The organism is Microcoleus sp. K5-D4, from assembly GCF_036704575.1.
Lineage (GTDB): Bacteria > Cyanobacteriota > Cyanobacteriia > Cyanobacteriales > Microcoleaceae > Microcoleus.
This window is the reverse complement of the sequence record NZ_JAUBSD010000059.1, coordinates 1-43,741: the sequence shown is the minus strand read 5'-3', so window position 1 is coordinate 43,741 and position 43,741 is coordinate 1. Positions and strand designations below refer to the sequence as shown.

Genomic DNA, 43,741 nt, shown 5'->3' with positions numbered 1-43,741 from the left:
ATTGTTCGTAATTCATATTATTCAGCTAATTTTTTCTTTTATTTTACTAGAGCGCTCGCACTTTCGCAAGAGGTCTAATATGCCGCAGAAACCAGAGTTCACCATATAATCCTTGCTGTTCCGCTTGGCTAAGTCCTTCGGGGTTATGTTTTTCTAAGAATGCTTGCCATCGCTGCAGACGGGTAAAGAAAGCCCCTACAGCGTTTTGCTCATCCGCAATCGGGGCAATTGCATCAACAATGTCCTGTACTAATGTTGTAAAGATATCGCTGTAATGCGAGTTAATAAGTACCAGTTGCAGGGTGACATGGGAATCCTCATCACCTTGCAGGGCTACACGCCTAACCTCAAAGCAGGTAGAATTAGGAAAAACAGCGACTTTTCCGATTGATTTGTAATCCACTCGCATCATCAGCAAACGTGCATTAGAAGGTCTTTCAATAGCGATATAAACATCGTATTTAACCTCTGGTAACAGGCGGCGGATGATATAGCCAGAAGGTACACTTGCAGTATCCTCTTCCAGCATTTTCCAGGTTTTTTGTACTGTCATGGCTGACCAAATTCCTCTTTCCAGTATACATTGTTAACCTTATATTCGACCATCTGGGCTGTCTTGCTATCGGGGAAACTCATCACAAAACCGATCACAGGAATTTCCGAATCGATTACTTCGGGTTCTAGTGGATAGAGCAACAGTAAGCCGTTCTTTGGTGAACGCTTGGAACGCAAAATTTTTCCGTTAGGTGTATTGCCAGCCCCCGGTGGTTTACCAGCCTCTTCTCGCTGAATCCTAGTGAGATCGAGAATCTCTTGACGAGTTACCTCTGATAGATCGAGCCATTCATCCGTTGGACTCAGGAGTCGAGACTTGCTCAGGCGATATTCTTGAGAAGATTCAGGGGAGGCATCCTTACGCAGAGTTGTACCCACTTCATGTCCCGCAATACACCTTTTTTTGCCTCGATTATTTGATATAAGAATAACAGTCCATAACACGAGTTCTTTTTGAGGAAGTTGAGCGTTAATGTAATCTACAAGGTGTGTGGTGTTCGCAGTTTTAACTTTAGGATGTGATTGATAGCCTGAAATAAAATTGGTAATTTTTTTAGCCGGGACATCTTGCCAGATATAGTTGTTTTCTTTCCTAGAGTATTCACCAAGTGTTCTCAGCATTTCTTCAGTAACTTCAAGGTTTTGTTGGTTTTTATTTTCATCCTTATAGAAGATCGTGGTTTCACTAAGGCTTCTGGTGTATGACAGTTGCATGACGGTGCCTGTCTTCATCTTATTAGCCCCGGTGATGACCAGCCCTTGTGGGTGCGTGCGAACTTTTAGACCAAATTCATCAGGTGTCGCTCCGGCATCAGCCATATAGTCAAACTCTTGCCGGAGTTCCTCACTGGCAACAGTGATGTGTTCGTACCATTCAACCAAGTCATTAGTTGTGTACAATCGGCAAAGGTCGAGATATCCTGGTCTGTATCCAAACCATCGACCCATTTGCATCAGCGTGTCGTACATCTTTGATGCTCGGAGATAATAGCTGACGCTCAGACCTTCCAAGGTCAAACCACGAGACAATTTATCGCCGCCGATCGCAATAACACTCAGCCCATTCTTGTGTTCCCAGTAGTCTAGTACATCCTTTGCTGTGCCGTTGATTTTCTTGACCTGAATCTTAGAGGAAGCATGATGCAGTAAAGGTTTAACTTCTTCCCAAGAAAGTGATTTTAGTTCTGGATCAATGGATGAGAGTATGGATGAAGTAGTTGGCACAAAATCATCTTTCCATAGCTGCTCAAATTCTTCCTCTAGCTTACCTGTTACTTTGCCATCGCAGTGCCGCAGTCGTTGTTTTAGAGAAGTCAATTCGTCTTTTACTTGCTTTGCTACCTCGGATTGGACAGCCGTAAAACGGGCGACATGAACTAGCATTGAGTTGTGTTGGTTCTCCTGTCCTCGCACAATTCTTGCAGCACAACAAAGAATAAACGCCCTAATTGCCTCCTTGAGAGAACCTGGAAGTTCACCCGGAACATGATCTTTTTTGTGTTTGTCCGGCATCCATTCTCTTTGGTCTTCTACTGGTCGGATGATAGGCAACGCTTCTGATACTTCAAGACCAATAGCCGGATCGGTGTCCAGTCCAAATACCTCTACTGGGCCGATGTAGTTTGATGGTGCAGGTAGGTTGATAATGAAACTACGTGGAAAGAGATCGTCTCCAAATTCTTGATTTTTTTGATCCGGATCTGGGTAGATGAAGATGTTAGCAAATGGTGTAGCTGTGTAACCCACATAAGCACTCCTTTCAAAACTGTGAAGCAGCTTCCTGATTAATCCATTAATTGCTGAAACATCATACTCTTCTTGAACTTTGCCATTTTCATCGAATAGTGGGGGATTTGTGTTGATTGAGGCATTGTCTGCCTCGTCATCAATGACGAGTAAGGGAACTCCTCTGACGATGCGTTTTCCTGATTTTTCATCTTTATCCCCATGACGTAAAGCCCACTGTAGGAGATTTTTGAGTACAGTTGTATTCTTTTTGACAACAAACAATAGTGGATTCCCACCCCCTGCTGATACCCCAAACTGACCTGCTACTTTTTTATTAAAATCACCATTATTGGCACTGTTTGTAGCTGAATCAGCAATCAGCCTCTTTCCAACAGGAATTAGCCCTACTCCAATGGCGGAACTCTCTTGAGTCGAAGCTCTGTGTAGTTGTGAGTCATATCCCAGAAAACCTTCGTCTAAACGGATCTGTGTCTGGCTCCGCAAGCTGTTCTGGATACCAGCAAGCACAATAATCAGTTTATATCCTGCATCAACCGCCTTGCAGATCAGACCAGTATAGTTTGCTGTTTTTCCCGACTGAACCTGTCCAACAACCATCCCCCTCCGATCCCACCTTCCTGAGCGTAAAGGGTTCTCTAGGCGTTGAAGAATAGAGTCGGTCAACTGGTCTAAACCTTTGGTAGTCGCTGGTGCCCAGCCCTTTTCTTCCTCTAAATAACGTATATAACGGTTCCAGAAATCCCAATTGATTTCACTGTTGCGATCAGCCAACCAAGGGATATGACCCTGTTTATTTTCTAGTACAGTACCTAAACCCATCCAAATATTGAAAAGACTTTCAAGTTCCCGGACGAGTTTTTCCTCATCTACCTCAACGGTATGGCCCTGTTCGCTAGTTCTAGTAGAATCAACGGCGATTTTGACTTTTTCTTGAATGATTTGCCGAGTGGGTGTCTGTTCACCCTTCAACAGAGCTTGAGCCACCAGACGAGCTCTATCGTAGTCGTTCATTTTAGGTCTTCTCCATTTGTCTGCTTTTAGTTGTGAAATGCACTTGAGGTATAGCTGAAGCTAGGTTAACCCCTTTCAGCCTGAGCTTCGTAGTAGGCTTGTACTTGTTTTACAATTGGTCTGGCGATCGCTTCAGCTAAAAGAGGTGGTACAGAATTCCCAACTAGCTCAAACATTTTCGTCATAGGTGCATCAAATACAAAATGATCGGGGAAACTTTGCAGTCTAGCAGCTTCTCTTACAGAGATACTTCTGGTTTGTGTTGGATGGATATAGGCCAAACAATCTTTCTGCATATGTGCCGTTAGTGTCCATGAGGGTTTATCCCAGTGTAAGCGTTTATACTTATCCTCAAAACTCCGCTCGCTGTAGCGTTTTAACTCATCAGGGATATTTTTATATATACCTCCTTGAGGCATGATGCTAAAGATATGCAAATCTTTATCATTATGCGATCGACACATATGATTCATTACCGTATCAGAAGATTGAGTTCTCATTAGCTTTTGATACTCCGATTTAGGCGAAAAATGGTAAGCTTTAGGAACGTCTATTTGCTTGGGTGCAGTGCTTTTCCTCTTCAAAGGTAGACTTATAGGCTTTAATTCTGGTAAATCTCCAATTGCGTCCCCGACAGAGACAGGAGAACTTGTATTCACATCGGGAAACTCGAAAGTTAGATTCGTATCTTTACGCCTACCCACAATAAATAAGCGTTTGCGGATTTGAGGGACACCGTAATCAGAAGCAGTGAGAATTTGATGGCTAAGATTATAGCCTGGATAATCCTTTCTTTTTCTATTTAATCCCTTTTGTAAATCTTTTGTAAAAGTAGGAAATATCCAGTGATTGAGAAGATAATTGACGTTTTCAATTACAAAAAAGAGAGGCTTATAATATTCAACTACTCTAATAAATTCTTTATATAAAAAGTTTCTAGTGTCAGTTTCGATATGTTTTCCTAAAGACTTCATTTTACCTTTGCCTACTACTGAAAATACTTGGCAGGGTGGGCCCCCAATTAAAATATCAATCTCTCCAGGCTTCAACCCCAGCTTACTCAAATCAGTAATAGATTCGATAGACTGAGCATCACGCATCAGTGTACAGTTAGGAAAGTTTCTATGATGCGTTCTTATAGCATGAGGATTTTTATCAATTCCCCCTAAAATTTCACACCCAGCATTCTGAAAGCCTAAGCTCATCCCACCTGCACCGCAAAAAATATCGAGTACAGTTGGTGATTTTATATTTGGTGTTTTTTGTCTTAATTCTAGCATTTTCGATAACAAACTACGCGATTTTTTATAATTTTACATTGATTTGTAGCTGTTATATCATAAATATTAAAATATGTATTTCCTCTTGAATATTGATATCATAGAACAATCTCTCAAGAGATCAAGATATTTAGAAAACAGTGATAGCAACTATACAATTATTTTCTGCCAATTCGCCCTCTCTCCAAAACCCATCAAACACCGCTGACATCGGCTATCAACCGACAAAGCCGGAACCTTAAACCTCGCCCCACAGTTGGGACATTCCAACAGCAAGCATAAATGATGCCGAGCCTGCTTCGCAGGGACTGCGCTAACACACCCGTCACCGTCTTAAATAAACTGCCACTCCATCTTATGACAAGGTGACTCAGCATAACAAGCCCCACACAACCGAATCGGTTCCTGTTTCATCCCAGCAGGCGCTAACATCTGCACTAACAGAATAATTAGGATTTTCTAACCATTCTAATTCATGTTTGATATCTTCCCAATCCCGTAATTGACTTTTTTTTAGAGTTTCCATGCTCTGCCTAGGAATGCAGATGCTTTGGGTCTGCCTCGCCTTACTTCCCGGTCAATTTTACAATACAAGACGCATCCAAAACCACTAGAATTTCATTTTGAAAAACAGCACAACTTGTCATTGCTGAAGCTAATGCGGGAATTTTCCCTTGTTCTAGAGAAAGGCTCGCCTCTGGTGTAGAATCAAATTGATTTAGCCAGCCATCATCCTTTATATACTGAAGAGTCAAAGCATTGCGATCGAGCATCCAAAAATTCACTCCATATTGATTAATAAAATTTTGCAATACAGCTCGATCGGGAGTGTATTGAGCGCGAATTAAATCGTTTACTCGCTGTTGATATTTGCTGTAGTAGCCTTTCTGATAAGGCACTGCATATTCCTTTGCCACCAGAACCGAACGCTGACTAAATGTTGGCAGATGGTCAGTCTCTGCCCCGATCGAAGCAATCAGGATATCTTTAGGCTGTTGCTCAAAAAATTTGTACAAAGCTGGCATTTGACCTTCTATATACCCGACTGTGGGAAATTTTTTGACAAAGCAGGGATAAAGGACAACGGCGATAGCGATTGTCGCGGTAGTAATTAGTGCCACTAGATTTTTTACATTAAATGTTGTTGCGCTTTTTGATGCCAAATGACCCACTATATCGATAATTAAAGTTAGGGAAATCGCAGTTATGAAAACTACAATAAATCGCAAGCTGTAGGCTGTATAGCGACCTGGTTGATACAGCTTAAAAATGGTAGCGTGAGCAGCTAAAAACATCGCCGAGGATGCTAAAAATAGCTGAAGTAAAAGCCAGATTTGGCGTTGAATTTGATTTGCTAAGGGAAAAGCCGATCGCAAAAATAGCAGCAGCGGAAATAACAGCCCTACACAGTGAGTTACAGGCGTAAACAGCGACTTGGGAAACATTCCGCTGCCCCGCCCTGTCAACCAATAATCTTTGGGATTTGGACGAAAAAAAGCATTTCTGCCGTCTGGTGCAAATTCGGCCATTTGCTTCGCTTCTGCGGCGGTATAAGTTGGGCCAAATTCAGAGTTATCTAAGGCATAGGGCAGCATTACTAAAAATATTAATCCCAAACCTGTAGTGCAAAATAGGTAATTTGTTCGATCGCCAGACAAGCGCAAACCGCCTTTTTTCCAGCATAGCAGGCGCAAAACTAAAATTCCGGCAGCAACCAAGGCGTAAGGAGGATAGAATAGTCCGATAAGTGCGATCGCTCCCAAACAAGGCAGCAACGAACTGCGCGACAAATAATATAAAAAAGCCAGAAATATCGGATATATAAAAGCTCTTGGCGTTGTGGAAGCCAAATCATCAGTCATCCACATATGCTGATTTAACAGCAAAGATGCAATAAATCCAGTCATCGGCACTGGCAGAATTTCTAGGCAAAAGCCAAAACAGTAATAAGTGGAAATTAAGCAGAGAAATAGCGGCAATATTTTGTGAAATAATAGCGGGTGAATGCCAATTGTTGTTGCTAATTTGTAGAGCGTGCTGTATCCTGCGGGAGCGACTGATTGAAAGTAATTAGCAATGAAATCGTTGGGGAATAATTCAGGATCGACAAACCGCATCATCCAGAAAACGTGCTGCCTCGCATCGTCTTGCACCATATACTCGGCGCTCAAGACTTGCTTGAGTCCTAAAATAGCATAAATTGCGGCAAAAGTCAAGCTGAGAGTCAACCAAAATATTGTGTGCGAGCGGGATTTTTCATCAACAGTCGCAGTCAGAAATTTATGCAAGCGGGCTATGAACATCGCAGTCAAAAAATGTCTTAAATAAAAGTTCGCAGCAGCGCTGAAGAACTACTACAAACAAATACTTTATATGAGATTCGCCTGCAAATGTCACTTTACTTTCAACTTCGCCCGATTTTAGATCATTTTCCAGCCCGCACGCCCGGAATTTTAAGCCGAATTCGATAAAGACTTTTACTTGCAGTAATGTAAAGCGTTTTGCGATCGCTTTCTCCCCAAGCCAAATTAGTCGCCGTCTCAGGAACAGAAATCTTCCCCAAAAGCTTACCAGCCGGCGAGAAAATCCACACTCCCCCCGGCCCGGTGCTGTAAACATTCCCCTCTACATCAACTTTTAAACCGTCGGGAACTCCGCCTTGACTGGCATCTTTTAAATCCGCAAAAAGCTGCTGGTTGGTAACAGTTCCGTCCGGTTTTACATCAAAAACAGCAATGTATCCCGCTTCCGAATTATTAACATAAAGCTTTTGCTCGTCTGGTGAAAAGGCAATGCCATTCGGCAGCACCAAATCCTTAACCAGCAGAGTTAATTTTCCGTCTGGTGCCAGCCTGTAAACCCCGTAAAAACCCAATTCTTCCTGGTCTTTACTAACACCGTAGGACGGATCGGTAAAATAAATGCTGCCGTCGGATTTAACGACCACATCGTTCGGGCTGTTGAGCCGCTTGCCCTCGTATTTATCCGCCAATGTGATAACTTTGCCGTCTTTTTCTGTGCGCGATACGCGGCGATTTTCGTGTTCGGCAGTAAGCAAGCGGTTTTCTTTGTCTAAAGTATTCCCGTTGGCTTTTCCCGAAGGTCTGCGAAATACCTCAACTTGCTGATTAGAGGCGAATTTATAGATAATATTGGCGGGAATATCGCTGAACAGCAAAAAGCCGTCTGGATGCCAAATCGGGCCTTCTATAAATTGGAAATCCCCAGCTAGTTTTTCTAATTTCGCGCTGTCATCGAGAATACGTTGCATGGTGTTTTTTTTGTCCTGGCTTTCCGTTTGGGCGGTCAAGTTGGTCAAATCAGATGTTAACTTGTTGGACAAATTGCTGTCCTTGAAAGGTTTTAACAGATGATTTTTGAAAAGCGTGTTGCTGAATGCTAGAGTCAAAACTATAAACAAGAGGCTGAAGGTAGCAATTTTGGCGCTCATGTTTGCCTTGTTAATTGCATTGAGTGAGAGTCGTAGTAAAAGCGATCATACCGTACCTCAATACTCCGGACAGTTTTTAAGCAGCGAGAGTACCATAGGATAGGACTGACGGAAGGTTAGGGTGATTTAAAATTAAATTCGGGTCTAAATCTAACTTATCAATAAAGGTGTAAAGTATATGCCTATTGAATTCAAGGCGTTTATAAGAAGCCATCGAAAACACGAATGTATCGGGAGATGAATGACGATTATAAGCTTCATATTTGGCTAAATTTAAAGCAATCAAACTGGCATTAAAATGAAAATCCAGGCGTTGACCACTACAAGATTGGCAATCGGATAAACCTGTAAATTGTTTGGCATCACGAAAAATAAATTCAATTTGAAAACGAGCCCGATAATACTCAAGTATTTGCTCACCTGTCAGATCGAGATCAGTGCTGAACAATAAAATATTTTTAATTTTACCGTTAGGTTGAACTTCTTGAAGACAAGCTAAACGTATTTGACATTTTAAACAAACACTCCATACTACTAATGAATAAAGCTTAACCCCCGGCTTAATTTCTTTGATAAAAGTTAAGTTTTTTAATTTGTTACAATCTACTTTTCCATCATATTTGCGAGGTGCACCTATTTTGTTTTTTTCACCTGTATAGATGTAATTCAAGTTGGCATCAGACCGTAATTTACTAATCAAATGTAAATTTAAATCCCCTACAGCATCCCAGAACTTGGCGCGACAATAATAACCGTCAGCTACCAAATAACGTACAGATTCTGGCAATATAAAACGAGTTTCTTTTAAATGTTTGGCATAGTCGTCAACTCTTGTTAATTCAGGCGTTGAGCTTTTAACTGCCTCTTTTTTTGTCTGTTTTTTTGACGTTTTTTTCCCTTTAGGAGTTAGGGGAGTTTTGGGTAGTTCTGTAGGAGGACGCCAGGGCGTTTGTTGTACGCTCACACTATAAGATAAATGAGTTTCAACTTCGACAAGAGAAATGACAGAAATTTCTAATCCCTCTTCAGGTCTGCCAGCTACACCATTATAAAATGTAGCTTTACCTTCAGTCTTTTTGCCACTTTTATTAATAAATGAACAATCGATTGCAGCAATAATTGTTCGCTGAGAATTCAAGGCTTTCTTGATAAAACATTGATGGAATTCACTAAAACTAAATTTTTTCAAAAAATGACGACGATAAGTTTTTTCACTCAATGAACTATAACGGCTCAGATTGGTAAAATTAACTTTGCCATAAACAAGTAATATGGTGGAAAATAAAATTACCATAAACTTTTTTTGTGATTGACTAATCCCTGACATTTGTTGTAAGATAGATTCTAGAATATTCATCGGGCATTTTTTTAAGTTCGTGTGTTTTTTGAGCTTAACGTAAAAAGTGCCTTTTTTTTGATTATCGGTTAAAATCTCAGGGAGTTTTTGGCTCTGCTCGCGGAGCGCCACTGTTCCAAAACTGTCCGAAGTATTGGTACCTATATTACATTTATATTAAGAATACAAAATTGTGGCTTCCAACAGACCGCCGCGCGGATAACATAGTATAGCAATGTCATTTAAATTTGCGATCGCCACCTGCTGACATTCCTGAAGTTAACACGCCGGAGCATGGATTAAAATCACAAATAATATCTAGCTATATGCTTTCTACCTTAGATATCAAACTACTAGGCGGATTCTGCCTTTCCTGTGCAGACAAGCCCGTTGTCGGTGTCACCGCAGAGCGCCCGCAAGCTTTGTTGGCTTACCTGGTACTGCACCGCGATATCCCGCAAACCCGTCAGCGGCTTGCCTTTCAATTCTGGGCCGATTCAACGGAGGCCCAAGCTCGCACCAACTTGCGCCGGGAATTGCATCACCTGCGTCACGGACTCCCCGATGCCGATCGCTACCTGCTGGCGGATGCCAAAACCCTGCAATGGAATCCCCATGCGCCTTTCGTGCTGGATGTGGCTGAGTTTGAACGGGCATTCGCCGCAGCAGAAGCAGCGGAACGAGCCGCAGATGTTAACGGTGCCAGAACAGCCTGGGAGCAAGCGATCGCACTTTACGGCGGTGATTTGCTGCCGAGTTGTGAGGATGAGTGGATTTTTTCAGAGCGCGAACACCTGCGACAGAAATTGCTCCATGCACTCGAATCTCTGACTCGCCTGTCGGAAGCTCAGGGTGATTATCGGGCTGCAATCCGCTCTGCACAGCGCTTACTGGAGATCGATCCGTTGCACGAAACCAGCTACGCAGCTTTGATGCGATCGCACCATTTGAACGGCGATCGCGCCAATGCACTGCAAGTCTACCACCGCTGCATGACTTTGCTGCGCGAGGAACTAGGAGTAGATCCCAGTGCGATCACTCGCAAGCTCTACGAGCAACTGTTGCTGGAAGACGCAGCGCCCGACATTCAACCATCCTCTCAGTCCGCCGGGCCGCCCCAAACGACTTTGTTTCCCTCGCCTTTGGCTTTGTCGCCTCTAGTGGGACGCGATCGCGAATGGGCATCGATTCAGCAGTGGGCAAAGCCGATACTGCTTGCGAACTGCGGCGCGATCGCCAGCGCTGAGGCATCGCCAGTGCTCTTGCTCGCGGGCGAACCCGGAATCGGCAAAACTCGCTTGCTGGAGGAGTTGCGATCGACGGCACAGGCGGTACAAGTGCTGTGGGGACGCGGATTTGCGGCCGAGATGGTGCGACCCTACGGCATCTGGATCGATGCGCTGCGATCGATCGTTATTCCCCCCGCCCTCAACATTCCGCCGGAGCTAGGTTTCTTGCTCCCAGAGCTCGCTGAACCTGGGAAAGCTCCGCCCGATCGCAGTCATCTGTTTGATGCGGTGGTACAATTGCTGGCTCAATCTGCCAGTGAGACTGCGTTAATCGTGATTCTGGATGACATTCAGTGGATCGATGAAGCCTCATCGGCATTGCTGCACTACGCCATCCGCTTGTTGAGTCACAAGCGGATTTTATTCGCCTGCACCGCGCGTTCCAGGGAACTAGAGGAGAATGCGGGCATGGAGCGGGTGGTGCAGGCTCTCAGACGAGAACGACGGCTGCTAACGCTGGAATTGCATCCTTTCGATCGACAACAAACGGCTGAATTGATTCGCAGACAGCAAGCGGTTAATCCGTTAGAGCTATCTCCAGAAGCGGTCGAGCGCGTATTTATCGATAGTGGGGGGAATCCCCTGTTTGCGCTGGAAGTTGCCCGGGCATTGTCCCAGGATCGGTCTACTCATGCTGATAATTTAGAGGCTTTGATCCGCGATCGCCTCCACCAATTAGATGACATGGCTCGCGAATTTTTGCCTTGGGCCGCTGCATTGGGGCGGAGCTTCAAACCGACAGCGGTGGCTCATGTGGCAGACTATCCGCTGCCGAAATTGCTGATGGCGATCGAACAGCTCGAACAACAAACCATTATCCGTCCCAGCGCCTCTGTCGGTGACGAAATCGGCTATGACTTTGCTCACGATATTGTGCGTCAGGCTGTCTACCGGCAGTTGTCACAACCGCGCCGCCATTTGATACATTTGCAAATTGCCCATAAATTGAATCAACTCTCCACACCAGACGGTGCCTGGGCTGGCGATATTGCGCGTCACGCGGCCATCGGGGGCGATCGAGAATTAGCAGCGTCTAGCGCCTTCTGTGCCGCCGAACGCTGCCTGAAATTGTTTGCCTACACCGAGGCGTCCGACCTAGCTCAGCTTGGGATCGAGCAATGTCAAGGACTTGACGATCGCACTCGCATTCAATTGCATTTAAAATTGCTGCGGGTTAGCGCGATCGCAGGCGTTACAGGCGATCGAGTCTCTCAACTCGACAGCGAGGTGCACCGCTTAATCGATGAAGCAAATGCTCTCGGTTTAGAAGAAGCAGAAGCCACGGGACTTGAGGCATTGGTGATCCTGCATTTCGATCGCAGCAACTTCGCTAACGTTCATCAACACTCGCTGCGCGCAGCAGAGGTAAGTCGGGCATCCAGTCCAGCTACTGCCGTGCGATTGCTGGCCTATGGCGGGTCTTGCTTGGCGGAAATTGGACGGGAAATGGCGCGGGCAGAAGCATTGTTGCTAGAAGCGCAGTCCCTGGCTGAGAGAGTTGGTTTGAAGAACATCGGAATTGACCAAGGGTTCGGTGCCGTACAGCGCCATCACGGGAACTATGCCCAAGCGCGAGTTTTGTGGCAACAGGCGTGGCGATCGGCGGCGGCCCAGCAGGATCGCTGGTGCGAGTGTTATAACCTCAGCTATTTGGCGATGACGGAACTGGAAGCGGGCGATCCGGCGGCGGCATTGCCTTATTGTCAGGAAATGGCGATCGTCGGAGCCAAAATCAAAGGCGAAGGCAGTGAAGGTGCGATCGCCAATGCACTTTTAGCTTTAGCAAACTATCAGCTTCAGCAAACTGGAGCCGATGCTGCTTTGGAGCGGGCGATCGCGACTTTGCAACAGGTGGATGCGAAACGGATGCTGTCTTATGTGCTGATTGGGGCGGCTCAAGTCGATTTAGAGTGCGATCGACTCCTTTTGGCAACAGCCCGCGCTGAAGCTGCTTTAGAAGCTGCTCAGACCGTCGATCATCCCAGCGAGATTGCTCTGGCTTGGGCGATTTTGATTGAGGGTGCTTTAGGTTTGGGCGATCGAGAAGGGGCGATCGCGCGGTTTGAATCGCTGCGCGATCGCATCGATCGCCCTGCGCTGAGTTTCCGCGCCCGCACTGCTGTCGATCGGGCGATCGAACAGATTTAGTCATTAGTTATTAGTTGTAGCGAACTGCTATTAGGGATGGTGTTCATCACAGGGAACTTTACTTTACTTCATATCGCCGATCTAATTTTTTAAACTCTTCAGCTTGTTTGATAATTGCTTCATATTCTCCTTTTTTGCTAAATTATGCAAAACCTTTAGTATTACTGTAATTATTGGCTAGAACGCTATGTTTAAAATGAATCGCCGTCAATTTCTATTAAGTAGCGCTGTAACGTTTGGTGCGGTAATAGCCCATGCTCAAGTTAAAGCCCAAAACTCCCGAACTCCAGGAGCATTAGAGAAAGGACTATCCTCTCAGAAAGTGATCGTCGTCGGAGCCGGGTTGTCTGGTTTGGTTGCCGCTTACGAGTTAGCAGGAGTAGGACATACAGTAACGGTTTTAGAAGCCCGTGAGCGAGTAGGAGGGAGAGTTTTGACCTTGCGAGGCAATTTTAGTGATAATCATTTTGTAGAAGCAGGAGCAGCAAGAATTCCATCCGATCACAATTTAACACTTGGCTATGCTCAACATTTTGGTTTGACTCTCAAGCGTTTTTTACCACCAGATGGGCTTTACATTGCTGTGAAGAATGGGCAACGTCTTCTGATTTCTGCTGCTGATTTAGCTAAAGTTATACCAGGCGGAGACATATCAAAAGTTGTTAAAATTGCTCAAGGTTCAGATCGATTACCACAAGCATTTGCTACCGCTCTAGTTGATAAAATTCATCTAGGATCTGCGGTTACTCGCATTGAACAAACTTCTTCAGGGGTTCAAGTCTTGTGCCAATCAGGACAGCAATACACAGGAGACTGCGTAGTGTGTACTGTTCCCTTGCCAGTCTTGGGACAGATCAATTTTCAGCCTCCACTATCACCTCAAAAACAGCTTGCTATCGCTGGGGGTTATAACTATCGCGCAGCGACACGAATGTTTGTTGAATTCTCCGAAAAATTCTGGGAAAAAGAAGGATTGAATGGTTGGGGTTTGTTTGACGATCGTCCTGAAGAACTGTGGCAACCAAGTTGGGATTTTCCTGGAAAAACAGGTATTTTGGAAGCTTATCTGAAAGGGGAAAATGCCCTTGCTATGGATGCCCTCGCCCCAGAACAACAATTGCCTCAATTACTACAGCGATGGGAAAAGATTCTCCCTGGTGTCAGTGCTTATCAGGGCAAGATGACCAGTTATTCTTGGGCTAAAGATCCTTGGTCGAGGTCTGGTTGGGCATACCCGACTGAAGAGCAAGAAAAAAGGTTTTTTGATGAACTTGGAAAGTCGGAAGGTAAAGTCTATTTTGCTGGAGAACACACTTCTACTACGAGGGGATGGATGCAGGGGGCATTAGCATCTGGATTGAGGACTGCTAAAGAAATTCATCAGGCAAGAACTTAATTTTCTGATACTTTTGTACGATCACACTATCATTTACAGATTGGCTGAGAATGCGAGCGTAGAGCAGACTGTACCTACGTTTATGTTGGGGGTGACAACTCGCTCACTTTGTCCACTGCGAGGCGCTGAAAAAATTCGGGTGAGAGTGAGGAAAATCATCAATCGCTACAATTAGTCATGAGTCATTAGTTAACAGTCAACAGTGACCAATCAACAGTAATTACTAATTAAGAGGAAGTAATTATGTCTCTTATCAAAGTTGAAACCGTTGCCGATCAACCCATCACCGCAGAAATGTTAGCTGATACGCGAGTTTTGGATTGTCTTGGGGCAAGAAATGGCACGTGGCGCTACTCTTTACTATCAGCCGATCGCGATCGCATGATTTGCACCTTTGAGGCACCAGATGCAGAGTCTGTGCGACAAGCTTATCGCCAAGCCGATGTTGGGTTTACCAAGGTTTGGACAGCCCAAGTTATTGAACCTGAAGGTGTGCCACCTGTATGGAACGAACCAATCCTCAAGCTGTTGGAGGGAAGCTATCCGAATGGCTTTACCGATGAAGAGTTGAACGAAGCCCAGCGATTAATTTTAGCCTGCTATCAGGAACTGGGTATTGAATGGGTGCGTTCCTATGCGTCGCTGGATAAAACTCGTGTCCTGTGGGAACTGAACGCGCCCGATGCCGAAGTGATTCGAGAAGCCCACGGTAAAGCTGGAATTCCCTTCGATCGCGTTTGGTGTGCGGAAGTTCTCAAGCCTTGAATTCGCGCGGACGATCGCGCTTGGATGCTTTGGGAACGCTTCGAGAACGCTTTCGGAACGGTTTCGGAACGATCGCCTCGTTAGATTGATATCAAGTTAAGCAAACAACCAGCAAATTAACAAATCCCTTTACACTTTAAGGAGAAATAAAATGGCTGAATTTGACCTTGGTACCTTGCCATCTAATAGTGCCGTAGTAGTTCCGCGCCGCACTATCAGTAATCTCAACAGCAAAGACACCTACAGTTTCCGTCTGGATAGCGATAAAAATATCAACCTTGGGCTGGTTGGTATGACCGACGATCTGAATGTTCAACTATTTCGGGATTTCAATGGCAATGGCTTAGTTGATGGTAACGATAAGCAAATTGCTATTTCCGATCGATTGCGTTTGGATGAAGTAATCAACTTGTCCTCAGTAGTTGCTGACGTTGATGCAGGCAATTACGTGGTGCAAGTCAATCGGAACCGTGCGTTCAACGATACTCCCTACAATTTGAGAGTATCGGCTGACGCGCTCGGAACACCCAGCAAAGTCCTCGCCGTAGAAGATGATTTCGGTGCCGTCTTTTCCAACGACAAACCAAGAACTCATCAAGGTTCTGTGGGTAACACCGACACCACCGATACTATCCATTTCGCTGTCAATACCCAGGGATTTTATCACTTTGGTCTCAATAATCTCAGCGCTGATGCCGATCTCCGATTGATTCAAGACAAAAACAACAATCGCGCCGTCGATGCAGGTGAGGTAATTGGAAGTGTGGTTAAGCGAGGCACTATTTCCGAAGGATTTGTCCAAAACTTGGCTCCTGCAACTAACTACTATCTTCAAGCCTCTCAATTCACAGGTAACACTAATTATTCTGTTACCTTGACTCCGATTCCCAACTAGAAAGTCCTGGATGTAAAAACTTTATCTGTAGGGTGCACACTGTGCACCTTACCCTATCAATTGTTCGTTCAAATGGCTTTAATTGAAGCCAGACAGCTATGACCGCAGTTTTATTACAAATCCGCAATCGCACCCTCTCTGGAGAGGAGATAGTTCCTCGACTTGCCAGCTACCAAATGCTGCCCCAATTATACCGCGAGAGCATCATTGATGAAGCGATCGCCCCCATCGATTGCACCGCTGAAGAAATCGTGAATGCCAGCCAGCAGTTCTACGAACAAAATCAACTGATCGACGAAACCACAAAGCAGCTTTGGCTAAAACAGTACGGAATGAGTCGGGAATTTTTAGAGACTGTTTTTATTCCGCGACTGCTCAAAATTGAGAAATTCAAACACCAAAATTGGCATCACAAACTAGAGTCATATTTTCTGCAACGCAAGCGATCGCTAGATCGAGTCATCTATTCTTTGATTCGGGTTAAAGACGCAGAAATTGCCCGCGAACTGTATTTTCGGATTCAAGAAAAAGAGCAATCATTTGCCGAACTGGCGCGCGAGTATTCCCAAGGTCCAGAAGCTCAAGTCAATGGAATCGTTGGCCCGGCCGAACTCGGCACAATCCACCCGAATTTGGCGCATCTGTTGGCGATAAGCCGGCCCGGTCAGCTTTGGCATCCTATCCCTGTAGAAGGATGGCTGGCGATCGTCAGATTAGAAACATTGATTCCGGCTCAGTTCGATTTAGCGATGCGTCAACGTTTGCTGCGCGAATTGTTTGAAACTTGGGTGCAAGAACAGATAGGTGAAATGTTGAATTGACGGGCAGGAATCTGACGCTCGTACCCCTGGCAACATCCAATCTTCCAAATAGAAACTTTTGAATACCATCACGCTTAAATTATGATGACACAAACATTCGATCAAACCAAAGCAGAAGCATTCGCCGGACGGATGCTGGACATTCTCAACAGTGGCGCACTCTCCGTCATGATTTCGATCGGGCATCGCACCGAACTGTTTGACACAATGGCAGAATTGCCGCCCTCTACCAGTCAACAAATTGCCGATGCTGCCGGATTGAACGAACGCTACGTGAGGGAATGGCTCGGTGCAATGGTAACGGGTCGCTTAGTGGATTATAATTCGATCGACAAAACCTACACTTTGCCGACAGAATATGCAGCATTCCTGACACGGGCTGCGGCTTCTGACAACATTGCCCCCTTTGCTCAATTCATTCCGGTGTTGGCATCGGTGGAAGACCGGATTATCGATTGTTTCTACAAAGGCGGCGGTGTACCCTACTCAGAGTTCAAACGTTTTCATGCCGTGATGGCAGAAGATAGCGTACAAACCGTGGTATCTGCTCTATTTGACCATATTCTGCCACTGATTCCCGGACTTACCGAAGCGTTGCAGCGGGGTATTGAGGTGCTAGATGTCGGCTGTGGCAGCGGGCGAGCACTCAATAAGCTGGCTGAAGCCTTTCCGAATAGCCGATTCACAGGCTACGATTTTTCGGGAGAAGCCATCGCCAATGCCAACACGGAAGCGCAATTGCGGAAGTTGAATAATATCCAGTTTGAGGTGAAGGATGCCGCGACATTGGATGAATGCGATCGCTACCATTTCATAACCACATTTGATGCAATTCACGATCAAGCCAGACCCGATATTGTCCTGCAAAACATCTACAAAGCGTTGCGTCCCGATGGTGTTTACTTGATGCAAGATATCCGCGCCACCACGGATGTCGGCGGTAATCTAGACCATCCCATTGCCCCCTTCCTCTACACCATTTCTTGTATGCACTGTATGACAGTTTCTTTAGCCTATGGCGGCATGGGATTGGGCACGATGTGGGGTCAAGAAAAAGCGCTGCAAATGTTGAGTGAAGCTGGGTTTAGTAGCGTTGAAATCAAGCAACTAGCCCATGATTTCCAGAACGACTATTATATCATCAAAAAGAGCTAAAATCATGTGCAAACTTTGTGCGCTCGGTCAACAATTGCAGAAGAAAAAACAACTTAAATCCGGGTTGTTGGATACCAGCCAATTTTCGGTCTTCATCGATTTGAAACAATTGTCCTCCACACCGGAATTCAAATCAGCTAAACCACCTAACAATCCTCAGTCATCAGTTAAGCCCTTGGTTTAACACTCAGGGATTCTAATTAGGAAGATGTTAATCTCTCAATTGCTTAAGTTGACACGAATGCTTTCCTCCTTAACCCTGACTTAAGGCGAATAAAGTCTTTACTATGAACCTGTTGGTAGTAAGGACTTTATTCGTTTCAACTTTTAAGCGGGAAATGAAACAAATAGCACCGCAATACCAAGAACGATCGCCGCTATACCCATCACAACAGACCAGAAGCGGTGATAACTCTTAACCGTAGTACCGCTATCGCTTTCAAGCTGAATCAAATCCATCCAAGGTGCAACACCCCGGCGGAACCAACCCAAAGCGCTAACATCCATTCCAATCAAACTTTCAACCCGTTTCATGCCAAACAGAAAATTACCAATTGGCCCAAAACGAGAAGCATAGCGCAGATAAATCATTCCCGTTCTGTCTTGCAGTTTCAAATCAGAACCGAAGGTATAACCCGCATCGCCGCGACCAATTAATTCGCCTTGCAGTTGCGTCGGTTGACCCCGCAAGGGACTTGCATAAGGGTCAGACATTAAGGTTAAAACATCCAAGTGTTCTGCTTCTTCGTAATTGGGGAACATCACCAAAGTCTTGAGCAAAATTCCCGCACCCAAACCGATTAAAGGACAAGCAACCATCATCATCGGGTTTACAGCATACAGGGAAATGCCGATCGCAAAACCCACAGCTAAGCCCAGAGTTTCTGCACTGTACAGCAGTAAATCGAACACAAAATTGCCGTACAATCTCCGCTTGCTCAAATCGTTGCCTTCGCCGACAATACGGCCCATGTCAAACTCAATATCCAAGCCTAATTGTTCGGCATAAGTGCTCAAAGCGCGAACTCGTTTACCAGTCAGCGGGTGAGTAGAGTTCAACTCCATCCACCAACCCCAGGGATTAAACATATCCCACAGAAACACTCGCCCAATTTTTTCCGGTTCCGAAGTAATTCTGTAAGCAGTGCCGGTAGATGTGGCAGCTTTGGCATCGTAAATGCCTAAAGCGCGAGTTCCTTCTAATAAGCGGCTGGGTTCGGTTGCTCTTTGTCCTTCTTCCAGAATACCGTAAGCAATTTTTACCAAAGCGCGAGACAAAGCATTGGGATTTCCGGTTGTTTCGGCTGCAAAATGGTCGGCAAAATATTCTCGCGTCCGCGACAAATACAGCAATAAATAAGTGCCTGCGATGTAAAACAAATAAGCAACAGCAGCTACAGTACCGGCAGCATCTTTAGCTTTGTCGCCACCACTTCGCCCCATCCTTTGAGCTGTAGTGTAAATTAAATAAGTAATCTGCACCAAAGTCGAAGCTAAAGTCATTACTGCAAAGTCCCAGTGGACGATGTGACCGAGTTCGTGGGCATAAACAGTGGCAATTTCCTCGTCGTCTAAATAGGTAAAAAGACCTTGACTGACGACTAAGCGAGCGCTGTTGGGAAATGAACCGTAAGTAAAAGCAGTAGGGTTTTGGTCGTCGATAATTCCTAAACGTGGCTGCTGGAGTTTTTTCTGCTTGCAAACCTTCTTAATAACTTTTGCTGTTTCGGGACTTAGGCTTTCAATTTCTGCTAGGGAAACCCAGCGAGTATGGTAGAGCCAATTTTGGGTTAAGTCCATCAAGTAAGGCGATAGGAAAAAAGTAGCAAGGTTAAAAATTAGAGTTATCGGAAGTGCGATCGCCAATCCGGCGACTGGATCGGGACTGTTGAGAATTAAAACTGATGCTAAGGATAGCGCTAACACCATACCAAACAGCAGGCTGATGGTGACGCCGGAAGCTAAAACGAGATTTCCGCCAGTTTTCTGTATCAGTTTAACGCCGGCTTTGGCGGCTCGCCCTGCCTTGCGTAAAGGGGCGTGAGATGACATAATACTCTCCAAAGGTTATTGACAAAAGGAAATGATCGTGGGATTTTATCTATACTTCACTGTTTTAACCTGTTAATGCGGATTGCTGTAAGGGGTCTCAACAAAAATATAGAATTTCCTCTAGAATTGTTAAGACTGAAAACCGCCCCGAAATTTATTTGTGCGGATTCAATTCAAAACTCAAAATTCAAAACTCAACAATCAAAACTATTTAAAAGTTACTGCCATGTCTATTATTGAAATTGCCCAAAAAACGCGCGTATCTGCTAGAAAATTGGCAGTTTTGTCCGCTGATGCCAAAAATCACGCTATTGAGGCTATAGCTAAAGCTTTAGAAGCTGCTGCGCCGGATATTGTGGCGGCGAATGCTGCTGACTGCAAGGCGGCTGAGGTGGATGGAATTGCGAAACCGCTGTACGATCGCCTAAAGTTGGATGAGAGCAAGTTGAAAAGTGCGATCGCGGGCGTGCGCGACGTTGCGAAACTCCCTGAGCCGATCGGTGTCGTGCAAATCCACCGTGAATTGGATACAGGATTAATTCTGAAGCGCATCACCTGTCCTTTGGGCGTTTTAGGCATTATTTTTGAAGCGCGCCCAGAAGCTTTAATTCAGATAGTATCCTTGGCAATTAAATCGGGAAACGGCGTCATTCTCAAAGGCGGCAAAGAAGCAGTCCGTTCCTGCGAAATCTTGACAAAAGTGATACATCAAGCATTAGCAGAAACTCCTGTTAATCCCGAAGTCGTGCAGTTGCTCACCACGCGGGAAGAAACAATCGAACTGCTGAAAATGGATGAATATGTAGATTTGATTATTCCCAGAGGTTCTAATTCCTTCGTGCGGTTTGTGCAAGAAAATACCCGGATTCCCGTGTTGGGACACGCCGACGGCATTTGTCATTTGTACGCAGACAAAGCAGCGGATATTCAGAAAGCCGTAGAGATTTCTGTAGACGCAAAAACCCAGTATCCAGCCGCCTGCAATGCCATTGAAACCTTGTTAGTCCATAGTGCGATCGCCCCCAAATTCCTGCCCGCAGTTGCCACAGCTTTGCAGCAGAAAAAAGTTGAATTGCGGGGAGACGAAAAAACTCGCGCCATCCTAGAAAATATTGCCGAAGCTACAGAAACCGATTGGTCTACAGAATACAGCGATTTGATTTTGTCAATCAAAATAGTAGATTCTGTGGAAGAGGCAATTAACCATATCAATACTTACGGTTCGAGACATACAGATGTCATTGTTACCGAAGACAGCGAAGCCGCCGAAACTTTTTTAAATGGAGTCGATGCAGCCGGAGTTTATCACAATTGTTCGACTAGATTTGCCGACGGTTTCCGCTACGGCTTCGGTGCAGAAGTGGGGATTAGCACGCAGCAAATGCCGCCTCGCGGGCCTGTTGGTTTAGAGGGGTTGATTACCTATAAGTATCGAGTTGTTGGAGATGGCCATATTGCTGCTAGTTATGTAGGGAAAGATGCTAAGGGGTTTACTCATCGGGATTTGTAAATCCTCGATAGCCGATCAAACCCGACAATAAAAAAGCCTGTAAATACTGAATCTTAACCAAAGTGTCTCTTCTCCTTCATCCATCCCAAAAAAAAGCGATCGCCCTGAGCTTCAAACAAACTTAGCTACAATGAGCTATACTGTGCTCGGCGACTCCCCAAATCGAACAATTTGCCGTGGTTTATGTCTAACTCCTCCCTCCTCATCCCTGGTTCGACTCTCGAAAAACGCTACCGCATCCTCCGCGAATTAGGCCGCGGTGGCTTCGGCCGCACTTACCTCGCCGAAGACATCAACCGCTACAACGAACATTGCGTGCTCAAAGAGTTTTCTCCGGTGGTTCACAGCCCCAAAGCGGCCGAATTGTTCGATCGCGAAGCGAGTATGCTTTACCACCTCCAACACCCGCAAATTCCAAGGTTTCGAGAACTCCTGCGAACGGATTTTGGCGGGAATCCATCTTTATTTTTAGTGCAAGATTATATCAAGGGTCAAACCTACGAAGAAATATTGATATCGCGGCAGCAGCAAGGTAAAAATTTTACCGAAGCCGAAGTTACTCAACTGCTATTTCAGCTTTTACCAGTTTTAGAATACATCCACTCAAAAAATTTAATTCACCGCGATATTTCCCCGGATAATATTATTCAGCATGACGCTGACAAACTACCATTTTTAATTGATTTCGGTTCCGTTAAGCAAATCGCAGCCAATGCCGTAGTTCAGTTTAACGGACAATCGGATACGGCGATCGGCAAACAGGGCTATTCGCCGGCCGAACAAATGCGACTGGGGAAAGTTTCTGCTGCTAGCGATTTGTATGCTTTAGCCGTCACGGCTTTGGTACTGCTAAGCGGCAAAAAGCCTCAAAAATTGTACGATATCAATAATAAAACTTGGGATTGGCGATCGCACGTCACCGTCAGTCAAAATCTCGGTACTGTGTTGGATAAGATGCTAGCAGAACAACCGGGCGATCGCTACCAATCCGCAAAAGAAGTCCGCGAAGCACTCAAAGATCCAAAACTATCTCACATTGGCAGTATAATTTCCCAAATGGTGACAATGAACTTTGTCGGCCGCCCTTTCAAAAACGCCACTCAAACTGCTACCAGCAATCATACTCCTGTTAACCCAAACCCTCAAATTGTTAAAAACAACAACATTTTCCAGTTAATACCTTGGAAAACCCTAGGGAGTTTAAGCGTGGTTTTATTGCCGGGAATGTTAGCTTTTAGTGTAGTCAAATCTGGTTTCACTTTGCCCAAGTTGCCGGAGTTACCTAAATTTTCTTCCCCCCAGCAACCTCCCGATACATCCTTAGAGGAAGCAGAAATAATTCGTCAAGAAAAGATTGGTAAACGACGCAAAAATCTCAACATTGATCAAGATATATTCTATCAAAAAGTGGATGAATTATATTACAATAAATATCCAGAATTACAAGGGCGCAGCTTGACAGAAAAGCCAGAAGATGCTGAAATTAGGCGGAAATGGTATGAAGTTGCTGAGGATTTACTCGACAAGTTGGAGAAAGGAGGAGAGTTATAAAATCTAAGATAGAATAAGAGTGATTGAACCGCAGAGGGCGCAAAGAGCGCAGAGGCAGAAGGAAAAGGGCAAGAAAAGAGAGGTAAGAGAAAGAGAACTTTATCTGGTTTAATACAAATTGGTATAGACAACGCACTTTTAGTTTATTGCAAAATGGATTCTATTCAACTTACAGGAATTCGCTGTTACGGATATACAGGCTATCTGCCGGAAGAGCAAGTTTTGGGGCAGTGGTTTGAAGTGGATGTTACTCTATGGCTGGATTTATCGCAAGCTGGAAAAAGTGATGATATTCAACATACTCTTGATTACCGCAGCGCAATTACTCTGATTCAAAAGCTAGTCAAAGACTCGAAATTTTTATTAATCGAACGCCTAGCAGATACTATTGTTCAAGCGCTTTTAGAACTACCGTTAGTCGAAAAAGTTAAACTACAACTCTCGAAACCTGCTGCCCCCATCCCTGATTTCGGGGGTAGAATTACTCTAGAAATTACTAGAAGTCATTAGTCATTAGTTCTTAGTCATTAGTCATTAGTCATCAGTCGTTAATCTGCGTTAGTTTGTCGCTAATGACTGATGACTAATGACTGATGACTATTGATGAATTACCACTTCAGCAAGTTAAATTCTTCCATGTCTACGGTATTGCGGTTGCGATAAATGGCCAAAACAATTGCCAAACCCACCGCAGCTTCAGCCGCCGCTACCGTAACTACAAACACGGTAAATACTTGCCCCTTAATTTGTACAGGGTCGAGATAATTGGAGAAACCCATCAAATTGAGATTGACAGCATTCAGCATCAACTCGATCGACATCAACACGCGCACTGCATTTCTGCTGGTAATCAAACCGTAAATACCAATACAGAAAAGAGCGGCGGCTAATAACAGGAAATACTGGAGTTGCAGTTGCATAAATTTTGCGATTTTGTCTCAATCTAAAGTTACTACAAAACTAACACTATGGTGCGCTTAGCGCACCATAATATTACTTAGATTCTGGCGAAGACACATCTCCGGCAGAAACTAATTCGCGAGGTCTTTCCGGCAAACTCAAAGCAGGTGTTTCGGATAGCTTTTTTGACAGTTCATCCGGGAAGAAATCGCGGCGCGCCAACACAATTGCTCCCACCATTGCCATCAACAAAAACACTGATGCTAACTCGAAAGGCAGCAAAAAGTCGGTGAAGAAATGTTTGGCGATAGTGACGATCGAACTTTCGGCAGGTGCTCCCGTCGTCGCGACAATAGCCCAAGGAGTAGACACCACCATCGTACCCAAAAGCGCAAACAAGCCTACGCAAACTACTGCTGTTGCTATTTGACGCACCCAAGCGTTGGGAATTGTGCGGAAATCTTCGCGCTTGTTTACCAACATAATCGCAAACAAAATCAAGACGTTAACAGCGCCAACATAAATCAATACCTGCGCTGCTGCTACAAAGTCGGCATTCAGCAACAAGTACAAGCCGGCAATGCTAGTAAATACGCCGCACAGCAAAAATGCTGAGTAAACGATATTTGAGAACAGCACTACTCCTAGTGCTCCTGCAATCATCATTACCGACAGTATTCCAAATGAAACAATTTGAACCCCTTCAGCTAGATTCACAATTTTTTATCCTCAATTATTAGTTTTCTATTGTTCGTTTTTACTCATTAGTTAGCAGTCATTAATAATTGGTTATTTCACTAATGACTGATGACTGCTGACTAATGAGTAATTACTTACTTTTCGATAATTTCCTCTGGACGCAGACCGGCGCGGCGATCGGTGTAGGAAACTTCATGAGGGTCGATCGCACCTTTCGGCAAATAAGCGAATTCCCGCATCGGTGTCACCATCGGATCGTCTGTAACCTTGTAGGGTAAACGTCCGAGGGCCACGTTGTCAAAATTCAATTCGTGACGTTCGTAGGTGGCCAACTCATACTCTTCTGTCATCGACAAACAATTAGTCGGACAATATTCTACGCAGTTGCCGCAGAAGATACACACTCCGAAATCGATACTGTAGTGCTTGAGTTGCTTCTTCTTAGTTTCTTTGTTAAATTCCCAATCCACTACAGGTAAGTTGATCGGACACACCCGAACACATACTTCGCAGGAGATGCACTTGTCAAATTCAAAGTGAATTCGACCCCGGAAACGTTCCGAAGGAATTAGTTTCTCGTAAGGATACTGCACCGTAATCGGCCGGCGTCTCATGTGGTCAAAAGTAACAGATAGCCCTTGACCGATATACTTAGCAGCTTGAAGAGTCTCTTTGGCGTATTCGCCTACTTGATTGAGGAATTTTAGCATGGTGTTCTCTCTCTGTACTTGAGTTTTTGGTGATTGATAATTAATAATAGGTAATTGGTTAACAGCTATTTTTGTTTAGCTGTTGCCCTTTACCTATTATTAATTAACCGCCAAAAGCAAAGGGAAAGGCAAGTTTCAAAGCTGCGGTCAATAGCAAATTAACTAGAGCAACGGGAAGTAAAAACTTCCATCCCAAATCTAGCAATTGGTCGATCCGAACTCGCGGCAGAGTCCAGCGGAGCAGAACTGCCAGAAACAGGAAAAAGTAGGCTTTCAGCATCGTCATTGTAATGCCCAGCAAGCCGGTAATTACCTGCAACCAAGGAGTCGTTTCGCTCAATCCCAGGGCATTTGTCAGCACTTCGACAGGAATCGGGCATTCCCAACCGCCGAGGTACAAAACTGCTACTAGCAGGCAAGAAAGGACGAGGTTAACGTAGGAAGCGATATAGTACAAAGCAAATTTCATGCCTGTGTACTCAGTCTGATATCCTGCTACCAATTCTTCTTCTGCTTCCGGGAGGTCAAAGGGCAAGCGTTCGCATTCTGCTAGTGCTGCAATCCAGAAAATCAGGAAACCTGCGGGTTGCCGCCAGATATTCCAGCCGACAATGCCGTAGCCGGCTTGCTGGTGTACGATGTCGATCGTACTGAGGCTATTGGACATCATCACGACTGCCAATACTGCCAAAGCTAGGGGAATTTCGTAGCTGAGGGATTGAGCGGCGGCTCTGAGTCCTCCGAGGAGGGCGTATTTGTTGTTTGAAGCATAGCCGGACATCAGCAAGCCGATCGGCTGAATGCTAGAAAGAGCAATCCACAGAAATATCGCTGTCCCCATATCGGCGATCAGCATATGCTCTCCGAAGGGCACGATTAAGTAGGAGAGAAAAACTGGAATCACCACAATTACCGGGCCTAGGGTAAATAGCAGCGCGTCAGCTTTCGCCGGTACAATGTCTTCTTTGAATACCAACTTCAGACCGTCAGCAACGGGTGCTAAAACTCCCAGAGGGCCGATGAATTCCGGGCCTACCCGCTGTTGAGCGGCGGCGGAAATTTTCCGTTCCAGCCAGACGCTAGTGAGTACCCCGAAGACGGCAGCGACAATCATCAGCAACATTGGCAGCGGTAGCCAAAGCACTTGGGCGATGTCCGCCGGTAAGCCCAAATTCATGAGGGCTTCTACGAAACTTCCTTGTAAGTCAATTCCTGGGTTCATTTGTCCAGCTTTTGAGCGATCAGCATATAATTTTTCACCCGTCCTTCGTAGGAGTAGGCTTAGAAATCGGGGTCTTTGTAAAGATTTTTAATGCTTTACCGCCTAATAGTATATCGCCCGACAGGCTCCAAGAACGCACAGACAGGGTGAAGTTCTAATTATATGAGCCTGCAGCGTAGCTAATGGATGGGTAATTTATGTATTTTTACTTAGCCGATCGAGCTGATCGATTTTAGATTTTAGGTTTTAGATTGAATGCCAAACAAAAGGGCCCAGAGTTAACTCTGAGCCCTTTTAATGCTGTAAAGTGGCTTTCAAATGGCTTAAACCATTGATTTTACGTCACTTGTTTTATGGAACTGGGCAGAATCGAACTGCCGTCCAAAGCGGGTATTTACCTTCCGATCGTTCACAGGTTTATCCCCTCTAATCCTCGGGGCGGGAACCATCTTTATCCCAAATGGGGGGATTTTCTAGTGATTGCTTTCCTAGCTAGCCGACTAGAAACGTTTAGCTAGGGCATCCGTTGGGGGTTGTTATGCTACCTTTAACGGAGTGAGGTGGCATACACTCTAAACCGAGCTCAAGAAGTTTTTAGGCTACAGCTACGGCTTTGCGAGCGAAAGGAACGATGTTGTTCGCATTTACTATTTTTTTTGAGCCGATATTAACGAGAGTAGACTCCCTCTCGACCTGCATCACGGAGCAGCTTTCGCCACCCTGTCGAAACCATTACAGCCCCTCGTGTGTTCTTTTATGATAGACAATATTTCGTGTTGCGTCAAGTCAACCGATTTTAGATTTTGGATTTTGGATTTTGGCACAAAGCTGAGTCGGGAATATTTACATCTTGCACCATTTTCTTGAACAGGCTTTCCGGCCTGTTCCACAAGAGTTGAGTTTTCCTGTGGGGTGGGCCCCAGAACCCGCCCAGGTTTATTGACAAGGGTGCAAAATGTCAGCCCTGCCAAGTTTAATGCAAGTTGTCGTCCCAGACGCCGATGTAAATCCGATCGCGCTCGTTGCGTTCGATCATCCCTTCGAGCGAACCCTTCCTAAACGTAAACCGATTGCTCCGGCGCTGCTGCACGTCGCCCAAGCCTTGCAAAATCTCCTGGCTGGCGCCGCCCACCATCCCGTTTAAGGCGGTTCGCACCACCAAATCGTCCACCGACTGGGCAAAAGAACCCTCTGTTTGTACTAGCTCGCCCGAATCGCGATCGTAAATGTAGCCGAGAGTAATCCGATTGGGCAATATTTCGTAAAGTGCCGTGCGAGTATTCGGCCAATAGCCCCGCGCTTGAGAGTCAGTCGGTTCTCCCAATTCGGATAAAATCTGACTTTCCGCCGTACCAACGGCATACCCAGGGATTGTGGGAGTCTTCTGATAACTGGTTCCCGGTTGTTCGCTGGGTGCGGGCGATCGATCTGGCGGCAGCTCTTTGTCAACAAGTTTTTCTGTTGGTGTAGGTTCGACAGCCTCGGGAGAAGGCGCTGGTGTTGGCGCTGGGGCGGGTGTTGGAGTTTCAGCAGCGGGCGCTGGTGTTTCAACAGCAGGCGCTGGTGTTTCAGCATCCGGCGCTGGTGTTTCAGCAGCCGGCGGAGTTTCTCTGCGAGTCGGGGCTGGCGTTGATGTCGGCGCGGGAATTGGTGCGGGGCTTGAGCGCGCGTCTGGATCAGCAGGGGCCGAAGTGCGATCGTCCTGGGCCACCGGTGCGGGTTCTGAAGACGGCCGGTTGAGGAAAACCCTCGCAATCCCGACCAAACCTGCCACCATAAGTGCGATCGCCACGAACCCCAAAATCCACCAAACCTTGCGGTTGCTGTCTCCAGAAGACACCACAGCAGGCGCTGTTCTGGAACCCGCAGGCGACTGAGGCCCGTGTCCCGGAATCACCGCCACCGTCGGCCCGGTGCTCGGCGACGCTGCACCAGGAGGCTGCCCGTGCAGCAGCGACAGCCACTCATCCACGGTAGCAGGGCGATTTTGAGCTTCTACCGTCATCCCCCGCATCACCGCAGAGCTGACAGCCGCACTTAGCTCAGGCCGCAAGTCGCGGGGTGATGGCATCGGTTGGCTGGTGCGTAAAATTGCAGCCACCGGCACCTGTGCTGTCAGCAGAGTATAAAGCGTCGCCGCCATACCGTAAACATCTGTGGCGGGCGTATATTTTCCTTGAGCAAAATACTGTTCTGGCGGCGCGTAGCCGTCGGACACCATATTAGTGTGACTTTGGGTTGCACCGGGAGTAAACTCGCGGGCAATGCCAAAGTCAATCAGCACGACTTCCTGAGTACCTTGGCGCAAAAGAATGTTTTGCGGCTTGACATCTCGGTGCAGCAAACCCTTTTGATGAACAACTTTTAAAGCAGAGCCAATTTGAGTGATGTAGAGAATTGCGAGATTTTCTGGCAACGGATTATTTGAACCGACTACATCGCCCAAATTCTGACCGGCTATGTAGTCCATCACCATGTAAGGCTGCCCGTCTTCCACAAAGAAATCGCTGACGCGGACAATATTCGGATGAACGCAGGAAGCTAACCGCCTCGCTTCGTCTTGAAACTTGCGATCGAACTCAGCAAAATTGGGTTGCTGCCGCAGAGATTCGTTGAGGGTTTTAATGACTACAGGCTGTCCTAAATAGCGGTGATTTGCCCTGAAGGTTATTCCAAAGCCGCCGCGTCCCAATTCTTGTTCGAGGGTGTACTTTCCACCCTGTAAAGTTTTGCCGATTAGCGCATCCATATGTCCAGGCGATCGCGTACCAGAGAATATGGCTGATTATTGCACGTATGGTCGGCTCTCCTCACCAGTCCAAAGAGCGATCGCAATCCTCGATCGGCGTTGCCATTCCTTCCCGAATTGATTCCCGCATCCCCGGCACTGAGAGAAGATACAGTGTTTCCTGAACATATGCGGAGTCTGATTCAGATAATAACACTGCATTGCTAGTCTGTCCTGCGATCGCGATCGGTTGAAGAGACTGACTCATGGGAGCGATCGACTGCTGCAACTGCTTTTGGGCTTCATTGATTGGAATCATAATTTTCCACTTGTCTAAATACGCTTTTCTCGATGATGTGGGGTGGCTGTAGACACTCCCTTAATTATGAGCTATATTTCTCAATTGCTTATCTAGTTTTGTACTTGATTAACAGTACTATCTTCAAAAGAGCATTCTGTAAATACTAAAGATTGACTATCTTTATTCAACCGTATCGAGATAAGTTCAGCAATAACTTGAGAAAAAGGTACTATAAACCTAAACAAAGAAAGTAAAATAACTAATCTAACTACTCCAACTATATTTTCAACAAATGGAAATCGATCGAATAGCGAGAAAACTGGAGGAATCACAAAATACATAATCAACAAGCTCAAAAAATTTGCAACTTGCTCTCTTTCATTGAGTATTTTAGTTGCAGATCTAGAACTAAACTCAACATCACCATTTTCATTATACGGATGCGGAGTCAATTTAATTTCTGAATCACTACTGACAACAAAACGAACTCCTAATGCTTGATTTCTCTCTATGTGCCCTATTCGACATTTTCTTTCAGAATCTTTAAGTCCTGCATCATCTATTTTTTCCACCTTCATTTCAGGATGAGGTTGTGGATCAAAGTAGAAATCAATTATCCTAGATCCTTCCGAAAACTCGAATCTTATTTCCTCCGATTTCACAACTGAATTTCCAGTATTTTCTAGATCAAACTTCACATTTGACAAGTTAACTATTTCTTGATTTTCATACAAAACTTTGACTTTATTTTTAAGATTTTTATCGATATTCACAAGACCAGATTCAATATTTAAGCTGTAGGACAATCTCTTGCCACTTCCACTCTTTTTACTTATCCCCGCTAAAGCATAACCACCCAGAAACGCCAGAACCGCAGAAAGAATTGCTACTGCCACGCTCTGTAAAAACGTCTTATCTAGAAATATATTGTTTGTATTACTCGGAGGACTAGGAGTTTGTGCATAGGTCAACGGTGAAACTGATCCAAAGAGAATCATAGCAATTATAAAAATCAATATAAACTGAATGTGCTTCTTACTCATACTCTTTAACCTCAACTCTAGTTACCGCATAATACTCTACAAAAGATCATACCACACACCAAAATAGTCTGACTGTTATTGCTTTAGTGGTCTCACAAAAATTTCTACGTTAACTTTGACACGGATCGTGGGTCAAGGATGCAAGCCAGTTTGTATCCCAAATCACCTGGTTCCTCGAACACTATTCACATAAATAGCGAGCTATTTCTCGAACCGCCTGTCTCGTCGGCTCGCTGATTGACATCTTCAGCCACCATCATTGCATTGATGTGCGTAAAGATGCGATCTAATTCCCCAATGGCGTCGAGTTCCGCTACCTCTTCTGCCATTAGTTGGTCTGCCTTCTTCTTCTCTAACAATTGTTCCATGCGCTGTTGCAGCGATTCACTAAATTTGAACAACTTCCACCCATCCACTTTTTCAATGCAAATCTCATGGATTAACGAGGAGGGTTTGTTGAGAATTGAAACCATTGTAGGCTCCGAACTTCGGGTTTTAGGTAGTGACTAAATTATAGCTTTTATTCAATCTGCCAGATTTAATGCTCCAACAGAGAACCTTCAAATTACCGCCAAAACCAGTGGCTTAAACAACGAAACGGCGTTACAGTTCAAGTCGGATGATATTCATCCCTGCTTATTTGCCATCGCCATATCTTGCCTTCTTCAGGATCGTCCACCTCTGCAATGAACTTCATTCCTACTTTTTGCAACACGCTATTCGAGGCATTTTTTTCAGCTAAAGTGTGGGCGATGACTGCTTTCACCTCCTCGTGAGCGAAAGCATAATCGATCATTCCCTGTGCCACCTCAGTTGCAAATCCGCGATTCCAATATTCGGAAGCAATTTCATAACCTATCTCTATAGTCCCCGACTCATCAGGTGAGCCTGTGAAACCTCCATTGCCGACAAGCACTTGATTTTTTGGATGAATAAAGAAGTAGCTGTGCCAGTCAGTTGGAGGCGGATTGGATTCGGAAGATTCGTCAACAGGGAGGGAAAATGCTTCCGGGAAAAGAGGCCAGCTATTAGGCACTATGACATTTAAAATTGCTGCAAGCTCGCTTTTACTTCGTAAGAAAGCTTCTATGTGAATCCTTTCGACGGCAAGTAGTTGAAGATTCTTAGTTGTAATCATTTTTCTACCTTGTTTAACAAGTATTAGTCACACTATAGGCACTATCGAAACGCTTGTCTCGGAACCCTAGCGAGTTGGTAAGCACCCCGACTTTCCAACAATTGATATTGATTGGGCTGCAATCCTAATTGCACAAATTTCTCTGGATATCCCAGCAACAAAATAGAGGGAGAAGTTGGGTTTTTAGATTGCTTAATGTAGTCGATCGCCTTTGTGACAGCTCGGTAGTAAGTCACCGGCTCTTGGGTATAAAAAACCAGACTTGGTTTCCAGAAACCAACCATAATAAACTCTTCCCCTGGCAGCTTTTGTTGAACGGCAACCTGCGCTAACTGTCTCAGAGGTAACTGGCGGTTGATATCAACCACTTTGTAGGCCGGAGTAAGACCAAAGATGATAAATGCTACTAACCCGATGAGGTTAGCAACCAAAATCCAGCGCTGTTGCCGCTTCCAGAGTAAAAGTGCGATCGCCACCGCTGTAATTATCCAAATCGTACCGCCGACAATCAGCAATCCCGACTGCTGAATTGCTTGGGGAAAATTGGGCATTGCCGGGTCATCTCCCAGCCAGTTGTAGCTGTAGAAAGTTGCTCCGGCTACAATTAATAAAAATATGACATTAAAAATGTATGTAGCTAACAGCCCTCGCGGTAAAGAATTAGGTTTCTTTTCTAACTTTATGCGCCTGTTTTCAGGTTCGTTGCCTGCAATAATATCGCTCCACAGCAGCGTTACCAAAATCGCAGCGGCGGGGATTAAAGGCAATACATAACTGGGCAATTTGGTCACGGCGATCGTAAAAAAGCCAAAAATGCAGCCGAACCAAAATAAGGCAAATAAACTCAACTGAGCCGATCGCGGTTGACGACGCCAGTAACTGCGCTGCCAAAAACGGGTGCGGGCGATAGCCACCGGCAAATAAATCGACCAAGGTGCAAAACCCACTAGCACTACAAAAAAGTAAAAATACCAAGGCGCCGAGTGCTTGTTGACTACTCCAGTAAAACGCTGGAAATTGTGATAGCCGAAAAAGCTGTCAATATAAGTTTGACCGTTGGCTAAAATAACCAAAATGTACCAAGGCAGGGCGATCGCCAGAATAATCAAGATTCCCGACACCGGACGCATTTCGCGCCAAAGTTGCCGAAAATTGCCCAAATAAAGCCCGAAGCTGCCAACAATCAGCGCTGGCACGACAATTCCCACAGGCCCCTTAGCCAGAATTGCTAAGGCAATTAGTACGTAAAAAGTCAGATACCACTTATTGGGAAATCGGGAAGCGGAAACAGTGGAAAATTCTGCTTGTTCTCTCTGTTCTTCTAGAGTGTAACCGAGGAAAAATGCGAGCAGCGCCGAACACATACAGGCGACTAATAGCATATCTGAAACGCCAGTCCGTCCCCAGGCAATAGTTTGGGGATTTAAAGCTATTAGGGCCGCACCAATCCAAGGAGTAGAAAAAAAGAGGGGAAGACGGCGAGTTTTGAGTGTTGAGTTGTTATTGTCTGTTTCTTCTTCCGGCTTCCATCGAACTTCTTCCTGCTTCCTGACATCCGTTAAATCCCGTACAGTGCTCGTTGTCGAACTTCGTTCTTCCTGCGAGTGAGTGAACTTTTGTAGGGTATAAAATCCGAGGCAAGTCAGCCCGATCGCACACAAAGCCGAGGGAAGACGCACGGCCACTTCGTTAACGCCCAGAGTGCGGTAAGCCACGGCCATCAGCCAGTAAATCAGCGGCGGCTTGTCAAACCTGGTTTCGCCGTTGAAATAAGGAGTGATGAAATCCCCTGTCACCGTCATTTGACGGGCGGCTTCGGCAAACAACGGTTCGGTTTCGTCAACTAAACCGATGTTGCCGAGATTCCACAAGAAACCTACCCAGGCGATCGCGAACAGCCACAACAGCGACAGCAGCAAAGGTGCGATCCTCTTCGAGGGCTTCGCTAACGGGCGATTCCTAAACTCTGACAAATTTTTAATAACTTCCTTCACCCAAACTTCCTGCGATTTTAGATTTAAAATTTTAGCTCGCATAGAGAGTCTACCGAAAGATTCGCATTCTCGAAACTCCCAATTCGATCAAATCCGGTTAAATAGAGATGTTGCACCCTTCTCCACAAGGCTTTCATGGGCGGGCTCTCCTACCCACCCCACAAGAAAATTCACTCTTTGTGGAACAGGCCGGAAAGCCTGTTCTTTATAATGATGCCGCTATGTGAGGTTAACTCGCATAGTGGCATCGTTCTCAATAAAACCGTATCAACCGGGTTTCTTGACCAAAATCTCGGCACCTGCAGCTAAGCGTTCACGGCTGCAAAATTAATTGCCATTCTCGGGCTGTGCTGTTCCAAGCGGGCGAGGCTGTCTCCCCGGCGACGTAAGGGCCCCAGTAGTGGCGAGAACCATCCTGAGCAAAAACCACTAAAATGTCTCCCCGTTTGACTTGTAACTTGCCCTCCGGCAGCGATAGCATCAGTCCCTTGTCGCCACCTTCTCCGGGCGCAAAATCCCAGTGCGCGGGTTTGCCGTAGGATTCCTTGGCTTGCCGTTTCGACAGCAGGGCCACTCGCACTGGGTGTTCGCTGCGGTTGCTGACGCGCAGACTGCCGGCGGCTTTAGTATTTGCAGGGATTGAGGAAAGCAATTCCTCCTCTGATTGTGGGGGGGTTGGTGTTGAGTCGGGCTTGGGCTCGCTGGCGGTGTCTGCAGAAGCTGTCGCGACTGGGGAAACGGGGGGTATTAGGGGGAGTGCGGTGGCTTGTGAGGGCCAATCGCTGGACTGATTGGAACCGTGGGAGATAGTGATTTCAAAACGTCCTAGAAACATTCCTGTAATTAGGACGATCGACACTCCAATTACGATCTGGTAAATTTTAAGATTCATAAATTTTAGGCTTAAAGGATAGACTGCACCCGCAATGAGTCTTCACTATTTTTAATGTAAAACCAGGGGCTGCTGTGCCACAAGATACAGTTACACTTAATTACTTGACCGTTCTCGGCTATAGCTCGCCGATCGCTCAATACCATCTTAGATGTTAAATTTGAGATTTTAGATGGCGACATACTGACTCCGGTAAGAATTTGCAGTTGGTCGGGAGAGGCATTTGTTGACTCATCGGTATAGCTTTTAATACCAGTTGAAAAAAAGAATACCACTATAGGCCCGTACTCCCAACCCCAATATTCATCAGTCATTCCGCATCTCAAATCTCAAATCTCAACTCTCAAATCGTATAACTTTTATGCAAAATACCCGAATTAACAGATTAATTGATGTTCTGGGCGATCGCTTCCGAGGCTGGCTGAGCAATCCTTGGCGGCGGATTTCGCTTCTGATAATTAGCCTGCTGTTCGGCACTTTTTTGGGAACCGCTATTTCGACGATCGCCGGACAATCTGCGGATTGGGATATTATCGCGGCCGGGCTGTTGGTGTTGTTGACCGAGTTGGTGAACTGGCTGGTTTACGGTGGCCCGCGGTCTGTCGCCCGTTCTTTGTGGGTGGAGATGCTCAATGCTCTGAAAATTGGTCTGACTTACAATTTATTTGTGGAGGCTTTCAAACTCGGCTCGTGAAAAATGCTCAAATATTTGTCCGTTGTAGATAGTATTTATATAAACCTACGCTTAAAAAAATTGAATCTGTAGTGCCGAGTTTAGTGTCAGTCGATTTGAGATTTTAGACTTCGGCGTCAGCCCTCAGTCGAAGGAGTTTAGATTTGAGATGTATTCCACAGATGAATTGGGGATTTTGAACTAGGGTCTAAATTTGGGAGCTCTCCACGACCGGAGTTGGGGCTTGTATCCGTTTTGAGTGGGGTCAAATATTTGTCAATTGCAGATAGTATTTGTACAAAACCCGCCCCCGCATAGAGAGTTTTTAGGATATGGATCGATCGACTGTAACCCCTGTTGAAATTTTACATCGGTGGCAAGCCGGCGATCGCCCGATCGCTCGCGACTTCGATCAACTGGCTTTTTGGGAACTTGCAGACGATTTGCGATCCTCTTCGAGGGCTTCGCTAACGCGCGCTTTTGGCATTACTCCCGACAATGTAGCCGATGTTGTCCGCTGCAAAACCGATTTATTCTTTACTCTTCTTGACGAACTGCATACTTTCCCGCTAAGGTCAACTGTTTTCCTCGAAACTTTGTGGAATCTGTGGCTGCCGCTGGCCATGCAATTATCGGCTGCAAAACAAAGTTTAAACCGTCCTTTAATTCAAGGAATTTTAGGAGTGCAAGGAACGGGAAAAACTACTTTATGCCAAGTTTTGAGGCTGATTCTGGGAAAATTGGGATATTCTACTGTCAGCCTTTCTCTAGACGATCTTTACAAGACGTATGCCGATCGCCAACAACTCCAAAAAGCTGACCCGCGTTTGATTTGGCGCGGCCCCCCCGGCACTCACGATATTGACTTGGGAATCGCAGTTTTAGACAAGTTGCGCGGTTCTCAAACTCACAACTTAGCAGCAGTAGACAATCCCAAATCAGATGCCCTCAAACCGGATTTAATTAATAAAAATATAGAAATTCCCAGGTTTGACAAATCAGCCTATGGAGGTGCAGGAGATAGAAGTCAACCCGAAATTATTTCCGGTGCGGATATTGTACTTTTTGAAGGTTGGTTTGTCGGTGTGAATCCGGTGGTTGATGCCAAATTAAACGAGTTTTTGGCGGGTGCACCGTTTCCAATTTCCACAGAAAGCGACTGTCAGTTTGCGCGCGATATGAATGCGAAGTTGCACGACTATTTGCCGCTGTGGAACCGATTAGATCGGTTGATGGTTTTGTATCCCCAAGATTATCGCCTTTCTCAAGTGTGGCGCAATCAGGCGGAACGGGAAATGATGGCGGCGGGAAAGCCGGGAATGTCAGAAGCTGAAATTAATCGGTTTGTTGAATATTTCTGGAAAGCGCTGCATCCAGAGTTATTTATTAAGTCAATACTGGAGGGCGAGCGCGTGGATTTAGTAATTGAAATTTTGGGCGATCGCACTGTCGGCAAAATTTGTCGGGCGATCGACTTAAAATTAAACCTTTAAGGACACAACTTTGTTGTGTCCCTACCCTATTGCAGCCTTTAAGGACACAACATTGTTGTGTCCCTACTGTATAGCAGCTTATCGTGCACTCACTTGACAATTCAGAACTTATGCAAAACGTGATTTGACGCGGGAATTATAGGGGTAAGGCGGGGAATCAGCACCCTACAATACAGAGGTTTTGCATCGAGGATCGAGAATTTCTAAATTAACTGCCAGGAGTACCAAGATCGATCGCTTTCTGCATCAAATCGTCGGTAACTTCGCCCGGTGTACCTGCAGGCGTAATGTCCTGAGCCATCGAACGAAAATCAGCGGGATTACCGCTGGTATCTGCCGGCTTTGCCATATTATCTTGAGCAGCGGGAATAGGAAATTTAGGTGCAGTTGCAGCGGCTGCAGCTTGAGCGCCGGCACCTGTGCGATCGATGTCACTAACGCTGAATTCTTTTGAAGCTTCGTAGTCTGCTGATACATTAACGGTCGGCAACTTTTGTTCTCCAGCTTCCGCGCTTTCAGTGATCTGCTGAGCGTCAAAGTTTTCAATGTTATTTGGTTCTGTATTGATTTCAGACATAGCCGACTCCTTGCTAGTTTTATTTAACAATTCACTGTATCAATTATTACTTCTATCCCCAGGCTTTTTCATCTACCCGCAGATGTATCGTTGGCTTCTATCTTAAGGATGATTTATTCTAGGGTGGTGCATTAACATTACGCCACTTTCTGAAAAGAATGCAGCTTTAAATGAGCTCCCAACCTATACATACTAAGCCATTCCCCATTGTTTAATCTAAAATCTAAAATCTAAAATCTAAAATCGTATTACCTCTCGGGGATGGTGACTTGTACTTACAAATCTTGATATTTGTATATTCTGGAAGCATTTTTAAGGAATTTTGTTTATGAACTCACCCGCCGCCACCAATCCTCACTCTCTCTCCAACGACACTAAAAACATCGTTCAGACAATCAACGGGTTGGGTACAGATGAAAAACTGGCGCTGCTCTACTTTGTTTATGAAAAAATGGGAGATTCAATTACACCAGCCGCTCCCGCCGCCGCCGAACCAGAATTAGCTCCCATGTTGCTGGATGATTTTTACAAGCTTTCCCATGACCAACAACTGAATATAATGCGCGGTATTGTTAACCGCGACGACACGCCCTATTCCCACGCTTACGGAGCTTTAACTGCTAACAATCAGTTGGTAGTTTGGTATGCTTGGGCTATTGGTATGGGGGAAACAATTGTCGATATCCCCGAAGGATATGAGGCAACTGAGGCTGTCAATGGCGTGTTGGGTCAAATTGAAGGTCTTGAGTTTGAACAGCAAATTACAGTGCTGCGCGACGTAGCTAATAATATGGGCTACACCGATGTTAAACCAATTGCTACTCAGGCGGAAGTAGGGAAAACTTCTAGTCTTTAGATAAGAGTCTGGTGTTGCAACCTATCCTACACAAACTCTCCTCCTAGCAGAGAGAGACTCAAGAATAAAGGAATTACCCAAAACCTCTATATGTAGGGTGCGCCGAGGTGCACCCTACCGCTATAATTACTAGGTAAAACCTTTTTTGGCTCTTACTGATATTTATTCTTTCGTGTCTTAGAGAGGGACGAAAGTTTTTGTATGAGCAGTTAAAATCGGCTCTTCTGAGAAATATAAAAAGGTCTTCAGTCAGCAAGTGAGTTTTTTAGGGTAAACTTTTCGCGGGAATTCCATCCGAAATATCGAACCTTTGTTGGGTTGACTTTCGGCAGTAATTGTACCGTCGATCATCTTGACTAAAGAAGCACAAATAGCTAGTCCTAAACCAGTGCCGGGATATTGGCGAGTTGTACTTTGGTCGCCTTGGTGGAACTTGTCGAAAATGTGGGGAAGATCCTTTTCACAGATGCCGATTCCTGTATCCCGAACAGTGATCATTAACCGATCGCAATTTGATTCCCGCACCTCAATGTAAATGCTCCCCTCATGCGTGAATTTAACGGCGTTGGAAACGAGATTCACCAAAATTTGCCGCAGGCGCAACTTGTCATTCACTATCAACTGATCCTGCAAGCAGACGCTGACGGACAATGCCACGTTCTTATCGGTGGCTTGATTTCCGAATTCCAGGGCGACATCGATTACTAAATGCGCTAAATTAAATTTTTCAATTTTTAATTCAGTGCGGCCACTCTCGATTTTGGAGAGGTCGAGAATATCGTTAATTAGCAGTAGCAGGTTTTTGCCGTTATGTAAAATGCGCCCCACCATTTCTGTTTGCTGGGCGCTCAGCAGTTGTTTGTGCTGGCGCAGCAGCAATTGGGAAAAGCCGATAATCGAATTCATGGGAGTTCGCAATTCGTGGGACATAATGCCCAAAAATTGCGATTTTAACTTGGCTGCTTCTAGCAGTTGCAATTTTTGCTGTTGAATGCGTCGCGCCTGATTTTCCAGTTCTTCCTGCTGGCGAATTAGCAGCTCGTTTTGCAAGTCTAAAAGCTGTTCCTGCTTTTTTAATTTTTCGATCGCCAGCGCGTTGTTAATCGCGATCGCAGCTTGTTTTCCCATCACCGCCAGCAGTTGCTGAGTATGCCTGTCAATCGCCCTGCTGTCTTTGCCGTTGCCGATTGCCAACACACCCAAACGCCCGCTTGGCGCGGACTCGATCGCCGCAGCACAGGCCGCCGCCGGCAGCCCGCAGTCGCCAGACTCCGACCGCAACAGTACAGACTCTCCCGTCGCAAATGCTTTCCACAGCAGCTTGTTTTGCACGTGCGGGGTTGTGCCCTCACCAAAGTTTTCCGTGCCCCCGACAGCGCTGACTTTCAGGCCGCTGCAATCGTACTCCAGGAGAGCAACTAAGCAAAATTCCGCTCCTGTGATCGCCTCTACAGTCGCATCCGCAATGCCTTGCAACAACTGGCACAAGCTACCCGCGCGCTGGCTCAACAGATTTGTAAATCGATCGATCGCGTGCAACTCGTGTTCCCCGTCCCGTACCGTCCGGGCTTCACACCAATTTTTTACTGTAAAATTGTTTTCCGAGGGCACTTGATCGGGCAAAAATTCTGGTTCTGCTTGGGGTGCGGCTGGAGTTTTTTGGATGGCGTCGATGTCGGTGTAGGTTCCCGCCCACTCCAAAACTTCCTGACTGTCTAGATTAGCGGGCGTTCCTCTGGCCAGGTTCCAGCGGTAAATGCCCTCTCGCGTCCGCAGACGAAATATAATTTCGTAATTTGACGCCGGGAACTTAGAAGTGTGCGATCTCGCCAAAAGACGAGGACGGTCTTCTGGGTGGACCTGCGCCAGATAGCCGAAACCCAAAGCTGCTGCTGCTGGTACGCCGGTGTACTCCTCCCAGCGCTGACAGAAATAAGTCGCCCAGCCGTCGGCATTTGTTTTCCAAACTATGTGAGGAATTGCGGACCACAGGCGATCGTCCTGAGTTTTGCAATCGCCAACTTGCGGTTGGGGGGATGTTATTTCAGATACTTTGTCTAAGATTTCAGAGTCGGAAAACTCCAACGCAAAAGACTTATTGCCGTCATACTGAGTCATAACAGGTTATATAAATAAGCATTGGACTTGAGCCCTAACACCGGCTAAAGACTCGTGCTGCTAGCTTTATTGATTTTGACGAGCCAAGTGCATCAAAATTTTTTATACTTTAAATTTATCTGGGTAGTGATATCTTTACCTCTATCAACGGGCGGACACTGAGATAATTCAGTTAAAATGTTGAAACATTGAGAGCTTACCTGTCCCGAGGAAGGCTCGTGCAGGCATCGCCGCAAAATAACTTAAAAATTAACTTGCATTCTTGGCTGCTGCATGAGTATGCTTAAAAATGATGTGCAGCCTGTAAAACCATAAATCAGGACACATTCTCAAATTTACTCAGTTTATCTGAGTCAGTTGACGATATTTTAAAAGTTTAGCGGGCTATTGGAAGAAAGATGAGTAAAATTCGCGTTGCTTTGGTAGAAGACCATGACCTGACAAGAGTTGGCATTCGCACAGCTTTACAACAGCGTGACACTATAGAAGTTGTCGGCGATGCAGCTAACGCTACAGATGGATTGAAACTGCTTCAGTCTTCAAAACCTGACGTGGCAATTGTAGACATTGGGCTGCCGGATTTTGATGGCATTGAACTTACACAAAAGTTCAAAAAAACCGTAGCGGAGTCCGATCCAGATACAAAAATTTTGATTCTGACTTTTCAGGATAATGAAGAAGAAGTTCTGGCAGCTTTTGCCGCCGGAGCTGATTCTTACTGCATGAAAGATATTAGCTTCGATCAGTTATTAGATGTAGTAAAAGTAACTCACGAAGGTAATTCTTGGATCGATCCGGCGATCGCCCGTATCGTCCTGAAACAAGCTCGCACTCAGGAACCTGCACCGGAAGAACCGAAGGCTGAGGGCAAAAGAGTCACAATTAAGGCTGCTGAACCTGAGTTTAGTCACATCATTGAGACTTACCCTTTAACGGAACGGGAATTAGAGGTTTTGGAACTGATCGTGCAGGGTTACAGCAATGCTGCAATCGCCGAAAAGCTCTACATTACTGTCGGTACAGTCAAGACTCACGTCCGCAATATTTTGAACAAGTTGTGTGCTGATGACCGCACTCAGGCTGCCGTTCTCGCCCTGCGTTCTGGCTTGGTTGGATGAAGCCTTATCATCAGGCAAAATCAAGTTAAAAGTAGGGTGCGCTAGGCGCACCTTACGACCACTGATTTAGGGTGTGCAGTGCACACCGACTGACTAATTGTTTATTATTAAAAAAAGCAAAAGTTTAAATCCGCATCTATCCCAGTATAGATATTTTATTTAAACTTTTGAGAAGTAAATCTATCTTGAGATAGATGATAAAAAAAACTCATATTACTAATACTTATTGTTGAGCGATCCCCAGTTAGATAAATTTCGCTCGCACTGCCAATATTGCGCGAGATCAATTCAGAAAAGGCGCAGGCAGAGGCAAGAATAACATACTTTTAGGAATACTTAAGCCTTAAAAAAATTATATCCGCAGAGCGATGCTGAGTTCGCTTAAAGTTGCGAAATTAAAAGTATCAACTGCTACTGAAATATTTTAGAAAGAGGTATTATGGCCGCCCCAATTGAATTCAAGTTATTTGCTCCCTATAACAAAGGAGCTGCCTTGATTGGCTCTTTTTCTAATTGGGAAGAGATTCCGATGGAAAAGGACGAAGAGGGTTATTTCCGCACGCGAGTTGAGTTGGAGGATGGCGTTTATCAATACAAATTTCGCGTTCAGTCGAAAAGCTGGTTTCTGGAAGCGGATCAGTGGGTAGATATAGTCGATCCCTACGCGACTGATATCGACGATCCTACTCAAAACGGCCTTGTTCGGATCAAAGATGGCGATCGCATTGTCGATACCTATGTTTGGAAACACGACGATAAACCGCTACCGGCCGATCGGGAATTAGTGATTTATGAAATGCACGTTGCTGACTTTTCCGGTGGCGAAGCCGATCCCCTCGCCCGCGGCAAGTACAAGCACGTCGTCGAAAAACTCGATTACCTAGTCGAACTCGGCATCAACGCGATCGAACTCATGCCCCTCAAAGAATACCCAGGCGACTACAGTTGGGGCTACAACCCCCGCTACTTCTTCGCTGCCGAGTCCAGCTACGGAACCACAGAAGAACTCAAAAACCTGATAGACGAGTGTCACGGGCGCGGTATTCGCATCATCATGGACGGGATTTACAACCACTCGGAATCATCGAGCCCCCTCACTCAAATCGATCACGATTATTGGTATCACCACGAACCCCGCGATCCCGACAACAATTGGGGCCCAGAATTTAACTACGAATTCTACGACGAAAATTTAGGCACTTTCCCGGCGCGCAGATTTGCTGGCGATACAGTCCGCTTCTGGATTCAAGAATATCATCTCGACGGCATTCGTTTCGACGCGGCCCGACAAATTGCTAACTACGATTTTATGCACTGGGTAGTTCAAGAAGCCAAAAATGCCGCCGGCCCCAAACCGTTTTATACCGTTGCCGAATACATTCCCGACGAGCCCAGCATCACGAATCTAGACGGGCCGATGGACGGCTGCTGGCACGACAGTTTCTATCACTCCATAATTCCACAACTGTGCGGGGACAATTTTGATTTAGAACGGCTCAAAGAGGTAATCGACTGCAAGCGGCAAGGTTACTTGGGTGCTACGAATGTAGTCAATTATTTGAGTAATCACGATCACGATCGCGTTTTTGCCGAATTGGGCGATCGCGGAATTTTGGATGAAGCCGCCTTCAAGCGGGCAAAGTTGGGAACCGTGCTGTTAATGACAGCAGTTGGCGTGCCACTGATTTGGATGGGCGAAGAATTTGGCGAATACAAAGGCAAAACAATTGAGCAATCTAAAATTGACTGGACGCTGCTAGGAAATGAGATGAATAAAGGTTTGTGGGAATACTACAAAGGCTTGATTCACCTGCGTAAAAATAACCAAGCACTTTACACAGAAAACATTGAATTTTTCCACGAAGATCCAGACTCGAAAGTTTTTGCTTACACTCGCTGGAACGATGAAGGTTCGAGAGTTGTAGTAGTGGCGAATATGTCGGAAAATTATCTGGCAGGTTACAGCGTTCCCCACTTCCCTGCCAACGGAACTTGGCACGAATGGACGGGTAATTATGATATTGAATCGGGCGATCATAATATTATGATTGACTTGCCGGAATACGAAGCGAAAGTGTTTGTTTGGCAGTAAGTTGTTCGGCATTGAAAGCACTCATTCCCCATTCAAAAATATCAGGACTGAAGTTCTTACTACAAACCCGAAAAAAAATGTTGGTAGTAATACCAATTTAATGTGAAGTTGCACATATCTCGATCCCCCTCGCATCCCCCTTAAGACATTTGTGACAAGTTAAGAAAAAGTGCAAATTGTCAAGGGGGTAGACCAAAAAAGGTAAAATAGGATGAAACCTTTA

At 45.5% G+C, this 43,741-nt stretch carries 36 protein-coding genes and 1 other RNA gene; 14 read left to right on the top strand and 23 right to left on the bottom strand.

What is annotated here, in order from left to right:
* Positions 1–46: 46 nt before the first annotated feature.
* From QUA77_RS18570 to QUA77_RS18540, 7 genes are all read right to left on the bottom strand, one after another.
* Complete coding sequence (locus QUA77_RS18570; RefSeq protein WP_333451693.1) at positions 47–553, bottom strand: PD-(D/E)XK motif protein; 507 nt, start codon at positions 551–553, stop codon at positions 47–49.
* On the bottom strand, positions 550–3,315 hold the full coding sequence (locus tag QUA77_RS18565) for a Z1 domain-containing protein (protein ID WP_333451690.1): 2,766 nt from the start codon (positions 3,313–3,315) through the stop codon (positions 550–552). The genes QUA77_RS18570 and QUA77_RS18565 overlap by 4 nt, the downstream gene beginning before the upstream one ends.
* Positions 3,316–3,380: 65 nt before the next feature.
* Positions 3,381–4,595, bottom strand: a complete 1,215-nt coding sequence (locus tag QUA77_RS18560; RefSeq protein ID WP_333451688.1) for a DNA cytosine methyltransferase — start codon at positions 4,593–4,595, stop codon at positions 3,381–3,383.
* A gap of 370 nt (positions 4,596–4,965) precedes the next feature.
* Positions 4,966–5,121, bottom strand: coding sequence for a hypothetical protein (locus tag QUA77_RS18555; RefSeq protein ID WP_333451687.1), 156 nt, complete (start codon positions 5,119–5,121; stop codon positions 4,966–4,968).
* Between the two features lie 40 nt (positions 5,122–5,161).
* Positions 5,162–6,898 carry a hypothetical protein gene (locus tag QUA77_RS18550; RefSeq protein WP_333451685.1) on the bottom strand — a complete coding sequence of 579 codons (1,737 nt, stop codon included), beginning with the start codon at positions 6,896–6,898 and terminating at the stop codon, positions 5,162–5,164.
* A 122-nt stretch (positions 6,899–7,020) separates the two neighbouring features.
* Complete coding sequence (locus tag QUA77_RS18545) at positions 7,021–7,866, bottom strand: SMP-30/gluconolactonase/LRE family protein (RefSeq protein WP_333451683.1); 846 nt, start codon at positions 7,864–7,866, stop codon at positions 7,021–7,023.
* 256 nt (positions 7,867–8,122) lie between these two features.
* The gene (locus QUA77_RS18540; RefSeq protein ID WP_333451682.1) at positions 8,123–9,514 is read right to left on the bottom strand and encodes a transposase; all 1,392 of its coding nucleotides are present in this window, start codon (positions 9,512–9,514) and stop codon (positions 8,123–8,125) included.
* A 194-nt stretch (positions 9,515–9,708) separates the two neighbouring features.
* Here QUA77_RS18540 and QUA77_RS18535 point away from each other — a divergent pair, with 194 nt between their 5' ends.
* From QUA77_RS18535 to QUA77_RS18510, 6 genes are all read left to right on the top strand, one after another.
* Positions 9,709–12,819, top strand: a complete 3,111-nt coding sequence (locus QUA77_RS18535; RefSeq protein WP_333451680.1) for a BTAD domain-containing putative transcriptional regulator — start codon at positions 9,709–9,711, stop codon at positions 12,817–12,819.
* 187 nt (positions 12,820–13,006) lie between these two features.
* Entirely contained in the window at positions 13,007–14,215 is a 1,209-nt protein-coding gene (locus QUA77_RS18530; protein WP_333451678.1) for a flavin monoamine oxidase family protein, read from the top strand.
* Positions 14,216–14,458: 243 nt separating this feature from the next.
* Positions 14,459–14,980, top strand: coding sequence for a DUF4242 domain-containing protein (locus QUA77_RS18525; RefSeq protein ID WP_333451676.1), 522 nt, complete (start codon positions 14,459–14,461; stop codon positions 14,978–14,980).
* 151 nt (positions 14,981–15,131) lie between these two features.
* Positions 15,132–15,875 (top strand): hypothetical protein, encoded by a 744-nt coding sequence (locus QUA77_RS18520; protein WP_333451674.1) that lies wholly within the window; start codon positions 15,132–15,134, stop codon positions 15,873–15,875.
* Between the two features lie 98 nt (positions 15,876–15,973).
* Complete coding sequence (locus QUA77_RS18515) at positions 15,974–16,696, top strand: peptidylprolyl isomerase (RefSeq protein ID WP_333451672.1); 723 nt, start codon at positions 15,974–15,976, stop codon at positions 16,694–16,696.
* An 81-nt stretch (positions 16,697–16,777) separates the two neighbouring features.
* Complete coding sequence (locus QUA77_RS18510) at positions 16,778–17,851, top strand: class I SAM-dependent methyltransferase (RefSeq protein ID WP_333451670.1); 1,074 nt, start codon at positions 16,778–16,780, stop codon at positions 17,849–17,851.
* Between the two features lie 327 nt (positions 17,852–18,178).
* On the opposite strand, the gene QUA77_RS18505 is transcribed toward QUA77_RS18510, so the two are convergent.
* Positions 18,179–19,903 carry a zinc metalloprotease HtpX gene (locus tag QUA77_RS18505; protein WP_333451668.1) on the bottom strand — a complete coding sequence of 575 codons (1,725 nt, stop codon included), beginning with the start codon at positions 19,901–19,903 and terminating at the stop codon, positions 18,179–18,181.
* 226 nt (positions 19,904–20,129) lie between these two features.
* Between QUA77_RS18505 and QUA77_RS18500 the strand changes: the two genes are divergently transcribed.
* The 3 genes from QUA77_RS18500 to folB all read left to right on the top strand — a co-directional run bounded on the left by QUA77_RS18500 (position 20,130) and on the right by folB (position 23,474).
* Positions 20,130–21,413 carry a glutamate-5-semialdehyde dehydrogenase gene (locus QUA77_RS18500; protein WP_333451666.1) on the top strand — a complete coding sequence of 428 codons (1,284 nt, stop codon included), beginning with the start codon at positions 20,130–20,132 and terminating at the stop codon, positions 21,411–21,413.
* Positions 21,414–21,596: 183 nt separating this feature from the next.
* Positions 21,597–22,964, top strand: a complete 1,368-nt coding sequence (locus QUA77_RS18495) for a serine/threonine-protein kinase (RefSeq protein ID WP_333451664.1) — start codon at positions 21,597–21,599, stop codon at positions 22,962–22,964.
* A gap of 153 nt (positions 22,965–23,117) precedes the next feature.
* On the top strand, positions 23,118–23,474 hold the full coding sequence (gene folB / locus QUA77_RS18490; protein WP_333042049.1) for a dihydroneopterin aldolase: 357 nt from the start codon (positions 23,118–23,120) through the stop codon (positions 23,472–23,474).
* A gap of 98 nt (positions 23,475–23,572) precedes the next feature.
* Here folB and nuoK read toward each other — a convergent pair whose 3' ends face one another.
* The 13 genes from nuoK to QUA77_RS18425 form a co-directional block, all read right to left on the bottom strand.
* The gene (gene nuoK, locus QUA77_RS18485) at positions 23,573–23,878 is read right to left on the bottom strand and encodes an NADH-quinone oxidoreductase subunit NuoK (RefSeq protein ID WP_228042566.1); all 306 of its coding nucleotides are present in this window, start codon (positions 23,876–23,878) and stop codon (positions 23,573–23,575) included.
* A 79-nt stretch (positions 23,879–23,957) separates the two neighbouring features.
* Positions 23,958–24,581 carry an NADH-quinone oxidoreductase subunit J gene (locus QUA77_RS18480; protein WP_333042048.1) on the bottom strand — a complete coding sequence of 208 codons (624 nt, stop codon included), beginning with the start codon at positions 24,579–24,581 and terminating at the stop codon, positions 23,958–23,960.
* Positions 24,582–24,697: 116 nt separating this feature from the next.
* Entirely contained in the window at positions 24,698–25,273 is a 576-nt protein-coding gene (ndhI, locus tag QUA77_RS18475) for an NAD(P)H-quinone oxidoreductase subunit I (protein WP_333042046.1), read from the bottom strand.
* Positions 25,274–25,376: 103 nt separating this feature from the next.
* Positions 25,377–26,495, bottom strand: a complete 1,119-nt coding sequence (gene nuoH / locus QUA77_RS18470; RefSeq protein ID WP_333075256.1) for an NADH-quinone oxidoreductase subunit NuoH — start codon at positions 26,493–26,495, stop codon at positions 25,377–25,379.
* A gap of 351 nt (positions 26,496–26,846) precedes the next feature.
* Positions 26,847–27,237: a transfer-messenger RNA gene (gene ssrA, locus QUA77_RS18465) on the bottom strand.
* Between the two features lie 231 nt (positions 27,238–27,468).
* Positions 27,469–29,244, bottom strand: a complete 1,776-nt coding sequence (locus QUA77_RS18460) for a protein kinase domain-containing protein (protein WP_333451662.1) — start codon at positions 29,242–29,244, stop codon at positions 27,469–27,471.
* Positions 29,245–29,305: 61 nt separating this feature from the next.
* A complete protein-coding gene (locus tag QUA77_RS18455) occupies positions 29,306–29,542 on the bottom strand; it encodes a type II toxin-antitoxin system Phd/YefM family antitoxin (protein WP_333451660.1) in 237 nt (78 codons plus the stop codon).
* A gap of 92 nt (positions 29,543–29,634) precedes the next feature.
* A complete protein-coding gene (locus QUA77_RS18450) occupies positions 29,635–30,567 on the bottom strand; it encodes a hypothetical protein (protein WP_333451657.1) in 933 nt (310 codons plus the stop codon).
* A gap of 185 nt (positions 30,568–30,752) precedes the next feature.
* Positions 30,753–31,040 carry a hypothetical protein gene (locus QUA77_RS18445; protein WP_333451655.1) on the bottom strand — a complete coding sequence of 96 codons (288 nt, stop codon included), beginning with the start codon at positions 31,038–31,040 and terminating at the stop codon, positions 30,753–30,755.
* Between the two features lie 137 nt (positions 31,041–31,177).
* Positions 31,178–31,705, bottom strand: a complete 528-nt coding sequence (locus QUA77_RS18440) for a GNAT family N-acetyltransferase (protein ID WP_333451653.1) — start codon at positions 31,703–31,705, stop codon at positions 31,178–31,180.
* Between the two features lie 41 nt (positions 31,706–31,746).
* Positions 31,747–33,741 carry a glycosyltransferase family 39 protein gene (locus QUA77_RS18435; RefSeq protein ID WP_333451650.1) on the bottom strand — a complete coding sequence of 665 codons (1,995 nt, stop codon included), beginning with the start codon at positions 33,739–33,741 and terminating at the stop codon, positions 31,747–31,749.
* A gap of 271 nt (positions 33,742–34,012) precedes the next feature.
* Positions 34,013–34,591, bottom strand: coding sequence for a hypothetical protein (locus tag QUA77_RS18430; protein WP_333451649.1), 579 nt, complete (start codon positions 34,589–34,591; stop codon positions 34,013–34,015).
* 11 nt (positions 34,592–34,602) lie between these two features.
* On the bottom strand, positions 34,603–34,905 hold the full coding sequence (locus QUA77_RS18425) for a hypothetical protein (protein ID WP_333451647.1): 303 nt from the start codon (positions 34,903–34,905) through the stop codon (positions 34,603–34,605).
* Between the two features lie 47 nt (positions 34,906–34,952).
* Between QUA77_RS18425 and QUA77_RS18420 the strand changes: the two genes are divergently transcribed.
* Positions 34,953–35,285 carry a DUF565 domain-containing protein gene (locus QUA77_RS18420; RefSeq protein WP_333451645.1) on the top strand — a complete coding sequence of 111 codons (333 nt, stop codon included), beginning with the start codon at positions 34,953–34,955 and terminating at the stop codon, positions 35,283–35,285.
* Positions 35,286–35,596: 311 nt separating this feature from the next.
* Positions 35,597–36,757 carry a glycerate kinase gene (locus tag QUA77_RS18415; RefSeq protein WP_333451643.1) on the top strand — a complete coding sequence of 387 codons (1,161 nt, stop codon included), beginning with the start codon at positions 35,597–35,599 and terminating at the stop codon, positions 36,755–36,757.
* A gap of 208 nt (positions 36,758–36,965) precedes the next feature.
* Here the strand turns inward: QUA77_RS18415 and QUA77_RS18410 are convergent, their stop codons facing one another.
* Entirely contained in the window at positions 36,966–37,334 is a 369-nt protein-coding gene (locus tag QUA77_RS18410; RefSeq protein WP_333451641.1) for a hypothetical protein, read from the bottom strand.
* A 328-nt stretch (positions 37,335–37,662) separates the two neighbouring features.
* On the opposite strand from QUA77_RS18410, the gene QUA77_RS18405 reads away from it, so the two are divergent.
* Positions 37,663–38,190: an orange carotenoid protein N-terminal domain-containing protein gene (locus QUA77_RS18405; protein ID WP_333042028.1), complete on the top strand. Its 528-nt coding sequence runs from the start codon at positions 37,663–37,665 to the stop codon at positions 38,188–38,190.
* A gap of 249 nt (positions 38,191–38,439) precedes the next feature.
* On the opposite strand, the gene QUA77_RS18400 is transcribed toward QUA77_RS18405, so the two are convergent.
* Positions 38,440–40,308, bottom strand: a complete 1,869-nt coding sequence (locus QUA77_RS18400) for a PAS domain-containing sensor histidine kinase (protein ID WP_333451639.1) — start codon at positions 40,306–40,308, stop codon at positions 38,440–38,442.
* Positions 40,309–40,706: 398 nt separating this feature from the next.
* Here QUA77_RS18400 and QUA77_RS18395 point away from each other — a divergent pair, with 398 nt between their 5' ends.
* Positions 40,707–41,426, top strand: a complete 720-nt coding sequence (locus tag QUA77_RS18395; protein ID WP_333451637.1) for a response regulator transcription factor — start codon at positions 40,707–40,709, stop codon at positions 41,424–41,426.
* A gap of 439 nt (positions 41,427–41,865) precedes the next feature.
* Positions 41,866–43,518, top strand: a complete 1,653-nt coding sequence (locus QUA77_RS18390; protein WP_333451635.1) for an alpha-amylase family glycosyl hydrolase — start codon at positions 41,866–41,868, stop codon at positions 43,516–43,518.
* Positions 43,519–43,741 lie beyond the last annotated feature (223 nt).

Bases quoted from the DNA above. Each gene is read 5' to 3' on its own strand.
- QUA77_RS18535 (WP_333451680.1), top strand. From the start codon at position 9,709: ATGCTTTCTACCTTAGATATCAAACTACTAGGCGGATTCTGCCTTTCC.
- QUA77_RS18405 (WP_333042028.1), top strand. From the start codon at position 37,663: ATGAACTCACCCGCCGCCACCAATCCTCACTCTCTCTCCAACGACACT.
- QUA77_RS18525 (WP_333451676.1), top strand. From the start codon at position 14,459: ATGTCTCTTATCAAAGTTGAAACCGTTGCCGATCAACCCATCACCGCA.
- nuoH (WP_333075256.1), bottom strand. From the start codon at position 26,495: ATGAACCCAGGAATTGACTTACAAGGAAGTTTCGTAGAAGCCCTCATG.
- QUA77_RS18400 (WP_333451639.1), bottom strand. From the start codon at position 40,308: ATGACTCAGTATGACGGCAATAAGTCTTTTGCGTTGGAGTTTTCCGAC.
- QUA77_RS18415 (WP_333451643.1), top strand. From the start codon at position 35,597: ATGGATCGATCGACTGTAACCCCTGTTGAAATTTTACATCGGTGGCAA.
- QUA77_RS18455 (WP_333451660.1), bottom strand. From the start codon at position 29,542: ATGATTCCAATCAATGAAGCCCAAAAGCAGTTGCAGCAGTCGATCGCT.
- QUA77_RS18545 (WP_333451683.1), bottom strand. From the start codon at position 7,866: ATGCAACGTATTCTCGATGACAGCGCGAAATTAGAAAAACTAGCTGGG.
- QUA77_RS18410 (WP_333451641.1), bottom strand. From the start codon at position 37,334: ATGTCTGAAATCAATACAGAACCAAATAACATTGAAAACTTTGACGCT.
- QUA77_RS18395 (WP_333451637.1), top strand. From the start codon at position 40,707: ATGAGTAAAATTCGCGTTGCTTTGGTAGAAGACCATGACCTGACAAGA.
- QUA77_RS18515 (WP_333451672.1), top strand. From the start codon at position 15,974: ATGACCGCAGTTTTATTACAAATCCGCAATCGCACCCTCTCTGGAGAG.
- QUA77_RS18495 (WP_333451664.1), top strand. From the start codon at position 21,597: ATGTCTAACTCCTCCCTCCTCATCCCTGGTTCGACTCTCGAAAAACGC.
- QUA77_RS18425 (WP_333451647.1), bottom strand. From the start codon at position 34,905: ATGACTGATGAATATTGGGGTTGGGAGTACGGGCCTATAGTGGTATTC.
- QUA77_RS18440 (WP_333451653.1), bottom strand. From the start codon at position 31,705: ATGATTACAACTAAGAATCTTCAACTACTTGCCGTCGAAAGGATTCAC.
- folB (WP_333042049.1), top strand. From the start codon at position 23,118: ATGGATTCTATTCAACTTACAGGAATTCGCTGTTACGGATATACAGGC.
- QUA77_RS18500 (WP_333451666.1), top strand. From the start codon at position 20,130: ATGTCTATTATTGAAATTGCCCAAAAAACGCGCGTATCTGCTAGAAAA.
- QUA77_RS18555 (WP_333451687.1), bottom strand. From the start codon at position 5,121: ATGGAAACTCTAAAAAAAAGTCAATTACGGGATTGGGAAGATATCAAA.
- QUA77_RS18390 (WP_333451635.1), top strand. From the start codon at position 41,866: ATGGCCGCCCCAATTGAATTCAAGTTATTTGCTCCCTATAACAAAGGA.
- ndhI (WP_333042046.1), bottom strand. From the start codon at position 25,273: ATGCTAAAATTCCTCAATCAAGTAGGCGAATACGCCAAAGAGACTCTT.
- QUA77_RS18570 (WP_333451693.1), bottom strand. From the start codon at position 553: ATGACAGTACAAAAAACCTGGAAAATGCTGGAAGAGGATACTGCAAGT.
- QUA77_RS18505 (WP_333451668.1), bottom strand. From the start codon at position 19,903: ATGTCATCTCACGCCCCTTTACGCAAGGCAGGGCGAGCCGCCAAAGCC.
- QUA77_RS18445 (WP_333451655.1), bottom strand. From the start codon at position 31,040: ATGGTTTCAATTCTCAACAAACCCTCCTCGTTAATCCATGAGATTTGC.
- QUA77_RS18510 (WP_333451670.1), top strand. From the start codon at position 16,778: ATGATGACACAAACATTCGATCAAACCAAAGCAGAAGCATTCGCCGGA.
- QUA77_RS18565 (WP_333451690.1), bottom strand. From the start codon at position 3,315: ATGAACGACTACGATAGAGCTCGTCTGGTGGCTCAAGCTCTGTTGAAG.
- QUA77_RS18560 (WP_333451688.1), bottom strand. From the start codon at position 4,595: ATGCTAGAATTAAGACAAAAAACACCAAATATAAAATCACCAACTGTA.
- QUA77_RS18435 (WP_333451650.1), bottom strand. From the start codon at position 33,741: ATGCGAGCTAAAATTTTAAATCTAAAATCGCAGGAAGTTTGGGTGAAG.
- QUA77_RS18520 (WP_333451674.1), top strand. From the start codon at position 15,132: ATGGCTGAATTTGACCTTGGTACCTTGCCATCTAATAGTGCCGTAGTA.
- QUA77_RS18550 (WP_333451685.1), bottom strand. From the start codon at position 6,898: ATGTTCATAGCCCGCTTGCATAAATTTCTGACTGCGACTGTTGATGAA.
- QUA77_RS18450 (WP_333451657.1), bottom strand. From the start codon at position 30,567: ATGAGTAAGAAGCACATTCAGTTTATATTGATTTTTATAATTGCTATG.
- QUA77_RS18530 (WP_333451678.1), top strand. From the start codon at position 13,007: ATGTTTAAAATGAATCGCCGTCAATTTCTATTAAGTAGCGCTGTAACG.
- QUA77_RS18430 (WP_333451649.1), bottom strand. From the start codon at position 34,591: ATGAATCTTAAAATTTACCAGATCGTAATTGGAGTGTCGATCGTCCTA.
- QUA77_RS18420 (WP_333451645.1), top strand. From the start codon at position 34,953: ATGCAAAATACCCGAATTAACAGATTAATTGATGTTCTGGGCGATCGC.
- QUA77_RS18460 (WP_333451662.1), bottom strand. From the start codon at position 29,244: ATGGATGCGCTAATCGGCAAAACTTTACAGGGTGGAAAGTACACCCTC.